We start from the raw sequence: 57671 nt of genomic DNA on the forward strand, positions 1-57671 counted from the left end.
GCTCGCCGACCTCACCGCAGTCATGACCGCACAGGGCAGGGCGCAGAGTCTTGAAGCAGCGCAGCGCGCCGCGGCCCAAGACCAGGGCCGAGAACAGCTCCGACGGTTTCTGACGCCGGGCCAGGGCTATCAATCCCAAGACGTGCGGATGTTCCACTAATGACCGACGTAAACGCATTTAAGGCGTTGTCGCTGCTTGCGACGATCGGCGTATTGGTTGTCGCCGCTTGCACGATTCAGCTTCGTGGTGGCGACAATTCTCCGCCGATACCGGAGACAGCGCAGACGACAGTTGCAACCAGTTCCGACCTCTTACGCTGCCGCGGTGTCACCTCCGAGGAAACGGCGGTTTACCGGTATTGTAAGCAGGTTTGGGATGAAAACCGGCGTCGCTTCCTTGGTAAGACAGACAGTGCTGCAGTTCCTGGCCGCGATGATTCCGCCGCGAGCTTAGCACCCGCCTCAAAGGATCAGAGCCGGATCCTGCAAGGATATCCGCCCGTGGCAACACCTGAGGCGAGCAAGCCATGACTGGTACCGGGATTATCGACCAGTTCCTGGAAACGTTTACGCGCTATATCGATAACGGCTTCGGGCTTCTCGGTAGCGATGTCGGATATCTCGCGACGACACTTGCCGCAATCGACATTACGCTCGCCGCGTTGTTCTGGAGTTGGGGAACGGACGAGGACATTATCGCGCGCCTCGTCAAGAAGACGCTTTTCGTCGGCGTCTTTGCCTACCTCATCGGCAATTGGAACAGCCTCGCACGTATCGTCTTCGAAAGCTTTGCCGGTCTTGGGCTGAAAGCGTCCGGCTCGAGCTTATCAGCGTCGGATTTCCTGCGACCAGGGAAGATCGCTCAAGTCGGCCTCGACGCCGGCCGACCGTTGCTCGATTCGATCTCGAACCTGATGGGTTACATCAGTTTCTTCGAGAATTTCGTCCAGATCGTCGTTCTCCTGTTCGCCTGGGTCGTGGTGCTGCTCGCCTTCTTCATTCTGGCGGTCCAGCTCTTCGTGACCCTGATCGAGTTCAAGCTGACGACGCTAGCGGGCTTCGTGCTGATTCCTTTCGGCTTGTTTGGCAAGACCGCGTTCGCGGCAGAGCGGGTTTTGGGCAATGTCATGTCATCTGGAATCAAGGTCTTGGTCCTGGCCGTCATCCTCGGTGTTGGATCGACCCTGTTCTCTCAGTTCACCTCTGGCTTTGCTGGCGGCCAGCCAACCATCGAAGACGCGATGACGCTGGTCCTTGCGGCGCTCTCCTTGCTCGGCCTTGGTATCTTCGGTCCGGGAATCGCAAACGGCCTGGTCTCTGGCGGACCGCAGCTCGGTGCCGGTGCCGCGGCCGGAACGGGACTTGCCGCTGGTGGTGTCGTTGCCGCCGCTGCAGGCCTCGCCGTCGGCGGTGCTGGTCTCGCTGGCGGTGCGATTGCTGGCGCCGCACGCGGTGGCGGTGCCGTCTTGAGTGGAGCATCCGCCGTCTATCGAAGCGGCGGCCTTGCTGGCCTCGCGGAGGCAGGCGCTTCGGCGGAAATGAGCCCGTTGCGTCGCGCAGCGGCTACGCTCGGGGGCGGTGTGCACGCGGGCGAGAAAGCCGAAAGCACTTCGGCAGAAGGGAAAGCGCAGCCCGATTGGGCGCGTCGCATGAAAAGTGCCCATACCATTCGGCATAGTGCGTCGACAGCCGGCCGCGCGGTCCGCTCCGGCGACCACGCTGGCAGCGGCTCCTCCGTCGACTTGTCCGAAGGAGAGCGCTGACGCGGGGCATGCACCTTACCACAGACCGCGGGCCGATGCCTCAAACCCGGACACCGCGCGACGCGAACCATTCACTTGATCTCAGGGGGCAGTTATCAATGTTCAAACGATCATCCGTTCACTACGGGCGCATGCCCGTGCCGATTACGCCTTACCAAAAGGCTGCGCAGGTTTGGGACGAACGCATCGGGTCTGCCCGCGTGCAGGCCAAAAACTGGCGCTTGATGGCGTTCGGCTGCTTGATGCTGTCCGCCGGCCTTGCCGGGGGCCTCGTCTGGCATTCCAGCCGAGGATCGATCACACCTTGGGTGGTTGAAGTCGATCATCTCGGTCAGGCCCAGAGGGTTGCGCCCGCCAACATTGACTATCAACCCACCGACGCGCAGATCGCCTACCACCTCGCGCGCTTTATCGAGGATGTCAGAGGCCTGCCCTCGGACGGCATCGTTCTGCGCCAGAACTGGCTTCGGGCCTACGATTTTACGACCGATCGGGGCGCCGCCGCTCTCAACGACTATGCGCGCAACAATGACCCCTTTGCCAAGTTGGGCAAGGCGCAGATCTCCGTGGAAGTCTCGAGCGTCATTCGCGCGTCTTCTGAAAGCTTTCGGATCGCATGGATCCAACGAACCTACGACAACGGCTCGTTGAGTTCGACCGAGCGCTGGACTGCAATTCTCACGATCGTGATCGAGACGCCGCGCGACGCCGAGCGCCTGCGCAAGAATCCGCTTGGCATCTACGTCCACGCCATCAACTGGTCAAAGGAGTTGAGTCAGTGACCAAGACGATGTCCGTCGCTCATTCGAAGCGTCCTATCCTGCACAGCAGGCCCAATTCGCCTTGGTTCGAGTTCGTGACCTCGAATCGAGCGATTCTGGCCGCTCTTCTACTTTGTTCGTCGGCGCTCGCTGGGTGTGCGACCTACATTCCGCCGCAGATCAGTTATGACGCGGAAGTGCCTCCGTTGCCGGCGCCTCCAGCGCCTCTCGATGACACATCGCGACCGCTCCACGTTCCACCGCTCTGGAAGCCAGCACTCGGCGGCAAGTCGGGAGGAAAAGAAGAGTTTGAACCCCTGAACCGGGTTGAGACGGCGAACAGCGCTGCGCGCGTCGAACCGCGCAAGCGGGGGTATTTCAATGCAGCGCAAATCTACGCTTACAGTCCCGGGGCGCTTTATCAGATTTACGCTGCACCGGGGCAGATCACAGATATTGCGCTCGAGGAAGGAGAGCAGTTGACGGGATCCGGACCGATCGCGGCTGGCGACACGGTCCGCTGGGTCGTGGGCGATACTGAGAGCGGGAGTGGCGACGCGCGACGGGTCCATATTCTGGTCAAGCCGACCCGCGCATCGATCGAAACCAATCTCGTCATCAATACCGACCGCCGCACCTACCTGATCGAGCTTCGCTCCCGCGAGCGACCATATATGCCATCAGTCGCCTGGTACTATCCGGAAACCGTTCGCGAACGATCGCGTTCAGTTGCCCTGAGACCCGTCCTTCCGGATCCGGCACAGCGCATCTCTCGCTACGCGATCGAAGGAGATAACCCACCTTGGCGGCCACTTGCCGCATACGACGATGGCCGCAAGGTCTATGTCGAATTCCCGCAGGGGATCGTGCAAGGTGAGATGCCGCCGCTGTTCGTCATCGGACCTGACGGTAAGACCGAACTCGTCAATTATCGTGCCTACGGCAACGTCTTGATCGTAGATCGGCTGTTTGCAGCGGCCGAACTCCGGCTTGGCGGGGATCATCCGCAGAAGGTCAGGATTGTCAGGACTGACGGGAGGCCGTCGTCATGAATACCTCCAGTGGAAACGATTACGAACGAGCCATTCCGCCGCAGACACAAGACGAGCAATCCGTGAATTTTCGTTTGAGAGCAGAGCATCCGCGTGTGACGCGGTTGTCGCGGAAAGTCCTGGCGGGGGGGAGTGCTGTTGCATTGCTCGTTATCGGCGGAGCCGTCTTGTGGTCGCTGCAGAACAATCGCCCTCGAAACCAAGCGGCCGATGAACTCTACAGCACCGATCATCACAACGTTGCCGACGGCATTACCATGCTGCCGAAAGACTACACCGGCGCTCCACATCAACCGATACCGCAGCTTGGTCCGCCGCTTCCTGGGGATCTCGGTCGACCGATCCTCGCGGCTCAGGGCCAGTCGCCGACGATGGGCGGTGATCCGGACCAACAGCGCCGGGACCAGGAGACCGAAGCAGCCCGTATCAGCCATCTATTCGCTTCGAGCAGCGGGAGGGAAATGCGGCCGACCTCATCTAACGCCCCGGGAAGTGACCATGTCCTGCCTTCGGGCTCAACGAGCACCAGCGGCGACGGATCTGCGCAGAACGGTCAAGATACGAAACTCGCCTTCGTGAACGCATCCGTAGACCGCCGCACCGTGAGTCCTGACCGCATCACTAAGCCAGCTTCGCCATATCTCTTGCAGGCTGGCACTGTGATTCCCGGCGCCCTGATCACAGGAATCAGATCGGACCTTCCAGGTCAGGTCACGGCGCAGGTGACGGAGAATCTCTACGATACTCCCACCGGACAGTTCTTGCTTGTGCCCCAGGGGGCCCGCTTGATCGGTATCTATGACAGCCAGGTCGCCTTCGGCCAGTCCCGTGTGCTGCTGGTTTGGACTCGTCTGATCATGCCCAACGGTCGCTCGATCGCACTTGAGCGACAGCCTGGTGCGGACAACGCAGGTTATGCAGGTCTAGAGGACCAAGTCGACAATCATTGGGGCGAGTTGTTTAAGGCGGCCGCCCTATCGACTTTACTTGCTGTCGGAACAGAACTTGGCTCCGGCTCCGACACGAACAGCAACGACAGCGCAATTATCCAGGCATTGCGGCACGGTGCAGGGGATTCGTTGAACCAAACTGGCGAGCAAGTCGTTCGGCGCAGTCTCAACATCCAGCCGACATTGACCATCCGTCCAGGTTTTCCGGTTCGGGTGATTGTCAACCGTGATCTTCAGCTCGAACCATACAAAGGATGATGCCATGCCGAAACTTAGAATCTCGGAAATTCCCAGTGACAGGCCAGTCAGAGTGACTGCGGAACTGCCCGCAGTTGTTCATCGCGATCTTCTCGCTTACGCGGAAGCACTAGCGCGCGAGACCGGACAGGCGATTGATCCACTTAAACTGATTGCGCCGATGCTCGGGCGTTTTATGTCCACTGATCGTGGTTTCACGAAGCTGAGGCGTCTATCTCAGGTACGCGATGCGCGAGTTGAATAGCGTTCGGTCAGTAAGTCAATAAAATGAGCAAGGGCAGGTTCTTCGTTCTCTGCTCCCCGGTGAGCAAAAGAATCGATCCGATTAGAGCCTGTCTCATCCGTACCTCGCGGTAGGCGAGTCCGGTGAAGCTCGCACCGCCATGGATCGCTCAAGGATTGCGGGGACACTGGGCGCTCGATCGCGAGCGCGCGAGTCCTGCGATGATCCCATGGGGCATCAAAGATCTTTATGGGGTTATCAGTCGGACGAGAGCAAATACGAACAAGCGCTTGTCGACTGCCGTCGACCCGCAGATACTCGGGTCTAGGCTCATCTTCCGCACTAGGACGTCAGTGTCACGCTGCGGGCAGAGCTCATAGTATTGACGCTGACACTTCTGGTTGGCTCCAACATGGCCGCGCAACCGCATTCCGTTTCCCGGGCTCCGAACAATTAGCTCGCAATTTGCGTGAGTCTAAATTGGTCCACGAAACCTTCAGAGAAGAAGTGTAGGAGGGACTCGGTACGGCCAATGTTGAGGGATCAAGGATGTACTTCGTTGCGTATGTTTCCGTTACGGAAGCCGGCGTTTTGCTGGCTCATAGAATCGACTATCGCAAAGGACATCGAGAGGACAACTTTCTACCATCTGTCAACTCGCAACCGAGCGAGCCTAAGACCTCCGCAGAAGGGTGACGTCGAGGGCGTCGCCCCTTGAGTCTTCGAGGAACTTCTCCCTGGATCGAAAAGAAAGTCTAGCAGCGAAATCCATTTGCGATTTGCGGAAAGAGTGCGCGCGACTACGTGCGCATATGAATCGTTCTGTTCACAATATTGGACTGTTCTAAACAGTGCAGACGTGGACACGCACATATATTGGCACGGTGTTCCATTTCTATCCTGCCATACACAGGCAGATTATAATGCTATAAAATTGAGGGCACTCAAATGGTCGACTCCGAACTGGCTGCTGTATTGCGAACGGTTTTGGACGAGGTTTGTGAAGGTGTATCCCGTCACGAGATCGGCATCCGAACTCACGTCGCCTGTAAACTCCTCGAAGCAGCGAAGCGCGGAGAGACATCAGTCGATGTCCTCAGGCAAGTTGGCCAAGCGGCGTTGACCGGAGGGCCCACGATGTGGCGATAACAAGTTGTCGTGGCCGACTTCGTCTTCCGAGAAGTGGGCACCATGCGCGAGCGGGCAACAAGGTACTATTTGTACATTCTGTACAGAGCTTGCGCCTCAACTCGGCTCATAGCTTGGCCCGGTGGGCATTCGCCGAAATGAGAGGGCCCTTAGGCGGTGTGGACCCTAAGCATGCGCTTTTAGGATGAAGCAGATTCAATGCTTCTTTTTGAAGGGACGATCGCGGGCGTGATGGATCGATTGATGTTGAGCAATGCGCCTTGGGAGCGAATGGCGCCGCTAGGTGGAAGAAGTGCGCCTCCGGCGCTCAGTTTAGCCCCCTAGAAGCCGGGGTCGCAGCATAATGTTCACGCTAAATGGATTGTTGTGAGTCACTTCCCTCATCCCTGGACCCAATACCGCCACATAGGACTGACCATGAATAACCAGGTTGGTCGGCTGCTGGATCGACAGCGGCAGCATGCCTCTTCTGTTCAGTTCGCCAATCAGGAGGTCGGGGGCAGGTTGAGGGCCGTGATTGAAATTCGCGCCGACGAATGGTGCGAAATCATGCGCTGGCGCCTGAGCCGTTATCGCAGTTGCCGGATGATATGATTGTTGCGGCTGGCCCAACTCGCCAGAGGCCCGGCTGTCGTGCGCTTCGTCGCGTGAGACGGTATCAAAATCCAAACCGTCATCGGAGTATGGTAGGATCGACCCCGCCAATTCCAATGACGTCTCCGGCGCGGCGAGCACTTCGAGCGATTCTTGGAATGAAGCGAGCCAGGGATCGCCTTCAAGGGAGAATGACGATTGCCCATCGGCTTCCATCTCCATCTCCATCTCCTTCTCCAGCCGCGCCAGTTGCATCCGCAGCTTGGAATCGACACCGCCTTTCGCTGCCGCTGCGGGAGACGCCTGCAGCGAGGCTTCCTGCGCGGTGCCTTCGCCTGCGGCCGACGGGGGCTCCTCGACCTCGATCTCGCGCTCCAGCAGTTCCAGCAGATCTAGATCGTCGTCTTCGATGGTCGCCGCAGGAGATACCGGCAGCAGAGTGTCTTTCGAGCCAACGTCCCCCGCTTCCGAGGGCGGTCCGTCGACTTCCATCTCCCGCTCCAGCAGTTCCACCAGATCCAAGTCGTCGCTGATCGCTGAAGGCGGCCGTAGCGAGTCGTACTTCCAAAGCAGATTCAACCCGTTGCTTAACGAGTAGGTTTTTCTGGCGCGCCTGTACCTGCGGCCATCGTCCAGCAGCGACTGGTCGTTGAGGCGGCCCGCTATCGCGGGTTCTTTATTCGTCTGGAGCCACATACTGAACCCGCGAAGAGCGCTGCTGATTTTGTTGACATCGTCCGGCTTTTCGAAACCCGGCCATGGAGCTCCTTTCGCAATATCTGATTTGGCCGCGTCGGCTGCCGCTCGAATGAGAGCCGCATCTTCGGGAAAAGCAGTCAGCCGGTGAGCCAAGATTTCCGGCGCTCTGGCGCTCACCAGAAAGTTCCGGAGATGAGTCAGCGCATTGACAATATTTCTGCCACCACGTGTCAAACTGTAAAGCTGGGCATCTTCGTCCAACGAGCCGTCGTGAGGCCGGACCATAATGCCCGGCTTGTTTTCATCGCGGAGCCAGCAAGAGAAGCCGCGGATAACGGATGTAATGTCCATGGCGGGCCCTCGCTTAAGTCGGTCTGCGACCGGCTCGCCGGCAGCCGCAGACTGCTTAAAGTCCTTGAGGATGGCATTGAGGAGTTGCTTGTCATCGGGATGGGTGCTGTATCGGGGCCTACGGCGAGTCACCGACGTTCTCACCGCTGCGGTTGGGCGTTCGTGGACATCGTGTTTGCCGTCAGCGCGAGATCTGACATTTCGGTCCCGCACAGACGAGCCGGGCGATGATCGATGGCCCGACGAGGGCTCGTTACCGGAGCGCGCCTGATGTCCTTCGCGGCTTGGCGCACCACGATCCGCGCCAATTGAAGATGCCCCCAAATTCCGCGGCTCAGAGCGCATCTGCTCCGTGGCAGAACTGCTGCCTCGGTGAACCTCAATGGCCGAAGACCCCGCCTCGACAAGGGGCTCGTCCGTGCCCTCAGTTTCATCAACTCCATATTGGGACGTCCTGGACGGTCCAGGCTGACCATTGTGCATCATTTGCTCCGATTGACGCGAGAAGACACTCGGCCCATCACTCGATACTGCTGCGTCTCAAGTCGGAAGTGCGCTTAAGGTCGCGTAGGGCATGAGATGTTCCGACGACCATCCATCAACGACCGAGTTCAGTTTTGCCTCATCTTCTTTCGAAGTTTCGTAAGGCGAACGCGCGCGGCGCGCTTTGCCTGAGCCCAAGGCTCAGGCCAATGACTGAGCCGATCTAGGAGCCACCGACAACATATCTGATGTCGGGTTTGAAACATGCTGTTGGGGCCGTGACACCTCCGTTTGAGAAAATCGGTTCTGCGGATCAAGTCATTGCTATTGGCATTTGGCTTGACGGAGCTGACAGCAGTGAAACAGGACCTTCATCAAAGAGAACCTGCGCAAGGAAGGGCTGTGGTGGCTTACAAGAGTGTCGTCTCTCAACTTATTGTATACGGCGGGTATGATGTTGGCGTGGACGGGCGTTCCCGCCCTGGTTTGTTCACGATCGCATACTTGAAGCCGAACCCATTCACCGCAACGGCCTTCGTCTGAGTCAGGCGCGCACGTGGATTGATCTTTGGCACACTGACAGGGGGACTTGTTGATGCAACGGATCCCCCTAACATTGCAGTTGCCCTAACGGGTGAGATATTACCGCGTCGGCCGCGACCGGCCTGGCAAGATACAGCTTCACGTCCCTTATCGCCGACTCCATCCTCCAAGAATTGGCCTGGCTTTGCTGGCGAATCTCCGGGACAGAACGCCGCTTCGGACTCGGTCGGCCTGCGATTGGCAGGCCTTCTTAGAAACCTTAGATGGTGAGCTGATCGTCTCCGAGTTCTCGTCATTTGGTCAAAAGACCCAACGTGCGCGGCCTTATAACAACGGGCGTGAAACCTGCCGAGAAACGAATTTCGTTCTGCCAATATTTCTCAAGCGGGACGGAATTTCAGTCTCACTATGCGAACGCGTCTTTGTGTCACATACCAAGTTTGGTGGGCAGCAATTCAACTCAAACGTTTCGTAAATAGCTGCTCCGAACTGCAACGATTTGATCGTCGGGGCAGCCGCGAGGTATTCCAGCGGCACCCTTCATTGGCTCGGAGGCCGCTCGAGCGACCGGATAGGAGACCGCTTGGGAGCTTGCGGCTACCGCCGAAAAGTAGAAGCCATTCTGTCTTCCAAAACCAGTGCTTCGTTGGCCTTGGAAGCGGCCCTCTCGAGACGAAGCTGTCGGTGCACCGAGCGGCGGAATGCACCTTTATTTTGCCGGTCAGCGCGGGCCTCGGTGGCGCGTCGTTGTTCGAGCCCGCACGCCGTGTTTGGCACCGCCCCGTGGCGCACGCGTGACACCGTCGAGTCCGGTCGGGTGTCAGGCCGTACATCGGCGATCACCTTCAAGTTGATCGAAGGCCCGGGGTAAACCGCAGATCAGACGGGGAAGGATGACTTGTGAATCTCGTTGTCGTGTCTAATCGGGTTGCCTCTGGCGACGTCAATGAACCCAAGACAGGAGGGCTTGAGACAGCGCTACTTCCCATGGTGCAACAATCCGGAGCAATTTGGGTAGGGCCCTCGCCCTTATCGGAGGTTGGCCGAAATAAGAATCCATCCGTCACGGCACTCGGCGGTGGCAGGCTCGTGAGGGTCGATCTGCCAGCTGAGGATTATCGACGCTATTATGAGGGCTTTGCCAACTCGGCACTATGGCCGGCATTACATTCGCTGACAGACAAGATCTCCTTCTCGGATGACGATTATGACAGCTATTGCAAAATCAACGCCTTCATGGCGGACGCGCTGCTCGACTACAGGGACCGCGACGCGTTCTGGGTGCATGATTATCATTTTCTCTCGCTTGGCGCTGAGCTGCGTGATCGGAGCGTCGACCGGCCGATCGGCTTCTTCCTGCACACGCCATGGCCGGCGGCCAACGTGCAGCTGGTGCCGCATCATCGCGAACTGACCGAGTTGATGCTTGCGTACGATGTGATCGGCTTCCAGACCGACGAGGACCGGCAGAATTTCCTTGCCTGTGTGATTGCCGATCTCGGGCTCACGCCCAGCGAAGACGGCATTGTGACCTCGCCGAGTCGCGGCGTGACGAGGTGCCAAGTGTTCCCAATAGGCATAGATACAGACAAATTTGCACAGTACGCTGCAGACGCGGGTTCAAATGCCGATGTCGCGTCGCTACTGGACGGTCTCGATCGCGAGAAGCTTGCCGTCGGTGTCGACCGGCTCGACTACACCAAGGGTCTCGACAATCGCGTACGGGCTTTCGGGGGCCTTTTAGGGAAAGAGCCGCGCAGTGTCTCGCTGTTGCAGATCGCCACTTCCTCACGATCCAGCATCCAGAGCTACAGAGACTATCAGAACGATGTTATGTCTCTTGTCGAAGACGTCAATGCGCGCCATGGCGCGGACGGATGGAAACCGATCCGCTACGAGACGACGCCGGCCAGCCAGGCCGTACTCGCGGGTCTCTACCGCGCCTCACGTGTTGGGGTGGTGACGCCGCTGCGTGACGGGATGAATTTGGTGGCGAAAGAATATGTCGCCGCGCAGGATCCCCGCGATCCCGGCGTGCTGGTTCTGTCGAAATTTGCTGGCGCGGCCAAGGAACTCGATGCCGCACTGCTCGTCGATCCCAACGACGTCGAAGGTATGTCCGAGACGATTTCGAAGGCGATCAAGATGCCGCAGCCCGACCGCATCTCGCGCTGGCAAAACATGATGGCGAAGCTTCGAGCCTATCCCATCCAACAATGGACCGCGGACTTCATTGCGGAGCTGGGGAAAATTCGGACCGAGAAGCTCGCGGGACAGAGCCCGCGCGATGTGCGGCAGCTCAGCGGTTCGAAACGGAAAGCCGAATTTCAACTACCCGGCGGTGCGAGCCATTTGGACCCGCCGCATCTGTCACGTCCGGCGTTCGGTGTGCGCGCCAGGAGGCTAGATTATGACTTCACGCACATCGTCGGCTTGGGCTGGAATCACCGTCCTCAACCGGCTCCGGATGTCCTGCTCGGCGCGCTGAATAGAGTGGACGCTTTCCCGACACCGGCCCTGCCGACGACAGATTTTTACATCCACGGTTATCCCTACATGGCGCAGTTGGTTGGAGGGATGAGGGAGATGACCCCTAACAATCCGCGGGGTATCAACGTTATCCTCATACCTCGATTTAAGGGCGGCTGAACGGCGCCTGGACCGCAAACCGTCCCTAAGGGTTTAACCGGCCGTAGCTTAAACACTCTGACCGGTCGACGGGTAAGCCAAATCTCGAGCCGAAGGAATCGATTGTGATTTCTTGCTGAGCATCTTCTTCGCGAGGACTCGTCAACCCCATTGGGGTGACGAGATAGTCGTCGCGCCCGCTGCAGCCAACGGCAACCGAAGGTCGCTCGGAAATAGTTCTTCATCGGCGCGACCCCAGGGGGGCGATGGACCGGCAGGCAGGCGGCAATCATCCGCTCGGGCTCGGCCGCGTCCCCGTGATCGGAGCTTGGATCAATGCTCTCGACGGACCAGCGAGGCACCTACCAGGACTGGTAGCGGTTTTAAATCAGCGCCCCCTCAAGGGCCCCGCGCTCGCGAAGCTAGTCTGTGCGTTCATCTTGCAGGATATCCTTGGCCGCCTTTAGCGCTTCCTAATCTTCTGGGTCCGCATGATCAAACCAAGAGCCTGGAGGATAGGCGGCGATACGCTTGGCAAAAAACGACCGCGGCTCCCAGGTTTGTCCTTCGCTCTTCTCGAAAACGATGACTCCGCCACGGGTCAGATAGATAGGCCCTGGAATATTGCAGTTCACCATGATCAGAACGCGCCACAGATTGCCTTTTGCGGCATCTTTGTCATCGGTCTTCTGCAGGTAGTCGACCCCGACCGGATCGCTGATAGTGCACCGGCCGTGCCGCAGAAGATCGCCCAACCTGCCTTGAGCGGTCATCACAAAGTTGAAGTTGACGGGATCATGCAGAAAGCGGAGGTTCACCGCGCGTTCGCCTTCTGCGACTTCGGTGGCGATCAGCGAGAGTGCGAACGCCTTCCAGCCCAATTCTATCGGCTTTGCATAGGGCGATTCAACCTTCAGCGTTCCATCGGACGCAACTTTCCAGGTGATGGCATATTCGGCTGCCTTTTGGTCCCGACGTTTGACCCACGAAAAGAACACATACTCGCTGCCGTCATTCGCTTGAGCGACTCCCCATCTCCTCGGAACGAAATGCGCCACCTTCGAGACTTTGGCGATGATTTGCTCGACAGTCTCGCCGTCCTGCGCTCGCCAAGTTGACTTGACGTTGTCGATAAGTGTGATGTGGTCCGCACAGGCGCTGCCGCTCGTGACGGCCAGTCCCCCCAGGTACGCCAGCACTAGACGGAGCCAGAACCAAAGCACGCGCCTTTCAGTCTTTTTCTTCGTCATCACGCCCTGGCTCTAATCCTCGTCAGTTCTAAAGCGGAGTACTATGTCGAGTTCGTCGTTTGCTGCGGCTCGAACCCGCCAAACCGAATGCAGCGTAGTTCAGCCCGCGACAGGAGCGATTCCGGCCACCATTGGATCAAACTGTATTCCCGAAAAGATCCGCGATGCCACCTACCAGGAATGGTTGGACGCCTATTCGAATCCTTCGGTACAGGCGAGTGCGAAGTTTTGGACGAAGAGGGAGATTCAGTCACCGGACTGATTTGGGCCACACATCTGCGTCGGTTTGCCTTAAGTCTGCGACTTCCGGTCTACCTCTCTGTGGACCTGCTCGGTGTCGGGCGCGACGTCGCAGAAGGGGCCGATTTTGTTGAAGAAGGCAACTTTTGCGACGCAGCGATATCAGTGATTCAGTCGTTTAGGTGGCAGGACTGAAGATCATGATGGGACATCGACAAGTCGAACCGGCTGCGTTGTTCTATGAGTACTCGCTCGAAAGGCATGTTCCCGCAGACCACCCGCTCCTGTTGATCGATAGGTTTGTGGACCTTGAGCAGGTCAGGCAGGGGTTGTCGCGTTACTACAGTAGCTTCGGACGACCTTTGATTGATCCCGAACTAATGATCAGAATGCTCCTGACCGGTTACTGCGTCGGCATTCGATCGGAGCGGCGGCTGTGCAATGAGGTCCACCTCGGAGAGCCTTGCGGCCGGAGGAGTGTTCACAGCCAATCGGGATTCTTGACGAAAAGCACATTGAACCGAAAATCAAAGAAGTCGCGTTGTAGACGCGCTGGTTCTGAAGGATCATTGTAGTATAGTGTATGTCCTTCCACGCCGGTCAGCACGACTGCATGATGATCCACCGACGGCAAACTTATCGCAGCCCAGATCGGCCCTCGTATGCGCAGCGTCTCAGCGATAAAATAGGGCGTGAATCCCTCATGTGGCTCTACGAGGCGCAACAATCCTTCACTCCAAGCCAACCAACCAAGCTCACGAACGTTGAGGCCTAAGTCGGCGCGCCAAAGCGTGGGCAAACCCAGCCGAGGCCCCGGGTGAAAATAGTACGACACCATGCAAGCGGAAGCATACCAACAAGCGTTAATCCCCCACGGCCGCACAATTCCGTGATGGTCGCTTCGCATGATCGGTTGGCCATCATAGCCACGCTCCTGGCCGACGAGCGGAACATTCAATCGTATGTTGAGCACTTGCAGCTCTCCTGAATCTACGGGGCAGCCGGGCAAATAGCGTCCCGGGCGGTTCTAGTGCCAACCATACCGCAGCAGATACCGGTAGCCCTTGTTGGCCATTCCTTGGCGCTGGCGAGACAGCAGGTTCGGGCTAGTCTTCGGCCTTCCGCTACCCCTCGTGGCGCTACGCAGATTGCGAGGGCTTGATCTCATTTCAGCCGCAACATTTGTCGCTGCGATCGGCGATCTGGCTCGCTTCGAGAGTGCTCGCCATTTGATGGCGTATCTCGGCCTGGTGCCTTCGGAGCAATCGAGTGGTAGGCGGATCCGGCATGATGGTAGCACCAAAACCGGCAACAGCGAGGCTCGGCGCATGCTCATTGAGGCCGCCTGGAGCTATCGCTACCGGAAAGCATGAGTGGCTGGTGCCGGTCTTCCTCTTTCGCAATCACGAGGATGCCGGACAGTACATCTACACCCTGAACCGGGATCCCGAGCGAACGAGGGAGGTCCTTGGGCGCAAGGGAGACGATTTCAACGCTATCGTTGTAAATGGGGAAGGTCGCGTTACGCGATTCCTCGCAGGCGAGGCCAAATGGCGCGGCACCTGGACGCCTTCGGCATTAGATGCGGTCATGCTTGGTCCGAAGATCGATGATCCAGCCGGTAGCGTTAAGAAGGTCCACAACAATCGGGGCGTCTGGTTCGAGATCAACCGCGCCCTTGCCGTGCCGCTGGGACTGGAGCAACTTCAGGCCATCTTTAGAAGAGTGTGAACCTCAAAAATACGTGCAGTCATCGCATCGCTGGATCGGATCCTTGCGCACCGAAATGCATACCCTGTGGAGCGTACCGATCTCGTCTTGTTGGTCGGCGGTCCGGCCGCCAAACGAGACAAGCGCGGTCAAATCTTCGATGCCCAAAGGCAGCGAGCGCTCCTCGACCTTAGTAGGATGTCAGACATACTGCACCAGTTTGAGGTAATCGTCTGTAAGAACAGGTGAACCGATGGAAGAGGCTGCGTCCTGAAGGAAGGTATTCAGCGTCCGATTAGCGCGAATGCGAGCTTCGAAAGATGGCCGTGCCGGCGCGCGAGTACGGAGCGCTGCTAATTCGGAGCTGACTAGGTCAGTCGCGGCTGAGGCGCAATCTGAGGGGGAGAAGCAACCAGCAGACATGACAGCTTGTGCCAGACCTAGTGTGGTGAGCCAACCCGCATAGATCAGCACGGCACCGTCTGTCTCGTTCAGCCCAGAGAGTTCCTCAATTGCAGCAGCATGGATCTGCGCAGCATCAAGAGACAGAAACAGGTCGGCTATTTCGTCACGTGTCGCTCTAGAAAGAAGGCAGCGGCCGAGATGCGATAGGAGCGCCTCGGTCGGGCCTTCGAAGATGCGTAGAATGCGAGCATCTCGATAGATCTTAGCTACGGGCGTTCCCTCATCGTAACCACGACCACCTAACAATTGGACGCATTGATCAGCGACGAGGCCACACCACTCCGACGACAAAACCTTCGTTGCCGATGCCAGGTGGACGTTGGGCGCGCCCTGCGCTGAGACAAGTCGGCAGGATGCGCCCAGCATTGCCTTCACTACTTCCCGCCGGAGCACCATCTGCTCGAATAGCTGCTCGATATAGCTGTTCTCGATCATGAGCAGCTTACCCAGTCGACGATGGTTTGCATATGTGGCCGCGACTTGGAGAGCGCGCTCAAGGGCTCCAAGACCCATAGCAGCCACACCGATACGCCCGCGGTTCATGCTAGATGCTGCTGCTCCCCAGCCGTCTTGATCGCGAGAGAGCACGTAAGCGCTCGGCACCTCGACATCATGGAACTCAAGGGTATTCTGAATGATGCCACGTAGACCGAGTGTGCGATGCTCGTGCGTGACCTTTAGGCCCGGAGCCTGCCTATCAACTAATACACCAACGAGCCGACCTTTCGCATCGGGACCAGAGGCTCGCGCAAAGCAAACGATCCAGCGAGCCCAGTCAGCGAGGCCGATCCAAATTTTGCGGCCGGAGATGCGTACCCTATCTTCCTGCATCAAAGCCGAGGCCTCTATATGCCGCGGGGCAGAGCCAGCTTTAGGCTCCGTCAAAGCGAAAGCGCAGAGGTCGCCGCGCGTTGCGCCGCACATGACCTGCCTTTGTTGGGGGATGTGCGGTGCCGCTTCGATGCAGGGCAATGCCAGGAAGTTATGGATGATCAGGGTGGAGGCAGCCGAGACATCGAAGGATGCAGTAGCGGAGATGAGGTCGATGGCCTCTTGCAAGGGAAGAGCTAATCCGCCGTGCTCTGCCGGTGTGGTGAGCCCGAACAGTCCATGCCTTGCGAATACGCTGTGTAGGGTCGGAGGGAACGCCCGACGGTCATCCGCGTCTGCGAAATTCAATTGACTCAGATCATTGATCAAACTGGAATATAGGGTAGGTGCACCACCTTCGGCCGTGCGTTCCTGCGCTTCCCCGAATAGGGAGTAAACTTGACTGGACATAGCCTCCCTCGGACTATCTGGACTATATAAGGCCTTATGATTGCGCCAGCTCTTCGTGCCAGTCATCCCCGTGGATAGCTCGATTACACATTGGTATAGCTGAATGCGAGCATAGCGTAAGGTGCGCGTCCGGCAACGGCCGCGCAACAATTACGCGCGCATAGGGATGGGTGATGATGGTCGCTGAGAGGTTCGGGCTGCGACGGGGCTCCTTATCGAAGGGAGTACTCACGGCGCGCAGGCTTTTCCATTCCAGGAAAGCAACTCTGCAGGCGAATGTAGGCAGATCGGCGATGCGGGCGAGTACGTTGGCGAGACTGGCTTGCGGGTCAACGTTGTTCAGATGTGCGGTGGTGAGAGGCGTCAGCAATAGCGGCGCGTTCCATCGTCGAGCAATTCGTGCATCCCGAGAATGCCTCAAACCTACTTAGTTCCGAGTACCCTAGGGCGAGGTGAGCCGAAAGCACAGGAAGGTTGCATACCTACATGGTTCGCCGGAGCGGATCATGAGCAGCGTTAGCTCGCCGTCACCTGGTGGTGAATGGCACCCGTCTGCAAACCTTCGTATAGTTTTTGCAACCCATGCCATATCGCCCGCTTACCTGTGTAGAATTGTGCCACCCGTATTCTTGTTCGTATCTTTCGATTTCGAAGCTGGATCGGTCGAAGGCAGTCGGTGGTTGGCGCGAAGCTGTCAGCTCATTTGATGCATCTGATAGATCTTGTTGCGTGCTCCATTGAGGCGTGAGGATTGAGTTAAATGGAAGAACGTGAGCCCGTGTCCGCGTTGGAGGTCCATCAGCGCATTGTTTCGTTCCTGCAGAAGCCAGATCCAGTGATCTTGGACATTGGCAGCTACGATGGAACTGACTCGTTACGTTTTCTCCAGCTTTGCCCAGAGGCTCATCTCTATTGCTTCGAGCCGGATCCCCGGGCGATCGCTCGCTTTAAGAAAAACATGGGGCTCTATCTCGAGAAGGCGCGTCTATTCGAGATCGCGATCAGCGACAARAATGGCAGAGTCGACTTTCATCCAAGCAACGGAGATGGAGAAGCTAAGGATTGGGCCCTCTCTGGATCGATACGGCGACCAAAGAATCACCTTACCGAATATGATTGGGTTCGGTTTGATAACCCCATATCGGTTCAAACACGACGCCTCGATGACTGGTGTCGCGAAGCCGAGCTTAACAATATTGATTTGATCTGGATGGATGTGCAGGGAGCGGAGGCAGATGTCTTCGCTGGAGGCAGACAAACCTTAAACAATACGCGCTTCATCTACACCGAATACAGCGACAAAGAGCTTTACGAAGGTCAGTTGACTCTGCAAGCGCTGCTAAAGCTTCTACCTTCATTCGAAGTAGTCGCCAAATATCCTCGCGCAGTAGAGGGTGATGTGTTGCTTAGGAATATGAGCCTTTAGAGCAGCCGTTTCCGCGTCCCTCACACTACGGGCCGTAGGCCTAGTCGCCGCATTGATAATCCCGGCGCCGACTTAGCGAATTTGCCTATTGAATGCGAGCGTCGCGATGGCATTTACCGAGCTTTTCATTAGACGTCCGGTATTGTCGATCGTCGTCAGTCTCCTGATCCTGCTTATCGGCCTTCGCGCGGCCGCCGTTCTGCCAATCCGGCAGTATCCGAAGCTATCGAATACGGTCGTCACTATCACGACCTCCTATCCTGGTGCGTCCGCGGACATGATCCAGGGGTTCATCACTACCCCCCTGGAGCAGGCGGTCGCTTCAGCCGAGGGCGTCGATTACACGACGTCCTCCTCGGTCCTCGGCACCTCGACAATCCAGGTCTACGTCAAGCTCAATTTCGATCCCAACGAGGCGCTCACTGAAGTGCTCTCTAAGGTCAACTCGGTCAAGTATCTGATCCCGAAGGAATCGAATGATCCTGTCGTTACGAAGTCCGCCGGTCAGACCACCGCCGTCATGTATATCGCCTTCGCCAGCGAGGAACTGACGCCCAGCGCAATTTCCGACTATCTCTCGCGTGTGGTACAGCCGATCATGTCAACCGTAGATGGGGTCGCAGCGGCGGACATCTTGGGTGGCCAGACCTTTGCGATGCGGCTATGGCTCGATCCGGCAAGAATGGCGGGGCATGGAGTGTCGCCGGCTGAAGTTTCGGCTGCAATCGCCGCCAACAACTTCCAGGCCGCGGCCGGTCAGACCAAGGGCTATTTCGTCCTTTCCGACATCGCGGTCAACACTGATCTGCGAAGTGTCGAGGAATTCAAGCGCATGATCGTCAAAGCCAATGACAGCGGCTTTGTGCGCATGGAGGATATTGCGACGGTCGAGCTTGCCTCGCAAGCCACAGACGTCAGCGTCGCCATGAATGGCGAGCACGCAATCTTCATCGGCGTCCAGCCGAGCCCGCAAGGCAATCCGCTGAACATAGTACGAGGCGTCCGGGCACTATTTCCGGAGCTGGAGCGCAATCTGCCGCCATCGCTAAAGATGAAAGTGGCCTACGACTCCACCAAGTTCATTCAATCGTCGATCGATGAGGTGGAGAACACGCTCATTGAGGCCGTCGTGATCGTGGTGCTGGTCATCTTCCTGTTCCTGGCTTCGCCGCGATCGGTCCTCATCCCCGTTGTCACCATTCCGCTGTCGCTTGTTGGCGTCTGCAGCCTGATGCTGGCGCTGGGGTTTTCATTCAATCTGCTGACCCTCCTTGCGATGGTGCTTGCGATCGGTCTCGTGGTGGACGACGCGATCGTCGTGGTGGAAAACATTCATCGCCATTTGGAAAAAGGCGCGCCGCCCATGCAGGCGGCTACGAAGGGCGCGCGCGAGATTGTCGGCCCCGTTGTCTCCATGACGATTACGCTGGCCGCCGTGTATGCGCCCATCAGCTTTCTCGGCGGCCTCACCGGTGCGCTGTTCCGCGAATTCGCGCTTACGCTGGCGGGTTCGGTGATCGTGTCTGGCGTGATCGCGTTGACGCTGTCGCCGATGATGTGCTCGGTCTTCCTGAAGAGCGCCGAGGAGGGGCGCTTTGCCGTATTTGTGAACCGCGCATTCGGCGCCATGACACGCTGGTATGGCCGCAAGCTCGACCGCTCGCTCGACTATCGCCCGATTACCTGGTTGTTTGCGCTGACTATGCTGGGCCTCGTCGGCTTTCTCTATGCGCATATTTCCAAGGAACTCGCACCTGAGGAGGACCAAGGCATCGTATTCGCAATATCCAAGGCGCCGAAATACGCCAATATCGACTACCTGGACTACTACGGCGCCAAGGTCGACAACGCGTTCCAGAAATTTCCAGAGACCGATCTGCGCTTCGTTCTGAACGGCGTTAGCGGTCCGCAGGGCGGCCTGGCGGGCATGTTGCTCAAGCCTTGGGACGAGCGCAAGCGGTCATCGATCGAGCTAAAGCCATTGGTCCAGGCTGAGCTGTCCAAAATCGAAGGCATCAACGCATTTGCCTTCAGCCTGCCGCCGCTTCCGGGTGGTTCGGGGGGGCTGCCCGTGCAGATGGTAATCAACTCGACGCGTGGTTTCGAGCCCGTCTATGAGCAGATGTTGAAGCTGAAGGATGCGGCGCGCAACAGCGGCCTGTTCATGGTCAGCGACTCCGACCTTGAATTCAACCAGCCGGTGGTGCGAATCAAAGTCGATCGCTCCAAGGCTAACAACCTTGGCATCACCATGCAGAACGTCGGTGGCGCGCTCGCGAGCCTACTTGGCGGAAACTACGTCAATCGCTTCAACCTGAAGGGTCGCTCCTACCAGGTGATCCCGCAGGTGGCGCGAGAGAAACGCCTGACGCCGGAATCACTGGGCAGCTATTTTCTGAAGACTGCGACAGGCTCGATGCTCCCGCTGTCAACCGTGGTCTCCATCGAGACAGCAACCGGTCCAAACGTGCTTACCCATTATAACCAGCTCAATTCGGCGACCTTCCAGGCTGTACCGATGCCCGGCGTCACGATCGGTCAGGCTGTGGACTTCCTGGACGGGGAGGCAAAGAAACTACCCGCAGGCTTCAGCCACGACTTCCTTGCTGACGCCCGTCAATATGTGCAGGAGGGCAATCAACTCGCCATCACCTTTGCATTTGCGCTTATCATCATCTTCCTGGTGCTTGCGGCGCAGTTCGAAAGTTTACGCGATCCCTTCATCATCATGATCAGCGTCCCGATGGCAATCGTTGGCGCCTTGATTCCTCCATTCTTTGGTGCGGCGACCATGAACATTTACACCCAGGTCGGACTGTTGACGCTGGTCGGGTTGATTGCCAAGCACGGTATCCTGATGGTCGAGTTTGCTAATGAGCTGCAGCTCAAGGAAAGACTAGATCGCCGCTCTGCCATCGAGGTGGCAGCGCGCGTCCGACTCCGTCCGATCTTGATGACCACGGCGGCGATGGTCATGGGCCTCTTGCCCTTGTTGACCGCAACGGGGGCGGGCGCCGCGAGCCGCTTCTCGATCGGGCTCGTGCTCGTCGCGGGCATGTCGATCGGCACGCTGTTCACGCTCTTCGTGCTGCCGGCGGTCTATGTCGCGATCGCGTCCGATCATCGCGCCGATGCGACTGCCGACCACGCCGAGAGGGCCGCCGAGTTCGACCTCACCGGGGTAGTTGATGCCCCTCTGGCTAATCGATGACGCCGAGGCTCGTAGCGCAGCAGCCGCTGACTCCCCTTTCTGTTGCCCGAATTACTGCCCGCAGTGCGACCCGGGTCGCTCGATTGCTGATCTAGAGACCAAGGTCGGCGATCAGAACTCCTACCAACCGGCCAGACTGAACCACGGCTGCAGTGCGCGCGATTATGTCCTGGGTCGTGGCTCAGATGCGTTCTTCGAACAAGTCGTTGCCATCCCTTACTGGGCGTCGATCCTCCTGCTCGCGAACGAGTTTACAATTTGCAAGAAACTCATCAGCAGCGTGGACCCATATTGGGTCAATATCGATTCCGGATGGAACTGTACGCCATAGGTTGGCTGATAGCGATGGGCGAGGGCCATGATCTCGGCTTCGTCGGAGCGCGCCGTTACCTCCAGATGCTGCCTGGACGCGTCATCCAGCTCGACTACGAGCGAATGGTAGCGACCGACGCACAGTGGGGACGGAAGTTCGCTGAACAGCCCACGGCTGTCATGCGTTACGCAGGAGGGCCTGCCATGCATAGGACGACGAGCACGCACGACGCGTCCGCCGAAGACGCTGCCTATACACTGGTGCCCAAGGCAAATGCCGAGAATTGGGACGCGACCTGAAAGTTCGCGCACCACTGCGGTTGATATTCCAGCCTCCATTGGCGTGCAGGGACCAGGTGAAATGACCACTGCGCGCGGCCCGAGGCCGACAATGTCGGTAAGGCTGAGCGCATCGTTCCGGATTACCTCCGTTGCTTCACCAAGCTTACGGAAATAGCGGGCAATATTGAAGACGAACGAATCGTAATTGTCGATGATGACAATCAAAATGCACCGGTTGTTGTGGCTTGAAAGGCCTCAAAGATTCGCTGTGCCTTGGCGAGCGTTTCCTCGTATTCAGCCTCCGGATCCGACATCGCCGTTATTCCGCCGCCTGCATGAAAGACAGCTAGATCATTGTCGATCGTCACAGTGCGGATCGCGATGTTTGTATCCATGTGCCTGTTGAAGCCGATGAAGCCGATCGCCCCGCAATAGACCTCTCGTGCTACTTGCTCGATCTCCGCGATGATTTTCATCGCTTGGACCTTTGGAGCTCCGGTCACGGACCCGCCTGGAAAACAGGCACGAAGCAGGCTAACCGCGTCCTTGCCTGGCGCAAGTTCGCCCCTCACGATCGAGACGAGGTGATGCACTGAGGCGTAGGACTCGAGGTCGCATAGCGCCGGAACCCCGACCGAATCCGCAGTGCAAACGCGCGAAAGATCGTTGCGCAGGAGGTCGACGATCATGATGTTCTCGGCACGGTCTTTTTCGGATGCAAGCAGGATTTCGGCGCGTCGCCGATCTTCTTTTGCGTCGGCAGAACGCGCGATCGTGCCCTTGATAGGGCGCGTTTCGACCTGTCGTCCATCAAGTTTCAGGAATCGTTCCGGGGAGCTCGAGGCAATGGTCAGCCCGCCGTAGCGCAAGAGGGCCGCAAAAGGCGCCGGGTTCAATGAGCGCAGTTGCGAGTACAAGGTCAGCGGATCGAACAGCGGCGACACCCTGGCATTGAAGCGTTGGGCAATATTCGCCTGGAATACGTCTCCGGCCAGAATCAGTTCGACGACGCGCTGGACCGCCGCAATGTAGCCTTCACGGCTGAAGTTCGAATGCCATGCGCCCGCCGTGCCAGGGAGTATGATCCGCGGCACCTTTGGCCGGGCAAGCAGCGCCGCAAACTCGTCGGCGCGACGACGCGCGCGCTGGGCTCGTCGAGCGGGGTCTTGCTCCGGCCATCCGGTGGAGACGATCCAGCACCTGTTGTGGTTGTGGTCGAAGCTGACGACCACGTCATAGAAATGCAGAATCGATTGGGGCAAACGCTGACCGGGATTTTCTGGCGCCGGCGATCGCTCCAATGTCCTGTTCAGATCGTAGGCAAAAAAGCCGGCCGCACCTCCTTGGAAGGGCGGCAGATCGGGGCGATGCTCTTCGCGGTATCTGGCGAGAAGGGTGCGAAGCACTCCCCATGGATCGCCCTTAAGGGTCTCTCCATTCCAACTTGCCTGTCCATCGGTGACCAAATAGGTGCTGAAGGGTTCGCAGGCTAGATATGAATACCGCCCAAGCGCCTCATGCCGCGCTGCGCTGTCAAGAAAGGCAAGGTGTGGCCGCTGCGCAAGACATCGCAGCGCCTTGACAGGCTCGATCCACTGCAATTCGCGGACGTCCATAGTGCTATCGATCACCGACGGCTGGCAAGCTTTGGGGTTCGAACCGAGCGTCCCGAGAAAGGCCAAGTTTTGTCCGAAACGGACGAACCCTCGTGGCCGATCATCGAATTAGCCCTTGTCAGCCGGTCGGCTGCGCCGAGTAATTTGGCTTAACCCTGCCGTTCCAGCGAAATGCACGTCTTTTGATAGTTCGTAATCAGCGGCAAAGCGCAGCTCCCGCAGTGGTCGTACGCGCCGGATCGCTTCCAGATACAGATTGTGCGTTTTGTACGCTGCAAGATCTCTCTCGTTGTCGAACTCACCATAGACGATGACATCGATATCGTTGCCGAACTGATCGCTCTTGCGATTACGCGCAATTTCAAGTCGGCGCGTATGTGGAATCGTAGTGAGCCCCGATAGGCCTTCGATGATTTGGTCGATATCGGCCTTATTCTTGGCCGTGAAGAACACGATGTGACGGATCATGGTGACCGAAAAGATGACGCTGCAACCCAGCCGCATCCTTAGCTCGGGATCAAGCTCAGCACAATGCTGGCGTCGGCATCTTACGACAGAACCAGGTTTGACCTCGTTCGGCAGCTGGAGCTTGCGTCACAAGCTCGCAAGAATCTTATATTGAACGGGGCATGGGAATTGCCAGGCGTTCCTCTGAATGTGGCGCGCGAGCAGGTGTCAGGCTTGGTGGACGTTGCGCACGCGCAGCGCTTGCAGGATCAGGTGGCGATCCTGAACACGCCGCGATGGCCAGCCAGCTACAGAGTGCGACCGAAAATCACGGCATCACGCTGGCACCAAGTGGAGAAAGATGCGACTGCTGCTGGACACAGTAGAATGATCAGCGACCCGTCGGAACCATCAACGTCGAACACGAGCGCGGTTTGCCGCCTACGCGATTGCGCGTGACCATGGAGGCTCACCACTTCATTTTAGCATTGTGGCGACAGGCGATGGGGCCGCTCGTGCGAGAGACGATTTGCGGAGGTGGCATCGTCTGCGCCCCACGCTTTGACCTGCAAAGTCATAAAGCGTCGAGCTGAATTGCTCCGCGGCCGGTTCATTTAGCCCCCCTTTCGATGGGTGGTTCGCGAACCGCCTAAAGTACGCGTCGCGCTTTTCTGAGACAATTAGGACACACCTTTCGAGCGCGCGGGCGGGTCGGTCCGATCCGTACAGCGATGGCACGCCTACGGCGAGTGCGATCTGTCAGACGACTGGTGCGATTGACGAAATGGTCCGCCGCGAGTTAGGTATTCAACGTTAGATTGTGGAGTGCGATCCGGTCTACGAATTTCAATGACGCTCTACGTCGTCGAGGATGACGTCCATGCTCGACGTTCTGTTCGAAGAGATATGAGGTGAAGGTCGATGAGGCTGCAGCAGATCGTGGTGACTGGCACGGATACCGGAATTGGAACGACGATTTTCTGCGCGGGGCTCACCAATCTCATCGGCGCGAGCTATTGGAAACCGATTCAGGTTGGCCTCGAGGGAGAGACCGATACCGAGCTCGTCGCAAGGATCGGCAGTCTAACATCCGATCGCATCGTGCCGGAGCTTTACCGCCTGCGAACTCCTACTTCGCCCCATCATTCCGCCGAAATCGACGAAGTTCGCATCGACACGGATTCGTTCAATGTACCCGATACAGGTGAACGGCCGCTTGTGATCGAGGGGGCCGGCGGGCTGATGGTACCGCTGAGTGGCAGCACACTTTACATCGACATCTTCGAGCGATGGCGGCTTCCAATCGTGCTTTGCGCGAGCACTGCACTGGGAGCGATTAATCAGTCGCTGCTCTCAATAGAGGCTCTCCGAAAGCGTCACATCGACATTCTCGGAATAGCTTTCGTTGGTGAAAAGAACCCGGAAGCTGTGAGGGCAATTTGCGAGATGGGCCGGGTGCGTTGGTTAGGGCGCTTGCCCTGGATTGCTCCTCTGTCGTCAGACACGCTGCAGGCCGCGTTCAACACCTCATTCCGTGGAGATGATTTCAAGCCATGGCGCTAAACAAGAGGTCGCCGATCTGGCATCCGTTCACGCAACACGCGCTTCAAGACGAATTGATCAAGATTGTGCGCGGTGATGGAGCTTATCTCTACACGTCGGATGGGCGCCGCATCGTAGATGCAATCTCCTCCTGGTGGGTCGTAACCCATGGCCATTGCCATCCGCACATCGTCAGAGCAATTCAGGAGCAAGCTGGCAAGCTCAACCAGATCATCTTTGCCGGATATTCCCACGATCCGGCCGAGGAGGTTGCGGCGATGCTATTGAAAGTCGTGCCGCGTGGTCTCGACCATGTCTTCTTCTCCGATGGTGGTTCAGGCAGCGTGGAAGTCGCCCTAAAAATGGCGCTCGGCTATTGGCATAATATTGGCAAGCAGCGCATACGCATTGTCGTGATGCAACATTCCTATCACGGTGACACGGTTGGGGCGATGTCGGTTGGTGCCCGCGGGGTATTCAATGTGGCCTATGGGCCGCTGCTGTTCGACGTGACCTCGGTTCCTTTCCCAGCAAGTGGTCGTGAACAGGCGACTCTCGATGCGCTCGAGGCCGTATGTCGAAACGAAATTCCAGCAGCCTTTATCGTAGAGCCGCTCGTGTTGGGGGCGGGAGGGATGCTAATGTACCCCGCCTGGGTGCTCAAGGAGATGAAACGGATCTGTGAAGCATCTGAGGTTCTGTTCATCGCCGATGAGGTCATGACCGGTTGGGGCCGCACCGGATCTTTATTCGCCTGCGAACTGGCCGACATCACGCCAGATATCGTCTGCTATTCGAAGGGAATCACGGGAGGAGCGCTTCCCCTCGCCGTGACGCTTTGCCGCGGTGATATTTTTGACGCGCACTATTCGAAAGATCGCACGCGTACCTTCTTTCACTCGACTTCATATGCTGCGAATCCGGTGGCCTGCGCAGCAGCAAAGGCCAACCTCGATCTTTGGCAAGATAGCGCATCTCGTGATCGCCTGACATCAGTCGCCACTATGCAGGAGCAGGCGATTGAGCCATTCCGCACGGATCCGCGCTTTGCAAATGTCCGCCGGACCGGGACCATCACAGCACTCGATCTGAAGGTGGGGGATACGGGCTATCTCGCGACCATTGGTCCGAAGCTTCAGGCCTTCTTCAAGGCACGAAATTTGCTGCTTCGCCCGCTTGGTAACACCATCTACGTAATGCCGCCGTACTGCATTACTGCATCAGATCTCGACGACATTTACACGGGCATTCGCGAAGCAGCCGATGCGTTGATTTGAAGGCGCCATGCGCGTCGCAACGTGGGCTCTTGCAATTCCCGCGATCGTGCGATGATGGCGTTTTCGAGCCATCATTTCGGCAGTCGTTGTGACAAATGCTCTGCGCTCGGCTGTGTGCGTCTGGACGGCGAGGATCTCCAAGTGCGCCATTGCAGTCGGGAGACGATTACGCTCACCGGCGGATCAGCAGTTCCTTTGCTGTGCGCTATTCTTTGATGACGCTGGATTTTTCCAAGTCAATCTCGCTGTGAGCGACGTAGTTATTTTGTTCGCGTCGAGCAAATCGACTTTTGGCGGCATCTCTGATTTTCATCGAGATACGCCCGATAGGCGAGGGCGATGCCATCCTCGAGCGAGGTGGTGGCGTGCCAGCCGAGCCGGGCAAGACGGCTGACATCGAGTAGTTTGCGCGGCGTGCCGTCCGGCCGCGAGGTGTCGAAGCTGATCTCGCCGCGATAGCCGACGACCGCCGCGACCACGAGGGCGAACTCGGCGATGGTGATGTCCTCGCCGGTGCCGATATTGACCAGCTCCGGCGAGGAATAGGTCTTCATCAGATGGATGCAGGCGTCGGCGAGATCGTCGACATAGAGAAATTCGCGCCGCGGCGTGCCGGTGCCCCACACCACGACGTTGCTCGTGCCCGAGACCTTGGCCTCATGGAAGCGGCGGATCAGCGCGGCGACGACGTGGCTGTATTCGGGATGATAATTGTCGCCGGGACCGTAGAGGTTGGTCGGCATCACGCTGATGAAATCGGCGCCGTACTGGCTGCGATAAGCTTCCGTCATCTTGATCCCGGCGATCTTGCCGATGGCATAGGGCTCGTTGGTCGGCTCCAGCGGACCGGTCAGCATCGAATCCTCGCGCAGCGGCTGCGGTGCCAGGCGCGGATAGATGCAGGACGAGCCGAAGAACATCAGCTTCTCGCATCCATTGGCGTGCGCCGCCTGGATCACGTTGGTCGAGATCGCCAGATTGTCGTAGAGGAATTCGGCGCGAAGCGTGTTGTTGGCGACGATGCCGCCGACCTTGGCGGCAGCGAGGAACACCGCCTGCGGCCGCTTCGCGGCAAACCAGGCATTGACCGCGGCCTGGTCGCGCAGGTCGACCTCGCTGCGCGACACGGTCAGCACATCGGCCTGCTCGCGCGCCAGCCGGCGCATCAGCGCCGAGCCGACCATGCCGCGATGGCCGACGACGAAGACCGTCTTGCCCTTCAGCTCAAACGCCGTGCTTGCCATTGGCCGCATCCTGCCTGGCCTCGACGAGATCGCTGGCGACCATTTCCTTCACCAGTTGCGCGAACGACGTCTTCGGCGCCCAGCCGAGCTTGGCGCGCGCCTTGCTGGCATCGCCGATCAGAAGATCCACCTCGGTCGGGCGGAAATAGGTCGGGTCGATCTGCACCAGGGTCTTGCCGGACGCCTTGTCGACGCCGATCTCCTCGACACCCTTGCCGCGCCATTCGATGCTGCGGCCCACTTCGGCAAACGCCAGCTCGACGAACTCGCGGACCGAGCGCGTCTCGCCGGTCGCGAGCACGAAGTCGCCGGGCTGGTCCACCTGCAGGATCCTGTGCATGCCCTCGACATAGTCGCGGGCATGGCCCCAGTCGCGCTTGGCATCGAGATTGCCGAGATAGAGCTTGTTCTCGAGGCCGACCTCGATGCGCGCGACGGCGCGGGTGATCTTGCGCGTCACGAAGGTCTCGCCGCGGATCGGGCTCTCATGATTGAACAGGATGCCGTTGCTGGCGAACATGCCGTAGGCCTCACGGTAGTTCACCGTGATCCAGTAGCCGTAAAGCTTGGCGACGCCATAGGGCGAGCGCGGATAGAACGGCGTTGTCTCCTTCTGCGGCACCTCCTGCACGAGCCCGTAAAGCTCCGAGGTCGAGGCCTGGTAGAACCGGGTCTCCTTCTCCATGCCGAGGATGCGGATCGCCTCCAGCAGACGCAGCACGCCGATGGCGTCGGCATTGGCGGTGTATTCCGGGCTCTCGAAGCTGACCGCAACGTGGCTCTGGGCCGCGAGATTGTAGATCTCGGTCGGCCGGATCTGCTGCGTCAGCCGGATCAGATTGGTCGAATCCGTCATGTCGCCATAGTGCATCAGGAACGGCACATTGCCGGCATGCGGATCCTGGTAGAGATGGTCGACGCGCGCGGTGTTGAACGAGGACGACCGGCGCTTGATCCCGTGTACGGTGTAGCCGAGGCCGAGCAGATATTCGGCAAGGTACGCGCCGTCCTGCCCGGTGACGCCGGTGATCAGCGCAACGCGCCGCTTTGAGTCCTGAGCCGTCATTGCCGTTCCAGTTGCGCGAACAGGCGTCCTAACAACGTTATTTGCGAACTAATTTTCGAGAAGATCCAGACAGGCGGCCTGCTATCACGTGTACATGGCAGGGGAGCGATATTTCTACTCTAACCATACACATCATATCGGCATGCACATCATATACATTGATTTATACGGCATTGCAGAGTCGGAATATTTGTTGAGGGCCTCAGGAGCGAAGACATCGCGGCTGGGCGCGCTAGAGGCCAACATGCAACAAATCTATCTCAGGTCACATGCGTTTCAGTGCCGTTTCAAACGACGTGATCATGGTGGAGAAAGCCCCACATACGAGGGCGGCGAGTGGCGTCGTGTTCCGCTGCGGCTACTGTCACCAGCGCGCCGCCATCGGCCGGATGCGCTGCGGGTTGCACCTCGATGCATACGGACGTACTGCTCTTCGATACATACGATAGCCATGGACCCAGGTCATTTCGTCACAGGCGATCAGACACCATAGAATGTGATCAGGGAGCTATCCGGGCCGCCGTATCCGTCTTAGCGATAGGCGCCCAATCCGCAGCAAAATGTTCTCCAGATCAGGCGGCGCGGCGGACTGTTTCGTATTCGCAACCTGCATCTGCATTTGGCGCGTGTGCACTCCTAAGAAGCGAGCTTGGAAGCGGGGGCGCTTCACTCAGGCAGAACGAAATAAGGTCTGCGAAACCACTAAAAACAGCTTGAATCGCACGCAGCGTTAGGTTGTAGACATGAAACCATGTCCAAAACGACGCGCCGGCGTCAACAATTCGTGGACAGGTCAACAGTCGGACGTCACGCCTCACTTGAGATTCGCACCTCGAACCCAGCAATACGAAGGCGTCGTAGCGAAGCAAGAGTCGAGCTGCTCTCGATCGGTTGTAGCCTGCGCCAGATGGTCGGAAACCGATCCGGATTTTGCGCGTCGAGAATATCTCGAAAGAAAGCCAATGTGAAAGCGGTGTAGTTGGCGCGGCGGATGGTGACCGAAGCACGCGCAGCAACGAGCGTTTAGATCATGTTGTCAGAAACGTCCCTGTCTCTCGGGCTGCGCGGCCAGGGCAGCAGACTTTCGAATGCGAGATCCGTTACGGAGATGCCGGTGACTTCATACGACTTTCTTCTTGCCTCCTGGGGTACATTGGGAAATCTCAGTCCGCTGCTTACAGCAGGCCGTCGATTGCGCCAGCGTGGTCACCATGTTCGAGTGATAGCCGATCCGACCATGCGAGATGAAGTCGAAGCAGCCGGTTTCGAATTCGTGACATGGCTCCGCGCTCCCATGGGTGAGGTTGCAGACCCAACAGATATCTCGGACATACGAGATCGGATGCGCAGGGTCGTCTTTGAACCCTGCTCTGCTTACGCGGCCGATATTCGCGACGAGATCAACCGTGAGCCGACGGACGCTGTGCTCGGCCTCGATCTTCTGTTTGGCGCGGCGCTCGGAGCGCGAGCATGCGATGTGCCTTTCGCATTTCTCTCGCCTCACGTCAGTATTCGAGTTCTGCCGGGAATGCCGCCGGCTACTTCAGGATTGGGGCGACCGAAAACGCCGGAGGAGCACACCGAAGTCAGGGCAGCCTCTTCAGCCCTCACTAAGGCGATGAATGCATCTCTTTCTATACTCAATCGCGCCAGAGTCGAATTGGGTCTTCATGTTCTTGCAGACGCTATGGATCTGTTCGACGAGGCTGATCGAGTTCTGTTGGCAGTCAGTCGGGCTTTCGATTTCGACGCAGACTTTCTTCCGGATAACTTTCGTTATGTCGGGCCTTTGCTCGATATGCCGAATTGGTCAGGATCATGGAAGCCGTCCTGGCCGTCACGGCACGATCGTCCCCATGCGCTGATCGCTTGCAGCACAGGGGCGCAGGGCCAGCGTGATGTGTTTCAACGCGTCATAAATGCCGTTGGAGCCATTGAAATGGAAGCCGTTTTCACAACGGGTCCGAATCTGGATGTGTCCGAACTTCACGCTCCGAAGAACGTGCGTTTGGTGCGCGGTGCTTCTCACGACTGCATCATGAGGGACGTGTCTCTCGTCATATCCCAAGGCGGCCACGGAACTGTTGCCCGTTCACTGATCCACGCGTTGCCGCAACTCATTCTGCCCATGGGACGTGACCAGTCGGCTAACGCGGCGCGGGTCGAAGCAAAGGAAGTAGGGCTTCGGTTGCCGCCGACGGCTTCGGAAGCAGAGATAGCGGCAGCGATCAAGCGGCTGATCACGGAACCAGAATTCAAAGTCGCAGCCCGTAGGCTCGGCGAGGCCATCAGGGCAGATATCGATCGATCCCGTCTTGTCAACGAGATGGAGTTCCTTGCGGCTGTCGGGCGCCGGCGACGCAGTTGCTCATGAAGACCACGGTACCAATTCCACGACCAGTGAGGCAGAGCGCGATGAATGCACCGTCTGTCGCGGATGAACATCGTCAAACTGTGCTGCGTTAGCTCGAGGCCCATCAAGAGAAACCACACCTTGCTCATTCATCGCGATTCGTTCCCATGCACCTTGTTGCTGCCTCTTATGGCGTCATTGTCGGCGTTCGGCGTTGACATGATCGCCCTAAGTCTGCCGGCGACAGGAATCAATCTCGGAGCGACGGCAGGCGACGTCGTTCTGGCGATGAGCGCCTATGTCATGAGTTTTGGAATGACGCTTCTCGTTTGCGGACCGATATCGGATTGCGTCGGCCGTAAGCCAGTGGTTCAAGGCGGATGCATGCTCTTGGTAACTGCAGGCGTAGGGTGCGCTCTCTCTAAATCCCCGTCGCTCTTCCTGTTATTTCGCACGCTCCAGGGAATCGGTGCTTCCGTTATCGGGATTGCTGCAGTTGCAATTGTGAGGGACCTCTTCAACGGCGAGACCGCAAGGGCACAGATGACCAACGTCGTGTTGGCAATCTCCGTTGTTCCGATGGTTGCACCAATGGTTGACGTTGTCCTCCCCGCGCACGGCTTGCGGGCCATATACGTCGTGCCCATCGCGGGAGGATTGGTTCTGCTCGCGGCGATGTCCTGCTTCAGAGAAAGTGCCATGGTTGATTCAAGCGTTAGATTCGATCCTGCGACGATCGTCGGAAATTATCGTCGCGTGCTGCGTCATCCGGCCTGCGTCGGAAACATCCTTTGCAACGCTGCAGCGGCCGGAGCCGTATTCGCCTGCGTCACCGGTTCATCGCTGTTCTTCTCCAATGTTTTCGGTCCCAACGCCTATGGTACGATCGTTGGAGCAAGTTCGCTGTCGATCGTGACTGGCGCTTGGCTCAACAGGAGTTTCTGTGGTCGGGGTGCATCGCCCGGGCAGCTGCTTGCGGTCGGCCTCACAGTCTCGACCATCATGGGATTGTCGTTGCTTCTCATGGCATTGGTGGGAGACAAATCGGCTGTTGTGGTGGTGTTGATCTTGGTGGGTGTCGGGTCGTCGTTCGGTTTGAGTTCGCCGCACGTTATCAACGAGGCAATGCGGCCTATGCCAGAAATCGCAGGATCTACCAGCGCGGCAAGAGCATTTGTACAGATGGGAGGCGCCGCATTGTCCAGCGCCTTGGTCGTGGCGCTCTTTGACGGGCATTCGCTACTTTCGACGGCGGTGGTGATGCTTGCTTTTTCACTATTGGCGGTTGCCGCCTACCTTGGTGTCGTTCTTCCCGCCAATGCGTCGCCGTGGTCGGGCCAAATGCAAGCTCGGTTCAGGAGGAGAGACCGTGATCTCCTATGAGTTCAAGCCCGTCTTGTTGGACCGCGACGGCGTACGTTTAGGGCATGTTGAGGTCAGACCGGCTGCCGCGCAAAGCCCGCCGCTGCTCCTAATCAATGGTTGGACAGGTGATCACGGCATCTTCTCGCCGCAGCTCCTCCATTTCGCTCAAAGGCGGCGGACCGTGGCGGTCAACCTTCGCGGACATGGCTTCAGTGACGCACCCAATCAGGAGTATACCGTCGCAGGATTTGCCGACGATATCGCTTGGCAATGCGCTCAACTGGAGCTGCTCAAGCCGGTCGTGATCGGCCACAGCATGGGAGGTCGGATCGCGCTCGAACTGTGCGGCCGCTATCCGGATCTGGCCGCTGGGTTGGTCATGATTGATACAATTGTCATGCCGTCTCCGATCTTACGCAAGTCTCGCCAGGTTAAAGCGCTCCTGGACGGTGTAGGTGGATCCGACTATCTGGCGATCTTGAAGGCGAATGCGTGGGAACTGGGCTGCGATTTCGACGAGCCCGATCGGCGAAAGACGATCTATGAGACACATGTGCTTCCGCCTTGCGAGAAAACGCCGCAACATGTGGCCCATTCGATGATACGGAACGCCATTTTGAACTATGACCCGATGCCTGCGGCAAAAGCCTGCCGGGTTCCCATGGCCTATATTGCCGCTGATGTTCCGCTGGTGAACATGGCGCGCGGCCTCGATCGGCTGAAGGAGATCTGCCCACAGCTGGTCACAGCGAAGACGATGCTCGCTGGACATTTCAACACGATTGAGGTTGCAGATCAGGTCAATGCCATGCTCGATCGCTTTTTGGATGTCGGTCTCCGCAGACACAGAAGTTGATTTAGAAGCCTCAATTTCAATCTGGAAAAGCTGCCGCGGTGAGGAAGCCGTCACCGTACGCCGTCAATCTCACGTCACTGGGTGGGATTGGATTTGGCAGCATTTGTGTGCGTCTGCACGAGAAGTATACGGCCGATGCCGTTCCGCTAGCAACGCGAAGGGGCCCTTATGGCCTGGCCTGTTGCGGTCGCGCTGGCGTCAGTGGAGGTGGTTACAAACGCTCGTATAATTCGCCAAACTTTTCGATATCGGGGCATTACCTCCGTACAATTGAGCCATCGTTGTCACTTGACCTAGTCTCATCCCTATCGAATCAGCACAGCTTGCATCAGTGCTGGCGTCACCTTCTTCAATACCCAGATCTCGCCAAAAAGCGATTCGCGATACGCATGACGAGACGCATAGCGGTTTGAGCCACGTCATTCAGCCGCAGAACGCATCCGCAGAGAAGATGAAGCGGAGTGTTCTTGAGAGATCTGGCGGGAGAACAATGAATGGCGCGCGCTTGACGGAGCAAGATGAGGGGCTGCACTTAATGAAGTTCTATTGCAGGACAAGCGGTTCGTCACCCTCCATCGAGTGCCGGCCATCTCAAGGGGCAGCCGACTTGCAAAACGTGTCCACGCAGTCCGTACAATGCTATCCTGAGCGCCATCTTCCTTATCGCGTGAAGGGTCTGGTTATGCGCGAACTGGCTATCACGCGCGATCAGCGAGACTTGCCTGAACGTTCGGCTCATCTGGGACCCGCTTTCGTCTGCTGCCGTGTCTCCGCTTAGCCAGCGGTGGTCGCCAAGGTAGCGATGAGCTTAGATGGCCAAAACTTTCGATCTAGCTCGCATTCTGCCTGACGCCGATGGCTGAACGGAGAACATCCAGCTGCGGTCCAATCCGCGCCAGGCTCCCACGGCGAATCCGCCATCAATTAATTGTTCTGTGGTTCTGAAGCTCACATCGTGGTTTGAAGTTGGGGCGCGTCGGTCGGTATGTGCGGAGTCGTTGGTATCCTAGGTCGTGGTCCGGTCATCGGACATTTGGTCGAGTCTCTCCAGCGACTAGAGTATCGCGGATATGATTCGGCAGGCGTCGCGACGCTCGAGGGCGGCTCTCTCGAGCGCAGGCGTGTCGAGGGCAAGCTGAAAGGCCTTGCGGAGAAGTTGCATCGCGATCCACTGTCGGGTCACGCCGGCATTGGCCACACGCGCTGGGCCACCCATGGCAAGCCCACCGAGCGCAACGCTCATCCACATATGGCGGACAATGTTGCAGTCGTTCATAATGGAATCATCGAGAACTTCCGTGTACTACGTGCCGAACTGGAACAGAATGGAGCGGACTTCGTCTCCGAGACCGATACCGAGGTGGTGGCACATCTCGTCGAATCCTATTTGAAGAATGGCCTTTCGCCGCAGGACGCGGTGAGGGCATCATTGCCGCGGCTGCGCGGCTCCTTCGCGCTGGCATTTTTGTTCAAAGGCCACGAGGACCTCATGATCGGCGCGCGCAAGGGATCACCGCTCGCGATCGGGTATGGTGATGGTGAAGTGTATCTAGGGTCGGATGCTATCGCGCTTGCGCCCTTGACCGACAGCATCATCTACCTTGAAGATGGCGACTGGGCCGTGCTTACTCGTGCGAGCGGCGTCATTTATGACTTGAGCGGCAGCATCGTCCACCGCGAAGCGTCAAGCCATGGCACGTCGTCGCTCCTGGTCAACAAGGCAAATCATCGTCACTTCATGGCCAAGGAGATATACGAACAGCCGGAAGTGGTCGGGCAGACCCTGGCGCATTATGTCGATTTGGCCCGCGAGCGCATAGAACTGCCTTCCAAATTGCCGTTCGAGTTTAACGCCATACAGCGCATTTGGATCACGGCTTGTGGTACGGCGAGCTATGCCGGCCAAATTGCCAAGTATTGGTTCGAGCGACTGGCGCGCGTGCCGGTGGAGATCGACGTGGCCTCCGAGTTCCGCTATCGCGAAGCGCCGTTGCGCAAGGGGGATCTCGCGATCTTTATCTCGCAGTCCGGGGAGACCGCCGACACGCTGGCAGCATTACGCTACGCCAAGGCGCAGGGGCTGCACACGATCTCTGTGGTCAACGTACCGATGTCAACGATCGCACGCGAAAGCGAAGTCGTGCTGCCGACCTTGGCGGGGCCGGAGATCGGCGTTGCGTCGACCAAAGCCTTTACTTGCCAGCTGATGGTGATCGCGGCGATTGCGGTCGCGGCAGGCAGAGAGCGAGGCGAACTGTCCGAAATCGATGAAATCAATCTGGTCCACGAGCTGATCGAAGTTCCGCCGCTGATTGCGGCAGCGCTGGCTATCGGACCGCAGATTGAGAAGCTCGCTCATGATATCGCCAAATCGCGCGATGTGGTCTATCTCGGCCGCGGTACGTCGTCTCCCCTAGCGATGGAGGGCGCGCTCAAACTGAAGGAAATCTCCTATATTCATGCAGAGGGTTATCCCGCCGGCGAGCTCAAACATGGTCCGATTGCGCTGATCGACGAGGCAGTGCCGGTGGTGGTGATTGCGCCTTACGACCGGCTCTTCGAAAAAACTGTCTCGAATATGCAAGAAGTCGCGGCTCGAGGTGGTAACGTCATCCTGATAACTGATGCGAAGGGGGCTTCGGAAGCTGCAATGGACTCTATCGTAACCATTGTTCTGCCGGACATGGCTGCAACCTTTACGCCGATGGTCTATGCTATTCCGCTACAGCTTTTGGCCTATCACACGGCCATCCTGATGGGCGCGGACGTTGATCAGCCACGCAATCTCGCGAAGTCGGTAACAGTCGAATAAGCCGATGGTCGCCGGAAGGGCTCCTGGCGGCTTGTGCATGTTCAATTGTTCGTTCGGACGCGCATGCCGGCAAAGCGGCGTTCAGATCAGATGCAGGATAGAGCGGACGGCTCGTTGGCTCAGCTGCCGGTGCCGCCGCGGTGCTTCTGCAGTGCGGTATCAAGGCACTTGATCAACATATGTGCGGCGAAGGGCTTCGCCAGGAACCCAATGGCACCGGCACCCAGCGCAGCGGCACGAACCCGGTCATTGGGAAATGCTGTGATGAGAATGAAAGGCGTGTCGTAATTCCGAGCTCGCATCTCCGCGACCAAATCCAAGCCGCTCATTACCGACATCTGCACATCCGTAATTACACAGGATGTTTTGTCCAGCTGAGGCGATTCCAGGAACTCCTTGGCCGACGCAAATGTATGGACGATGTAGCCGCGCGACTTGAGCAGGTTCTCTATCGCAATACGGACTGAGGCGTCATCATCGACAACGGAAATCAAAGGCGTGGACAAGACCAGCCCTCCTGACGCTGGAAAGCGCTTGCCGACGGCATCAGCAGCTTGGAAGATAAAGTGGGCATGAGGGGTGAGCTTGTAAAATCATACTTAGGTTTGTTGGCCACGGTTGGCATGAAGTCCGAGCTTCTCAACCATTCTGATCAAATCGGCGAGCGAGCGCGCGCGCATCTTCTTCATCACGTGTCCCCGATAGATCTTGACGGTAATCTCGGCGAGCCCGAGTTCAGCGGCTATTTGCTTGTTCATCAGACCAGTAGCGACCAGCTTCAATACGGCTTGCTCGCGTGGGCTTAAGGTGTCGAACAAAGACCGCAGGTTCGCGACTGTCTGCTCGGCCTCCCGTCTCTTGCGATCCCGTTCGGTCGCCGCCACCACCGCATCGAGAAGTTCCTGCTCGCGAAACGGCTTGGTGAGAAAATCGACCGCTCCCCCCTTCATGGCCCTGACGCTCATGGGAATGTCGCCGTGGCCGGTGATGAAAATAATCGGAATGTGAATGTTCGACTTTGCCAGCTCAGCCTGGAACTCAAGCCCGCTCTGTCCCGGTAGACGGATGTCAAGAACCAGGCAGCTGACAACGTCCGGAATGTTGTTCTGCAGCATTTCGTGGGCTGATCCGAAAGTCACCACGTCCAGTCCAACTTGTTGAAAAAGGTTTGCAAGCGACCGACGCATCGAGGCGTCATCCTCGACAACGAACACGGTCGCACTTGTCGGCTCCGCCGCCTTCCTGTTTTCTCGCGGCGAGTCAAAGCGCCCAATCACGATACAGCCTCCTCGTGCAATGGCAGAACAAATTGAAAGGTCGCGCCCGGCCCTTGTTTGCGGACGACTGACAGGCGCCCTCCATGGGCGTCCACAATGGAACGGCAGATCGACAGGCCCATTCCAAGACCGCTCGTTTTGGTGGTGAAGAACGGATCCAAGATGCGGTTTATATCATCCTCGGCGATCCCAACGCCGCAATCAGTCACCGAGAGCTGGACCCGACCCATACCATCCAGGGATGACTGAATCACGAGTTCGCGCGTGCGGTCGGCAACCGTTTGCATGGCTTCGATCCCGTTCATCACGAGATTAATGATCACCTGCTGCAGTTGAACCCGGTCCGCCAGAATCGCGGGAAGCGCAGGCGCCAACTCGGTCCGCAAGGTGACTTGGTGATTGGCCAACTCGCGTGTTACCAGCGCGATCGCGTCCTTGACGACGTCGTTGATATCGATTGTGACCATCTCGATTTCGCCTTTCTTCGCAAGTGCGCGGATGCGGCGGATCACTTCGCTTGCGCGGATCGCGTCTTCAATGATCCACTCCACCGAGCTGCGCGCAGCAGGAAGGTCAGGCGTCTTCCGACCCAGCCAACCGAGGCACGCATCGGCGTTGCTGATGATGGCGGCGAGCGGTTGGTTTACTTCGTGGGCGATGGAGGCTGTCAGCTCCCCAAGCGTCGTCACGCGCGTCACATGCGCTAGCTCCGCCTGGGCCTTCCTCAGCTCTTGTTCGGCCTGATCTGCCCGAATCATCGCGGTGATGTCGGTGCTGACGCCCCTGTAACCAAGAAAGTTGCCGCTTCCGTCAAAAAATGGCTTGCCGCTGGTCCGGACGTAGGTCGAAGAGCCGCGCCGGTTAACGGTGCGATAGATAAAATCTCGAAATGGGAGATGTGCGTCTAGCGCCGCCTGATGTTGTCGCCACTTCTCCGGTTCTTCTTCGACGTCGCGGGCAATTTCGCGGCGGGGCAGGCCGATGACCCCTTTCGCCACGACGCCCGCGGCGCTCGCGTGCTCCAAGAATTGGGTAAGCAGGTGGTCTGGTCCGGTTTCCCATAGCCAGTCGGAAGCCGTTTCGGCGTAGTCACGAAACCGTTGCTCGCTTTCGCGCAGCGCAGCAAGGGTGTTTTCTAGCCGTTCCCTGGCTGCGTGTTGCTCTGTGACATCCATATGCGTTCCGATGAGCTCGACGGTCGAGCCATCGCTTCCCATCACGGCGTGCGCAATGGCGTGTATGTGCCTTATCGCGCCATCGGGAAGGCAGATTCGGAAGTCATATTCGAAGTTCCCTGCCTTTTGCTCGATCGCTCGACGCTGAACTTCCTGCTGCAGCGCCAGATCGTCTGGATGGATTCGCGACCGGATGGCCTCAAGGGTCACACGCTCTTCCGGGGCAAAGCCAAACAGACGGCTGACTTCGGCGGAGCGATACGCAAAGCGGCGACGGTTGCAATCCCATGACCAGGTGCCCGTATGACTGAGCCGCTGCGCGTCGGCCAGATAGGCTTCGCTCCGGCGCAGCTGCTGTTCCACTTGCTTTGTTGCCGTGATGTCTGTCGCTGCCCCGACAAACTCTATATCCCCAGACGCGGTTCTCGTGGCCCGTGCCCGCGCGTGAATGTGCTTTACCGACCCGTCGGGCATCAGCAGCCGGTATTCGTGCTCGAAATCCTGGCTTTGAGACGCCCGATCCATAACGTCTTGGACGGAAGCCTTATCTTCCGGGTGGGTGCGGTCAAGGACGAGTTGCTGTGTCGGTTTGGTCTCAGGGTCGTATTCGAAAATACGAAAAGTCTCCCTGGACCAAAAGACCTCGTCGGTGGCGACGTTCCAGCCGAAGCTGCCGGTCTGGCTCAACTCCTGCGCCTGGGCCAGATGGGCTTCGCTGCGCCGCAGAGCAAGTACCGTACGCTTTCGCTCAGTGATATCTTCGCAAGCGATGAGAACGATGGGCTTGTCGTCAGCCCACAGCATCGCTTTGGCGTTTTCGCGCACCCACAGCAGCGAGCCGTCCTTCCTGACCTTCTCGATATCCCAGGTGTGCGATTGGCCGATATTTGTAAGGCACTCTCCTATGCATTTGCGGACCACTTCGCGATCTTCGTCCCGAAAGATCTGCAGCACGGATAAGCCGACGATTTCATCGGGCGCGTAGCCGAGTTGCGTCGCACCGAAGGTGTTGACGTTGAGCACCGTTCCGGCTTCATCGACCATGAAGTACATGACCGGATTATGCTCAAAGATCGCGCGCCAGCGTTTCTCGCGGTCGCGCAAATCGGCCTCGCTCTGCCGTAGCTTGGCTGCGATCTCGCGTGCAGTCTCCCTTTCGTGGCGTACGTTTCTGATCAGGCGCGTTCCGACAATTGATGCGGTAAGGAAAGCGACAAGCACAAGAAGGTCTTGGGGGTCATCAATCCGGAGACTGAATGTTGGTGGCGTGAACAAATAGGTCAAAGCCGCGACGGAGACGATGGAAAGCGCGGACGATGCGATGAAGCTGCCCATTAGCGAAAACAGTAATATCACCACTAGATAAGCAAACGCTGTCGCTGCGAAGTGGCTGTGAACGTATACGGAAGTTAGCGTCACCGCCGCCAGCGCAATGGTACCGAAAGCAAGCTGCGCTACTGAATGTCCGAACTTGGTGAGCTGGTTATACATGCTTGTAGCCGTCCGCCATTCTCTGGCGGAAGAGGTTAACATGTTGGGCAAAAATGCGGCAATTCCTTTCACCCCGAACAGTGGGGCGGTGCCGAGAACGGTCGGCGGTCACTGAACTCAGCATGAGCCGAAGGAAGGCGCATTACAAACGTTCGTATAGTTCTTTTAAACCTTTCAATATCGAAGTGCTAACAACGGTGCCTGAGCCACGCGCCTCAAGCGTTTTGGCCAGCTCTCCACCCCACCCCGATCGATTGCTGGAATGGATCGTCGTGGACCGGCCTGCACGCATGTTAATTCGGGTCGCCTAGGTGTTCGCAGATTATGCTCCTGTCAGAGCCGGGAGGACTTTATCAATTGGTCGCCGACTGAGCTTTGAGTGCTTCCGAGCGTGGCGAGGTTCCGATTACAATCCGAGACAACCATCCGAGGTCGCGCACAATGAAGCGAACGGTCATTGCGATCACAACGATTGATACCCCAAGCATGCCGGCAACGGAGATTCTGGTCGAGAGGTCCCACAGTTCTCCGAACTGGACGAAGTCCATGAGACGAAAGACGGTGCCCTGGAGCAGATAAAGAAGTAGCGTGCTCTGGCCAAGCTCCACCGCGATAAAACGAGCTATTCGATTTGAGGAGCTGAATTTCCAGAGCTGAACGATTGTTTCAAACGCAATCCAAGACGCCACTGCAGAGCCAGCAAACATCAGCAACACTTGCCGAGCCGAGGCAGTGTCGTGAATGAGAGCGAGATTGTTGTAGACATAAGTCTCTTTGCTCCAAGCAAGAAAGCACGCGCAAGCAATTGCAGCGAGGGGGAACATCAAGAGGAATCTGTTGCGTGGGAGAATGCGAGCCTGACGTTCGGTCGACTGAGAGAGCAAGAATCCGAGGCAGAAGAACGGGTAAGTGTACCTTATCGATGGCGCTATCGAAATGGTGAGGGGCAGGACTGCGACCGCAAATGCCGACATGCATACCATCCACATCGCTAGGCGACGGAAAATCGTTAGAAGGGTCTTTACGAGAAGGAAAGAAACAAATGTCGCCCATATAAACCAGTATGAACCGACTAAATCGTTCAAGACGCCAACTATGCTGCCCGAGGGCAAAAGTACCGCCACTTTGGCGGCCTCCAAAAGGGCCCACCAAAACAGCGTTGGCAGCAACAATTGTATTGCGCGCTCATTGACGCTGCGAGCGAATGATTTTCGCAGGAGGGCCCTCGACGACAGATACCCGCTTATCGCCATAAAGAGAGGCATATGAAACATGTAGATCGACTTGAAATACGGCGAATCCCAATAGCCATTGCCTGGATAGATGACGTATTGCAGCAGATGTCCAATGATCACCAAGATAATTAGTGTGCCTTTGACAAAATCAAAACTTAGATCTCGCTTGTCTGTTCCGGCCGAGTGTGAGCCATGGCCGGTCGATAGAGTTGCGTGATAAAGCATAGAACCTCTAGCTTGGTTGTGCCGCAGCACCGTTGCGGACTATCCGTTCCTGAAAGATAGCTGTGCGGCCTCCAGGCAGACAATTTTGCATCAAGGTGTTTACTTAGACGAGGTAGTGGTGTCCACGAGCTTCAGTCGCGGGGAGCCAACGAAATCCTCGTGTCTCATCCAAAACGTCAAGTCAAGCATCGCCGCGTCACTCTCCAGGTCACCCACGTTGCCTCAAGGGAGGGAAAGTACGGCGAAGATGCCGGCAACAATTTGCCGAAGAAGGTGATGATGCGTATCCCAACGAAATCCATTCTCTTCTTCCTGGCCAAAGAACTGGCACCGGTGATCTGCATTCTCAAGTGGTCTCGAGTGTTCAGTCCTCACTGTCCGCCTGAAGGATTGTCTGCGACAGGAGCGCGGCCGCTCTTTGAAGTGGAGGAATGAAGCGATCGAGCTCTTCGAAGCTCACTCGCGCCACGGGTACCGATACGCCAAGGCAGGCTATCAGCCCTCGGTCCGGAGAAACGATGGGAACCGCGCAGCCGACGACACCCTTCACGTATTCCTCATTGGTCTTGGCCCAGCCGTGGTGCCGCGTCTCTTGGAGGGCCCTCAATAGGGTGTCGCAATCGATGATAGTGTTATCGGTGTACTGCGTCAGGGCGAGTGAGCGGCATAACTTCTCTCGCGTTCGCTGGGGTATCGGACGCCATGCACCGCGCTGAGAACCCCGTGCATCATCGCCCGGAAGCTCGAATCCCCACTCGGATGATCCGGGAGCGTGATTCCAATTGCGTCATAGCGCTCTCAAATCCGTCGCCAGTTTTCCAGGCGGTCTGGCGTGTTATCGAGGTGCGGAGTCATGTTCTCAATCCAGAATGCCACAAGCTCTTCGCGAAGCGGCTGCCGGGACTGTTCGTCGAGAGCCTGCTTCTCACTCTCGTAATCGAAATGGAAAATCCGCTGATTGGGCAAATCCAGCGTCAGTTCGTGAAACGAGACAACGGCTTCAGCCCATGTATCGACGATATCGCCTTCTTCGAGAGACGGTCGCCGAAAATGGCACCGCAGCATAAAGCACTTGGCCTCTTCGGATAGCGCCGCCGTTTCTTCATCGACGACGAAGACATTCGCATTGTTAGAGAACAGCAGATCGTCGGTCGTCATGCGGCGGTAGTCGGGTGAAAAGCTGCCCAGCACCCACACCAGGAGCGCTCCCTGATGCCGGTAGAAGAGACGGCGGCTTACGACGACATCGAGAAATGTCGTCGATAGTTGAGCCTCGAAAGCAAACAGACGTTCAGCTGTGACGGCCTGAACGTCGGGCCGTCGCCACGCGCTCGGGTCCTGTTGATCGACCCACCTGGCTTCCGTCTGAATGCTGTCCGGAATGAATTTTGGGTCCGCGCGAAGGCTGCGCTCGATCAGTCTTTTTATGCGCTTGTGGGCTTCGCTTTCGCGCAGGCCGTGATACTTGCGCGCGCGTATTTGCTCTTCGGTTAGCTTGTCGCGCGTTTGAGCGCGGCACGAACCATCTTCGCGGATGTGCCGAAAGAAGAACCGCTTTTGAGGACTTGCCACGATGTAGACGGGCGTACTGCACAGAGAGCAGATATGGGTCGGCGTTTCCTGCTTGAGATTCTCGCGCACCCGCACGCGCTCCGCGATCACCTCGCCGCATTGAAACGATCTAATGAAGTCGTTCGTCGGCCGGAATTCTCCGGTGACGAGATCGATGATTTCCTCGATTTCCGGATCGCTTACCGGTTGCGCAGTCGAGGACGGATCGATGGTGACGTTATAGCTTGCTGCGCGGAGGCGGTTCCGTCAGGCCCATGGGCTTCGTCCTTCCGGCATGGGCCGGCATGTACCGCCGCTGATACTGATTGTGCTTTCCAGCCTCATGGCCCTCATGATTGTCGCTGCTCAGGGGGCGGGCAACGGCCATGTGGCGCTTTTAGCTCGGATGTCCCCCGATTGATTTCATTTGCCGGAGGCCGCCCAGTTTGGATCTCTTGTCTTTTGCGCAATTTGGCTAAGCAAAAGTGGCTAAAGGTAAACCTTGCGGCAGGTTTGAAATTGTTCTATTTTACTAAGTATGGCTGCGCGAAAAGATAGAAAGCTAAACAAGCTCGAAAAGACCCTCCCGCAGGGCCTCTTGGTCGATGCCGCCTGGATGGAACGGCATGGATATTCAACCAGCCTGCGCAGCCAATATGTTTCGGCGGGGTGGCTGGTCCAGCCAGTGCGCGGCACCTTCAAGCGACCGCTCGGGGATCTGAATTGGCAGAAGGTTGTCGTCTCCCTCCAAAGGCTCCTTGGCTCCGATCTTGTCGTCGGCGGGCGCACGGCGCTGGAAGCGCAGGGCTTCAGCCATTATCTAAGCTCCAGCGGTCCTTCCACGATACATCTGTACGGGGCAAAGCCCGCTCCCGGATGGCTCGGCAAGCTACCGCTCAAGGAAAAATTTCGCGTCCATCGCTCACAGACACTGTTCGGCACCTTCGCAAGCACCGATGGATCAAAGGCGGGAACGTTTCGGGAGGCGCCAGGGTCCTCCGAATGGCCTCTCACGGTATCGACGCCCGAACGCGCGCTGCTCGAACTGCTGGACGAACTGCCCCGCCACGAAAGCTTTCATCAGGTCGACATGCTGGTCGAGGGCCTCAGAAGCCTCAGCCCTCGACGCCTCCAGACACTTCTAAACGACTGCAAGAGCATCAAGGTCAAGCGGCTGTTCTTCTGGTTCGCCGAGCGGCACCAGCATGCATGGCTAAAACAGATAGACCAAACCAAAGTCAATCTGGGCACGGGAAAGCGCATGCTTGTCAAAGGCGGCAGACTCGATCCGAAATATCTCATAACCGTTCCGAAGGACTTCAATGCCCCTCTCTGAACAGTATCAGCATCAAGTTGCCCTGTTGATCGAAACCATGCCTTTTGTGGCCGCAGAGCCTGACTTTGCGCTCAAAGGCGGCACCGCAATCAACTTGTTCGTCCGCGACATGCCGCGCTTGTCGGTCGATATCGACCTTACCTATCTGCCGGTGGCTCCCCGGCCTGAATCCCTTGCCGCCATCGACACGGCCATGAAGCGCCTGGCGGAAGCGATCAGGAAAGGACTTCCAGGCACGCGCGTGACGGAAGTCGTCAATGCCCGCGAAAAGATCGTGACCAAACTGACCGTCCAGAGAGGTGACGCCCAGATCAAGATCGAGATAACGCCGGTGCTCAGGGGCTGCGTCTTCGAGCCCGAGTTACGCGATGTCTCGCCGAGCGTCGAAGAAGCGTTCGGCTTCGCGCAGATGAAAGTCGTCTCCTTTGCCGATCTCTACGCCGGTAAACTCGTCGCGGCGCTCGACCGGCAGCATCCACGCGATCTTTTCGACGTTCGCGACTTGCTTGCGAACGAAGGCATCACAGATGATCTGCGCAAAGCATTCATCGTCTATCTCATCAGCCATGACAGGCCGATTTCCGAGGTCGTCGTGCCGCGCCGCAAGGACATCGCGCACGAATTCACGCACGGCTTCGAGGGCATGACCGCCGAAGAGGTGACATTGGACGAATTGCTTGCAGCCCGAGAGGCATTGATAGCCGCAATCGCGGGAGAAATGCCGCAAGCTCACAAGGACTTCCTGATAGGCTTCAAGCGCGGCGAGCCCGATTGGAGCTTGCTCGATGTTCCGGGCGCGGCGGACCTGCCGGCGGTACGCTGGAAGCAGATCAATCTCGATAAGCTTCCCGCAGAGCAAAGGGCAAAGCTTGTCGCGCAGCTCGAAAATGTTCTGAGCAATGCCTGAAATTCGGTCGCGCACGAAGACAACGAAGAAGGAGCCTCGCAGAATCATATCAGCGAAAAGCGAATTCGCGCCACTGCTGGAAGCCTTGCGGCGCCTAAAAGCGGATAGCGAGTTTGGCTTCGAGGGGCTCATGCGCGACTGCCTTGAAACGCTCGCCCGACGTACCTTCCGCCTGCAAAAGCCAGGCCCTCAGGGCGGCGAGGATTTCCGTTCCGATGATGACCCTCTAGCGCCAACGATCTCTATCGAAGCGAAACGCTTTGGGGCGGCCACCAAGATTCCGCTCGACGAATTGAAGTCGAAACTTCGCGAAACGCTTGAGTCATCTACGCCACCCGATCTGTGGGGACTGGTCCTCTCGCGCGAGATGAAGCAGCCCGATTGGTCGGAACTCGAACGGATCGGCGCGGAGCACGGAGTCGTTCTGCTATGTCCGGACTGGCAGGTAACGCCGGGAAGTCACGTTGTTGCGCGCGACATCGGCGCCGGTTGCAAGCAGGGCCGCGGACCTTATCCTGAGCGCCCTGGCAATTCCATCCTCCGTCACTGCGGAGTACGACTCTGAGAAAGCCGGGTCCGATCAACCGATGCGAAGGTCCTGGCCGATCTTGGGCGAAGGCAATGTCATCATTTGGCCCGAGACAACCAATCAGCACGAGCTGACGCCCTTGGATTGGATGCGGTGTGTAAGACCCTTTGCGACGAATCCCGACGCGCGCCTGTCGGACGCGGATGTAAAGCGCCTCGCCGAAATCGAGATGTTTGTCACGGATGTCCGCCAGAGCTTTCAAGCTCTTGCTCGAAGCGCTTATGGATCGCGTGCGGTCTTTCGACGTTGCTAATCGGCGCTTTCCCTCCTGACGCTGCGGGCTCGCATGAGCGTCTTCGCCCAAATCGACAGTTGATGCCGCCTCCAAGTTCGCACGCCGTTTGGACCCCTCTGGCGTAGACGGCGCCAAGACAAATAGCCCTTCCTGCTTAGGGATGTCGAAAATTGCCTCCTCAATGTTCGCTATCCCCCTCCGAGAGCACGCTTCTCTATGATGACCGCATGCACGCTAGCGACGTCTTTCGCAGTGCGCTGGTCACCCTGGAGGTCTCGAATGCCTAATACGATGGACGGCCTATCCCCGCGCTTCCTGCGGACGCCGGAGGCCGCGCGTTATCTTGGCCTTTCCGGCCGTACGCTCGAGAAGCATCGCACGTACGGCACAGGGCCCACGTATCGAACGATCGGTGGTCGTGTTGTCTAAGCGCAGGATGATCTGAAAGCCTGGGCCGATCTCGGCGCCAAGACGTCGACGTCAGATCCCGGCAAAGGGACAGTGCTACCAGCCAAGAAGCCCCCGACGCTGCACCCTTACGCGGGCCAGGAGCGTCGCTGACCGCGTACGCAGATGACGACATGTGTCGGAGATGGCGCGCGATGCGCCGGGGGCTGAGTGCATATCTGTCCTTGCGGGCGAAAACGAAAACGAGTGATGCCGATCGACTGCTGGGCAGACGCGATCTCGATCCGAGACCAAGCCGAACCGAATCGCCGCATGAAGCGATCCAGCAGATCGTCACGCTGTTGGCGATCGAAACGACGATCGGCGGGCTGAAGCGCGCGCCGGTGCCCGGCCCGCCAAGGAACGAGGCCCTTGGATGGCGTTCCTTGCGGGCTAGCCGCTTGGCGAGCGGTTTGCGCATCTTTGCGAAGGCGAGGGTCGCCGAAGAGGATTCGTTGCGGTCTGAATACTGGCGGCCTGTCCACCCCGGGATGCCTGGGATCACATTTTCTAAATTTATGTATACCGAAGTTCCATCCAATCTATAAATTTCCGCCGCATCATGGTCATTTTATAATCAAAAGTCGTCGTTTACGTTACAAACTCTTGCCATATGTATACTGTAAGTATCCCAAAAGTGCAGAAGGAGGAGCGAGCGAATGGGTCACTGTTTTCCGATGAATGCTTGGTACGCTGCCGCTTGGGATGCCGACCTGAAGCAGGCGCTATTGCCGCGCACGATTTGCGGCAAGCACATCGTGATGTATCGCCGAAGCAACGGTGAGGTGGCTGCGCTGGAGGATGCCTGTTGGCATCGACTGGTGCCGCTCTCAAAAGGTCGGCTTGAGGGCGACACTGTCGTCTGCGGCTACCATGGGCTGAAGTTCAACGCGCAGGGCCGCTGCACCTTCATGCCCTCGCAAGAGACGATCAACCCCTCCGCCTGCGTGCGTGCCTATCCTGTCGTCGAGCGCCATCGCTTCATCTGGCTGTGGATGGGCGATCCGGCGCTAGCTGACCCAAAGCTGGTGCCCGACATGCACTGGAACAACGATCCCGCGTGGGCCGGCGACGGCAAGACCCTTCACCTCAAATGCGACTACCGTCTGGTCGTAGACAATCTCATGGACCTGACCCACGAAACCTTCGTGCACGGCGCCAGCATCGGCAATGCCGCCATCGCGGAAGCGCCATTCGACGTCACGCATGGCGAGATGACCGCCACCGTGACGCGCTGGATGAAGGGGATTACTCCACCGCCGTTCTGGGCCAAGCAACTGCAAAAGTCTGGCCCGGTGGACCGCTGGCAAATCATTCGTTTCGCAGCGCCGTGCACCATCAATATCGACGTCGGTGTTGCGCCTGCCGGAACCGGCGCCCCCGAAGGCGATCGCTCGGCCGGCGTCAACGGGATCGTTCTCAACACCATCACGCCCGAGACGGAAACCAGCTGCCACTATTTCTGGGCATTCGTGCGCAATTATCGCTTGGGCGAACAGCGCCTGACCACCGAACTCCGTGAAGGCGTTTCTGGCATCTTCCGCGAGGACGAGCTTATTCTCGAGGCACAGCAGCGCGCGATCGACGAAAATCCCGATCGGATCTTCTATAACCTCAATATCGATGCGGGAGCGATGTGGGCGCGCCGCCTGATTGATCGCATGATCGAGGCGGAGAATCCGCCGCCACATCGGCAGGCTGCGGAGTAGGGCATGGCCGAGCGAGACAGTGATCGCTCCGTCTCACAGACCGTGCGCGCACAGCTCTGCCTGCGCGATCTGATCCTGTCGGGCGATTTGCGGCCGGGCGAGCGGATCTCCGAATTGCAGGCGGTGGAAACGACCGGCGCCTCGCGCACTCCGGTGCGAATGGCGCTGGTTCGGCTGGAGGAGGAAGGGCTTCTGGAAGCGATCCCTTCCGGCGGCTTCACGGTGAAGGCGTTTTCCGAGCGAGATGTCCTGGACTCGATCGAACTGCGCGGCACGCTGGAAGGTCTGGCCGCGCGCTTTGCCGCCGAGCGCGGGGTCTCGTCGCGCGATCTCGAGCCACTGAAAGGATGTCTCGACGAGATCGACGCCGTGGTGCAGCAGGATCGGATCTCGATCGAAGGCTTCTCCTCGTACGTCACGCTGAATGCGCGCTTTCATGCGCTGTTGACCGAATTGTCGCGCAGCCCGCCATTGATCCGGCAGATCGATCGCGCGTCCGCGCTGCCATTTGCCTCGCCAAGCGGCTTTGTGATGACCCAATCAGAACTGCCGCAGGCGCACGAGACGCTCTTGATTGCGCAAGATCAACACCGCGTCGCGATCGACGCAATCGAAAACCGCGAGGGCGCGCGGGCCGAGGCCATCATGCGCGAGCACGCGCGGCTGGCGTCGCGCAATTTGCGGCTGGTGCTCAAGAACAAGACGCATTTTGACCTGCTGCCGGGGCTGGCACTCATCAGGACTGCAGGCGATTGAAGGAGGGGCGCATGCGCTTCATCGAGACCTGGACTCCCGCAACCCTGATTGCTGTTCGCGATCTGACGTCCTCGATCCGCGAGTTCCTGATCAGGCCGGACAGTTTCGACGGTGCGGCCTACCCGGTCGGCAGTCATATTGATGTCGCCGTCACCGTCGATGGCCGTCCCGAGGTGCGGTCCTATTCACTGATCGGCGAAGCTGACCGGGCCGGCTACCGTATCGCGGTGCGGCGCGCGGAAGATTCCCGCGGCGGCTCGCGCTACATGTGGTCGCTCGCGCCCGGGGCGCGGCTGACCATTACATTGCCGACCTCGCTGCTGCCGATCGATTGGGCGCGCCAGCATTGTTGCCTGATCGCCGGCGGCATCGGCATCACGCCGCTGATTGGGGCAACACAGGTACTCGCTCGCCGCAAAGCTGAGTTCACGTTGCATTATGCGGTGCGTTCGCGTGAAGATGCCGTCTATCTGGATGTTTTGGGTACCTTGCTGAAGGAGCGCCTCATCGTCCATGCAGGCAATGAAGGGCATCGGATCGAACTCGACACGTTGTTCGCCTCGCTGCCGCCCGATGCCATGACCCTGTTTTGCGGCCCGATGCGGATGCTTGATGCTGCGCGCCGGGCCTGGACCGGTGCGGGGCGTGCGTTATCCGACCTGCGCTACGAGACCTTCGGTTCGAGCGGCTTGCTGCCGACCGAAGATTTCCGGGTGCGCCTTGCGGACCGCGGCATCGAGATCGAGATTCCGCGCGATCGCTCGATGCTGGATGCGCTCAATGCGGCTGGTTATGAGGTCATTTCGGATTGCCGGCGCGGCGAGTGCGGCGTCTGCGCCGTCGACCTCGTCCATATCGACGGTGAAGTTGACCATCGTGACGTGTTTTTCAGTGAGAATCAGAAGCGCGCTAATGAGAAGATCTGCGCATGTGTCTCGCGCGCCCGCGGCACCATCACGGTCGATATGTTGCAGCGCCCGGACGCTGTCTAGGCTCGCCACCATGCCTTGCAGACAACGTGGTTTCGCCTGGACCGGCCCGGCCGGCAGCAGCATGGGCTTTGGCGTTGACGGAGTTCGCCTCCCGGTCGCCGAGTCTACTCCCGATGATCAAGGGCCTCTGGATGAGCATGCGGCGACGTATTGGCACCTGCTTCATGCCGGGGGCCAATGCCCGGTCGGAAAAAAGCATCTCCGATTGTGCCGCGTAGCTGTGCGGATCGCGAACCGGTAGCGCAGCCCGAACCATCTTCGACACGAGGGATGGGACGGTTGCCGCAATCTGCCTCTGGCAGAGCGGCCAAGTCGGAATAGCCTCTTGTCCGGATCGTGCGATCGAGAACGATTGTCTCCCGGCTGCGACACGATTGCCCGCACGCATCACGCAATGCAAAATTGGCGACGACCTCTTCGCCGGATGGCGTATCCGGCGCGCGGGAACTCCGAGAGGATCACGTATCGCAGCGATGTGATTGCAACAGGTTTGGGCCCTCCTGCAATCGAACGGCGCGTTTCACAGCGCGAGGCCACGGTCGGCGAGCACCCGGTTGGTTAGCTCACCCTTGATCTCGCTGGCGATTTCTTTTGTGATCACGGCTCCGAGCCGCAGTTCGGCATCGGCGTCATCAGTCAGGTCAAGATCGGCGAGCCGTTGCCTCAGGCGGCTCGCGAACTCCTCGCCCATGGCATCGATCAGCCGCTCCCGCGTCTCTTCGTAGGCGTCGGTCGCGATGCGCCTCATCACCTTGTCCCAGGGCTCCCAGCGCGTTGCGAGAAAGTCGGCGAACCCTGCCACCTCCTCATTGCGCACCTGCGTCTCGGCCGCATTGAGGTCGTCCTCAGTGACGTAGGAGACATCGAAGAAGCGCATATCCGGGGCAATGTGCCGTAGCCCTAGCCGCTCGCGCAGCTTGACCTGGTAAGCAAGATGGACCTCGAGTTCGTCGACGAAACTGAGCGAGCGGACCTTCGCGTGCGCGATTGCCTCCAGCGCCTTCAAGCGGAACACGACCCGGCCGTGCTTCACGAGTTCGTCGAGCCGCTCGTCATAGGCTCCGTCTTTGACATCAGCTTCCAGCCGTGCGGTCTGCATGCCGTTCCACGTCATCGTGATACGATCTTCACAGGTCTCGCTCGCTCCTATGGCGAGCCGGAAGTATTTCTTGCGCAATCGCGGCCTCGTCGCCGCCTGCCGCAGATCGTCGGCCACCGCCTGCCGGAACCCGCTATTGCTATGGTTCACGGTGTGCTGCAGCCTCCCGAGGAAACGTGCAAACTCCTGCGCGCCGGGCTCATCAATGAAGGTCTGCCAGGCGGCCACCACCTCCGCCTCGCCGTCCAGCCAGTCCGCGACTTCCTCGGGCAGAGGCCGCGGCTGAGTTTGCTCCGATCCTTCGCTTCTCGAGAAGAAAAGGTGCGGCCCGGCATAGCCTGGGACATTGCCGGCTGCCGCCAGATTGGTCCGTACCCGCTCAGACAACGGGTTACCGACCAGATCAACGTAGCTCTCCCGGCCGAGCCGCGTCAGCAGCGTCTCGGGCAGGCTGGTCAGCTGGTTGTTGCTCGCGTCGAGAAATCGGAGCCCGGCCGGGAGGCGGGCCGGCAGATTGGTCAGGCGGTTGTAGCTGGCGTTGAGTTCCTGAAGCGTTGCTGGAAGGGGATCGGGCAGACTGGTCAGCTGATTGCCCTGGACGTTCAGGCGCAGGAGCCCGGCTGGGAGGGGAGCCGGCAAGTTGTTCAGCTGGTTGCGCATGGCATAGAGGAGCCGGAGGCCGGCCGGAAGCGGATCGGGCAGGCTGGTCAACCGATTGTCGCTGGCTGCGAGCACCAAGAGGTCGGTCGGAAGGGGATTGGGCAGGCCGGTCAGCTGATTCCCACAGACGCTCAGACGCTGGAGTGCGGCGGGGAAGGCGGCGGGCAGGGCTGTCAGGAACAGCAACGAAAGATCCAGCGGCGCATGGGCCGCGGCCGCGTCAAGCCAGCTTCTCGTTCGTCTTACAGCCTCTTGCCGATTCTCCTGTTCGCCCTGTCCCTCTCCGGCAGCCCAGCCCTCCAGGACATGGTCCTGCGCTGTTTCGCGAGCAGCCCGAGCTTCCCGGTTCGTCGGATCGCGGGCGGTGACGGCGACAGAGGAACGCGTCCTGGTCAGGGCTCCGACCCACTGCGTCGCGGCTCGGGTGAGAGCGCATAGGCAGCCTTGCTGTTGGTCTAGTTCGGAAGATTCAGGAGTAACGCCATCCTCCGGTTGGCACTGTCCTGGGTTCATCGATTCCGTCTCTTCGGTCGTCAGATCAAGGAGTACGCCGGAGCGGCGCTTCTTGCAGGCCCGTATCCTGCAATCTCGCCTGGCTTCAATGTCGCAGTGGTCAGGATCAATCGAGCAAGCCTCATTGTGGACTCCTGACCCGGTGACGTTTGCGGCGCCGTTCAACCGCAGATTCCTGTTTCAGCAATCGGCGTGCCGCACGCGGAAGTTCTGCAGTCGTGCCTAACGGGCGAAAATCACCCCTTCGCCGCTACGGCGGCGGAACGATCGTGCTGCTTGGTGCGGTTTCGCACATCGGCGTTTCAAATCAGACACGATTGGCACGAGGGAATGGACGGTCAATGGCGTCGCTTAGTCTCTCGTGCGGTGCTTGAACGTCTGCTCGAGCATGACGTGCCTTCCTGTGAGCTTACGACCAGGTGCCCGTCATGGGTGCATCACCGGGGCATCGTGCGTTTTGTGGCATCGATCCCTCGTAGAGAAGTTGGCGGACGTCGCGAGCGCTGTCATCCGGATGCGGGGTCGAACCGCTTGCTGGCTCACGCTGGGCTCAGCAATCTCTCGGCAATTTGGCAGAGGAACGGCTTCTATCTGTCAGACGGCCAGTGCGATTGGCCTGCTTCTTGCTATCCGACCATCAGCAAATTGTAACGGCCGTCAACGGATCACAGTCATTGGAGGGGCGATGGGCGCGGCAACCGAAACGTTCTACGATGTGATCAGACGTCAGGGCATCACCCGTCGCAGTTTCCTCAAATTCTGCAGTTTGACGGCCGTGAGCCTCGGGCTCGGCCCGCTCGCAGCAAGCGATATTGCCAGCGCGCTCGAAACCAAGCCGCGTATGCCCGTGATCTGGATGCATGGGCTCGAATGCACCTGCTGCTCGGAAAGCTTTATCCGCTCGGCCCATCCATTGGTCAAAGACGCGGTGCTGTCGATGATTTCGCTCGATTATGACGATACCATCATGGCGGCGGCAGGACATCAGGCCGAAGCCATCCTTGAGGAGACCCGCGCCAAGTACAAAGGCCAGTATGTGCTTGCCGTCGAGGGTAATGTACCGCTGAACGAAGGCGGAATGTTCTGCATTGATGGCGGCAAGCCGTTCGTCGAAAAGCTCAGGTCAATGGCGGACGATTGCATGGCGATCATCGCTTGGGGCACTTGTGCGTCCTGGGGCTGCGTGCAGGCGGCCAAGCCCAACCCGACGAGGGCTGTGCCAATCGATAAGGTGATCACGAACAAGCCGATCATCAAAGTTCCCGGCTGTCCGCCGATCGCTGAGGTCATGACCGGTGTCGTGACCTTCATCACCACGTTCGGAAAACTTCCCGAACTCGACCGCCAGGGGCGGCCAAAGATGTTCTATTCCCAGCGCATCCACGACAAGTGCTATCGGCGTCCCCATTTCGATGCCGGCCAATTCGTCGAGGAGTGGGACGACGAGGGCGCGCGCAAGGGCTATTGCCTCTACAAAATGGGCTGCAAGGGACCGACCGCCTACAACGCCTGCTCGACCGTTCGCTGGAACGGCGGCATCTCCTTCCCCATCCAGTCCGGCCACGGCTGCTTCGCCTGCGCCGAAGACGGCTTTTGGGACAGGGGCTCGGCTTACGACCACCTCACGACCATCAAGCACTTCGGCATCGAGAAGAACGCCGATCAAATCGGCATGGCGGCTGCCGGCGCGGTCGGTCTTGGCGTTGCCGCGCATGCGGCGGTCACGGCCGCGAAGCGGCTCACCCGTAAAGGGGACGGCGCAGCTCAAGACAACCAACGAGGCTAGGTAGGGGGACAGGGTGAGGAAGACACCCAATGGGTTCAAGCTCGATGGGTCGGGCAAGCGCGTTGTCGTCGATCCGCTAACTCGGATCGAAGGTCATCTGCGTGTCGAGGTCAATCTCGATTCGGACAATGTGATCCGCAATGCCGTCTCGAGCGGAACGATGTGGCGTGGCATCGAAACCATCCTGCGCGGGCGCGATCCGCGCGACGCTTGGGCATTTACCGAGCGGATTTGCGGTGTCTGCACCGGCACCCATGCGCTCACCTCCGTCCGAGCGGTCGAGAATGCGCTCGGCATCACGATTCCCGAGAATGCCAACTCGATACGCAACATCATGCAGCTCTGCCTGCAGGTCCATGATCATCTCGTGCATTTTTATCACCTGCACGCGCTGGATTGGGTCGACGTGGTCTGTGCCCTCAAGGCCGATCCCAAGGCGACATCGAGGCTGGCGCAGTCGGTCTCGTCCTGGCCGCTTTCATCACCGGGCTATTTCAAGGATCTGCAGATCAGGCTCACCAAGTTCTTCGGTTCAGGCCAGCTCGGCCCGTTCAAGAATGCCTATTGGGGGCATCCGGCCTACAAGCTTACGCCGGAAGCGAACCTCATGGCCGTGGCGCATTATCTGGAAGCGCTCGATTTCCAGAAGGAGATCGTCAAGATCCACGCCGTCTATGGGGGCAAGAACCCGCATCCGAACTGGCTGGTTGGCGGTGTGCCCTGCGCGATCAATGTCGACGGCGCCGGTGCGGTGGGTGCGATCAACATGGAGCGGCTCAACCTGGTGTCCTCGATCATCGACCGTTCGATCGAGTTCGTCGAAAAGGTATATCTGCCCGACGTTGCGGCGATCGGATCAGTCTACAAAGACTGGCTCTATGGCGGCGGTCTGTCAGCCAAGAGCGTGATGTCCTATGGCGACATCCCCGAGAACGCCAATGATTATTCCGCGGCAAGCCTCAAATTGCCGCGCGGCGTCATCCTTGATGGCAACCTCAAGGAGGTCTTGCCGATCGATCACGGTGATCCCGAGCAGATCCAGGAATTCGTCGCGCACTCCTGGTACAAATACCCCGATGAATCCAGCGGGCTGCATCCCTGGGATGGCATCACCGAGCCGAATTTCAAGCTTGGAGCCAACTTCAAGGGCACGAGGACCGACATCAGGGAGCTCGACGAGGGCGGCAAGTATTCCTGGATCAAGGCGCCGCGCTTTCGCGGCAACGCCGTCGAGGTCGGACCGCTGGCGCGATACATCATAGGTTATGCGCAAGGCAAAGCGGAATTCAAGGATCCGACCGACAGGCTGCTCAAGACGCTCGATCTTCCGGTGACAGCGCTTTTCTCGACGCTCGGCCGCACCGCAGCACGCGCACTCGAATGCCAGTGGGCGGCGCATCAGATGCGCTATTTCCAGGACAAGCTGGTGGCCCACCTCAAGGCGGGGGATAGCTCAACCGCCAATACCAGCAAGTGGAAGCCGGAAAGCTGGCCGAAGGTGGCCAAGGGGTACGGTTTCACCGAGGCGCCGCGTGGCGCGCTCGGTCACTGGATCAAGATCAAGGACACCAAGATCGACAATTACCAGTGCGTCGTGCCGACGACGTGGAACGGTTCGCCGCGCGATCCCAAGGGCAATATCGGCGCATTTGAAGCTTCACTGATCGATACGCCGATGGCCGATCCAGAGAGGCCGCTGGAGATCTTGCGCACGATCCATTCCTTTGATCCGTGCTTGGCGTGCTCGACCCATGTGATGAGCCCGGACGGGCAAGAAATGGCTTCGGTCAAGGTTCGATAGAGAGGCTGCCGTGCTGGAGAAGATGCCGTCCGTTATCGCCCGCATTGGCAACGATGCGGCACGGCGTGATCGCAGCGTCGAGCGTGATGTCGTCTATCTCTATGAAGCGCCGGTCCGGCTGTGGCATTGGGTCAATGCGGCAGCCGTTCTGGTCTTGGGTATAACGGGCTACTTCATCGGGACCGGGACACCGGCAATGCCGGGAGAGGCAAGCGATAATTTCCTGTTCGGCTATCTCCGTTTCGCGCATTTCTCCGCAGGCTATGTGCTCACGATCGGCTTCCTGCTGCGCATCTATTGGGCCTTGGTGGGAAACTCCCATGCAAGGCAGATCTTCTACGTACCGCTTTGGCGCAGGTGCTTTTGGAGCGAACTCTGGCACGCAGTGTGCTGGTACGCCTTCCTTGCAGCAAAGCCGAAGAAACATACCGGGCACAATCCGCTAGCTCAGCTCGCGATGTTCTTCATGTTTACGCTGACGACCGCGTTTATGATCGTCACAGGCTTTGCACTTTATGCGCAGGGCTCCGGCAACGACAGCTGGCAGGATAAGCTGTTCGGCTGGGTATTTGCGATCTGCCCCAATAGTCAGGACGTTCACACCTGGCACCATCTTGGGCTGTGGGTGATCGTGTGCTTTGCGCTTGTCCACATCTACGCGGCGATCTGGGAAGACGTCATGTCGCGCCGAAGCATCATTTCCTCCATGATTTCGGGCGAGCGCGAATTCCGCGATTGATTGAGGATGCCGATGCTGACCCCGCAGAACCCAAAACGGATCCTGGTGCTCGGCATCGGCAACATCCTGTGGGCCGATGAGGCGTTCGGCGTGCGGGTGGCGGAAGAGTTCCACCGCCGCTACGCTGTCCCTGACAACGTCACCGTCCTCGATGGCGGTACGCAGGGACTCTACCTGATCAGTTTTCTCGAGGATGCCGATTGTCTGATCGTGTTCGATGCCATCGACTATGGACTTGCGCCCGGCCAGTTGAAGCTCGTGCGAGATGACGAGGTACCAAGGTTCACCGCCGCCAAGAAAATGAGCCTGCATCAGACCGGCTTTCAGGAGGTCTTAAGTGCGGCCGACCTTCTTGGCCGCTGCCCGCGAGAGCTTGCTCTGATCGGCTGTCAGCCGATGGATCTGGAGGATTGGGGCGGTCCGCTGACCGCTCCGGTGCGCAGCCAGATTGCGCCTGCGGTCGAACTGGCTTGCGAACTGCTGATGCAATGGGGTGCGCCGGTACGACGTCGGGCCGCGCCGGTGCCTGCCTCCGAACGCCTGCTCGCCAATGATATCGACCACGCAAACTATGAGATGAGGGCGAGGCCGACATAGCGGCTCGCAAGTTACGGTGGTTACGATGTGCCTTGGCCTGCCAATGACGATTTTGGAGACCGATGGCATCTGGGCCACGTGCAAGTATGGCAATGAAAAGCGGCTCGTCTCGGTCATGTTGCTGTCCAGGCTGCCGGTCGGCGCCAAGGTGCTGGTCCATATCGATACCGCGGTGCGGCTCCTGGATGAGGATGAGGCCCGGCTGATCGCAGAGGCGCTCGATGGCCTCGATGCGGCCCTCAATGGCCACGACTGCGACCAGTTCTTTGCGGACTTGATCGGTCACGAGCCCCTTCTGCCCGGGCACCTCCGCTAGCCGGCCTCGCATGCGGATACCGTGTT

General features: G+C 58.5%; 43 protein-coding genes and 5 pseudogenes (1 of these 48 running past the window's edge). 32 read left to right on the forward strand and 16 right to left on the reverse strand.

Annotated features, from left to right (window positions below):
• From trbJ to BI327_RS17075, 7 genes are all read left to right on the forward strand, one after another.
• A protein-coding gene (trbJ, locus tag BI327_RS17045; RefSeq protein ID WP_076861808.1) for a P-type conjugative transfer protein TrbJ crosses the window boundary here: on the forward strand, positions 1-160 show its final stretch. The gene continues 569 nt to the left of window position 1, outside the view; only the last 160 of its 729 coding nucleotides appear in the window; its start codon lies off the left edge, out of view; it ends in the stop codon at positions 158-160.
• Entirely contained in the window at positions 160-531 is a 372-nt protein-coding gene (gene trbK-alt / locus BI327_RS17050) for a putative entry exclusion protein TrbK-alt (protein WP_076861810.1), read from the forward strand. The genes trbJ and trbK-alt overlap by 1 nt, the downstream gene beginning before the upstream one ends.
• The gene (gene trbL, locus BI327_RS17055; RefSeq protein WP_076861812.1) at positions 528-1763 is read left to right on the forward strand and encodes a P-type conjugative transfer protein TrbL; all 1236 of its coding nucleotides are present in this window, start codon (positions 528-530) and stop codon (positions 1761-1763) included. Before trbK-alt ends, trbL begins: the two co-directional genes overlap by 4 nt.
• A 98-nt stretch (positions 1764-1861) precedes the next feature.
• Positions 1862-2545 (forward strand): conjugal transfer protein TrbF, encoded by a 684-nt coding sequence (trbF, locus tag BI327_RS17060; RefSeq protein ID WP_076861814.1) that lies wholly within the window; start codon positions 1862-1864, stop codon positions 2543-2545.
• On the forward strand, positions 2542-3576 hold the full coding sequence (gene trbG / locus BI327_RS17065; protein WP_076861817.1) for a P-type conjugative transfer protein TrbG: 1035 nt from the start codon (positions 2542-2544) through the stop codon (positions 3574-3576). The genes trbF and trbG overlap by 4 nt, the downstream gene beginning before the upstream one ends.
• A complete protein-coding gene (locus tag BI327_RS17070) occupies positions 3573-4784 on the forward strand; it encodes a TrbI/VirB10 family protein (RefSeq protein WP_076861819.1) in 1212 nt (403 codons plus the stop codon). The genes trbG and BI327_RS17070 overlap by 4 nt, the downstream gene beginning before the upstream one ends.
• A 4-nt stretch (positions 4785-4788) precedes the next feature.
• On the forward strand, positions 4789-5028 hold the full coding sequence (locus BI327_RS17075) for a DUF2274 domain-containing protein (RefSeq protein WP_076861821.1): 240 nt from the start codon (positions 4789-4791) through the stop codon (positions 5026-5028).
• 1440 nt (positions 5029-6468) lie between these two features.
• On the opposite strand, the gene BI327_RS17090 is transcribed toward BI327_RS17075, so the two are convergent.
• Positions 6469-7800, reverse strand: a complete 1332-nt coding sequence (locus BI327_RS17090; RefSeq protein ID WP_143271619.1) for a hypothetical protein — start codon at positions 7798-7800, stop codon at positions 6469-6471.
• A 1926-nt stretch (positions 7801-9726) separates the two neighbouring features.
• On the opposite strand from BI327_RS17090, the pseudogene BI327_RS17095 reads away from it, so the two are divergent.
• Positions 9727-11136 (forward strand): annotated as a pseudogene (locus BI327_RS17095) (alpha,alpha-trehalose-phosphate synthase (UDP-forming)); the annotation flags it as partial.
• Positions 11137-11927: 791 nt separating this feature from the next.
• Here the strand turns inward: BI327_RS17095 and BI327_RS17100 are convergent.
• Positions 11928-12704 (reverse strand): nodulate formation efficiency C protein, encoded by a 777-nt coding sequence (locus BI327_RS17100; protein WP_245334838.1) that lies wholly within the window; start codon positions 12702-12704, stop codon positions 11928-11930.
• A gap of 440 nt (positions 12705-13144) precedes the next feature.
• Here BI327_RS17100 and BI327_RS17110 point away from each other — a divergent pair.
• Positions 13145-13399, forward strand: a pseudogene (locus BI327_RS17110) (transposase); the annotation flags it as partial.
• Positions 13400-13425: 26 nt separating this feature from the next.
• Here the strand turns inward: BI327_RS17110 and BI327_RS17115 are convergent.
• Positions 13426-13917: a papain-like cysteine protease family protein gene (locus BI327_RS17115; protein WP_143271620.1), complete on the reverse strand. Its 492-nt coding sequence runs from the start codon at positions 13915-13917 to the stop codon at positions 13426-13428.
• 163 nt (positions 13918-14080) lie between these two features.
• On the opposite strand from BI327_RS17115, the pseudogene BI327_RS17120 reads away from it, so the two are divergent.
• Positions 14081-14305 (forward strand): annotated as a pseudogene (locus tag BI327_RS17120) (transposase); the annotation flags it as partial.
• A 19-nt stretch (positions 14306-14324) separates the two neighbouring features.
• Positions 14325-14675 carry a hypothetical protein gene (locus BI327_RS17125; RefSeq protein WP_076861835.1) on the forward strand — a complete coding sequence of 117 codons (351 nt, stop codon included), beginning with the start codon at positions 14325-14327 and terminating at the stop codon, positions 14673-14675.
• A gap of 180 nt (positions 14676-14855) precedes the next feature.
• Here BI327_RS17125 and BI327_RS17130 read toward each other — a convergent pair whose 3' ends face one another.
• The gene (locus tag BI327_RS17130) at positions 14856-16400 is read right to left on the reverse strand and encodes an acyl-CoA dehydrogenase family protein (RefSeq protein ID WP_159450459.1); all 1545 of its coding nucleotides are present in this window, start codon (positions 16398-16400) and stop codon (positions 14856-14858) included.
• A gap of 778 nt (positions 16401-17178) precedes the next feature.
• Between BI327_RS17130 and BI327_RS17135 the strand changes: the two genes are divergently transcribed.
• Both BI327_RS17135 and BI327_RS17140 read left to right on the forward strand, forming a co-directional pair.
• Positions 17179-17826 (forward strand): FkbM family methyltransferase, encoded by a 648-nt coding sequence (locus BI327_RS17135; RefSeq protein WP_076862192.1) that lies wholly within the window; start codon positions 17179-17181, stop codon positions 17824-17826.
• Between the two features lie 106 nt (positions 17827-17932).
• Positions 17933-21037, forward strand: a complete 3105-nt coding sequence (locus BI327_RS17140) for an efflux RND transporter permease subunit (RefSeq protein ID WP_076862193.1) — start codon at positions 17933-17935, stop codon at positions 21035-21037.
• Positions 21038-21253: 216 nt separating this feature from the next.
• Here BI327_RS17140 and BI327_RS17145 read toward each other — a convergent pair whose 3' ends face one another.
• From BI327_RS17145 to BI327_RS17155, 3 genes are all read right to left on the reverse strand, one after another.
• Entirely contained in the window at positions 21254-21856 is a 603-nt protein-coding gene (locus BI327_RS17145) for an anthranilate synthase component II (protein ID WP_076861840.1), read from the reverse strand.
• Entirely contained in the window at positions 21853-23247 is a 1395-nt protein-coding gene (gene pabB / locus BI327_RS17150) for an aminodeoxychorismate synthase component I (RefSeq protein ID WP_076861842.1), read from the reverse strand. The genes BI327_RS17145 and pabB overlap by 4 nt, the downstream gene beginning before the upstream one ends.
• 108 nt (positions 23248-23355) lie before the next feature.
• Positions 23356-23715, reverse strand: coding sequence for a Dabb family protein (locus BI327_RS17155; protein ID WP_076862194.1), 360 nt, complete (start codon positions 23713-23715; stop codon positions 23356-23358).
• Positions 23716-24615: 900 nt separating this feature from the next.
• Here BI327_RS17155 and bioD point away from each other — a divergent pair.
• The gene (gene bioD / locus BI327_RS17160) at positions 24616-25257 is read left to right on the forward strand and encodes a dethiobiotin synthase (protein ID WP_076861844.1); all 642 of its coding nucleotides are present in this window, start codon (positions 24616-24618) and stop codon (positions 25255-25257) included.
• Positions 25248-26513 (forward strand): adenosylmethionine--8-amino-7-oxononanoate transaminase, encoded by a 1266-nt coding sequence (locus tag BI327_RS17165; RefSeq protein WP_076861846.1) that lies wholly within the window; start codon positions 25248-25250, stop codon positions 26511-26513. Before bioD ends, BI327_RS17165 begins: the two co-directional genes overlap by 10 nt.
• Before the next feature lie 260 nt (positions 26514-26773).
• Here the strand turns inward: BI327_RS17165 and fcl are convergent, their stop codons facing one another.
• Both fcl and gmd read right to left on the reverse strand, forming a co-directional pair.
• Entirely contained in the window at positions 26774-27757 is a 984-nt protein-coding gene (fcl, locus tag BI327_RS17170; RefSeq protein ID WP_283807795.1) for a GDP-L-fucose synthase, read from the reverse strand.
• A complete protein-coding gene (gene gmd, locus BI327_RS17175) occupies positions 27738-28823 on the reverse strand; it encodes a GDP-mannose 4,6-dehydratase (RefSeq protein WP_076861850.1) in 1086 nt (361 codons plus the stop codon). The genes fcl and gmd overlap by 20 nt, the downstream gene beginning before the upstream one ends.
• Positions 28824-29937: 1114 nt before the next feature.
• On the opposite strand from gmd, the gene BI327_RS17180 reads away from it, so the two are divergent.
• From BI327_RS17180 to glmS, 4 genes are all read left to right on the forward strand, one after another.
• Positions 29938-31197 (forward strand): glycosyltransferase, encoded by a 1260-nt coding sequence (locus BI327_RS17180; RefSeq protein ID WP_394329859.1) that lies wholly within the window; start codon positions 29938-29940, stop codon positions 31195-31197.
• 45 nt (positions 31198-31242) lie between these two features.
• Positions 31243-32559, forward strand: coding sequence for an MFS transporter (locus tag BI327_RS17185; protein ID WP_076861854.1), 1317 nt, complete (start codon positions 31243-31245; stop codon positions 32557-32559).
• Complete coding sequence (locus BI327_RS17190) at positions 32546-33397, forward strand: alpha/beta fold hydrolase (protein WP_245334839.1); 852 nt, start codon at positions 32546-32548, stop codon at positions 33395-33397. The genes BI327_RS17185 and BI327_RS17190 overlap by 14 nt, the downstream gene beginning before the upstream one ends.
• Positions 33398-34382: 985 nt before the next feature.
• Positions 34383-36209, forward strand: a complete 1827-nt coding sequence (glmS, locus tag BI327_RS17195; RefSeq protein WP_076861856.1) for a glutamine--fructose-6-phosphate transaminase (isomerizing) — start codon at positions 34383-34385, stop codon at positions 36207-36209.
• Between the two features lie 119 nt (positions 36210-36328).
• On the opposite strand, the gene BI327_RS17200 is transcribed toward glmS, so the two are convergent.
• The 4 genes from BI327_RS17200 to nolL all read right to left on the reverse strand — a co-directional run bounded on the left by BI327_RS17200 (position 36329) and on the right by nolL (position 41612).
• The gene (locus BI327_RS17200) at positions 36329-36715 is read right to left on the reverse strand and encodes a response regulator transcription factor (RefSeq protein WP_076861858.1); all 387 of its coding nucleotides are present in this window, start codon (positions 36713-36715) and stop codon (positions 36329-36331) included.
• Between the two features lie 93 nt (positions 36716-36808).
• Positions 36809-37486 (reverse strand): response regulator transcription factor, encoded by a 678-nt coding sequence (locus BI327_RS17205; RefSeq protein WP_394329860.1) that lies wholly within the window; start codon positions 37484-37486, stop codon positions 36809-36811.
• Entirely contained in the window at positions 37483-40152 is a 2670-nt protein-coding gene (locus BI327_RS17210; protein ID WP_076861860.1) for a PAS domain S-box protein, read from the reverse strand. The genes BI327_RS17205 and BI327_RS17210 overlap by 4 nt, the downstream gene beginning before the upstream one ends.
• A 353-nt stretch (positions 40153-40505) precedes the next feature.
• Positions 40506-41612 (reverse strand): nodulation factor fucose acetyltransferase NolL, encoded by a 1107-nt coding sequence (nolL, locus tag BI327_RS17215; RefSeq protein WP_076861862.1) that lies wholly within the window; start codon positions 41610-41612, stop codon positions 40506-40508.
• 159 nt (positions 41613-41771) lie between these two features.
• Here nolL and BI327_RS41710 point away from each other — a divergent pair, with 159 nt between their 5' ends.
• Positions 41772-42047 carry a hypothetical protein gene (locus BI327_RS41710; RefSeq protein ID WP_143271621.1) on the forward strand — a complete coding sequence of 92 codons (276 nt, stop codon included), beginning with the start codon at positions 41772-41774 and terminating at the stop codon, positions 42045-42047.
• Here BI327_RS41710 and BI327_RS17220 read toward each other — a convergent pair.
• Positions 41977-42306 (reverse strand): annotated as a pseudogene (locus tag BI327_RS17220) (IclR family transcriptional regulator domain-containing protein); the annotation flags it as partial. The gene BI327_RS41710 and the pseudogene BI327_RS17220 overlap by 71 nt on opposite strands.
• A gap of 104 nt (positions 42307-42410) precedes the next feature.
• Positions 42411-43394, reverse strand: coding sequence for a DUF6035 family protein (locus BI327_RS17225; RefSeq protein ID WP_449240151.1), 984 nt, complete (start codon positions 43392-43394; stop codon positions 42411-42413).
• Between the two features lie 307 nt (positions 43395-43701).
• On the opposite strand from BI327_RS17225, the gene BI327_RS17230 reads away from it, so the two are divergent.
• The 7 genes and pseudogenes from BI327_RS17230 (at position 43702) to BI327_RS17260 (ending at position 50134) form a co-directional block, all read left to right on the forward strand.
• Positions 43702-44499 carry a type IV toxin-antitoxin system AbiEi family antitoxin gene (locus tag BI327_RS17230; RefSeq protein ID WP_076861867.1) on the forward strand — a complete coding sequence of 266 codons (798 nt, stop codon included), beginning with the start codon at positions 43702-43704 and terminating at the stop codon, positions 44497-44499.
• Positions 44486-45406, forward strand: coding sequence for a nucleotidyl transferase AbiEii/AbiGii toxin family protein (locus BI327_RS17235; protein WP_076861869.1), 921 nt, complete (start codon positions 44486-44488; stop codon positions 45404-45406). Before BI327_RS17230 ends, BI327_RS17235 begins: the two co-directional genes overlap by 14 nt.
• Positions 45399-45971, forward strand: coding sequence for a hypothetical protein (locus BI327_RS17240; protein WP_076861871.1), 573 nt, complete (start codon positions 45399-45401; stop codon positions 45969-45971). Before BI327_RS17235 ends, BI327_RS17240 begins: the two co-directional genes overlap by 8 nt.
• Before the next feature lie 538 nt (positions 45972-46509).
• Positions 46510-46791, forward strand: a pseudogene (locus tag BI327_RS43195) (helix-turn-helix transcriptional regulator).
• Between the two features lie 545 nt (positions 46792-47336).
• Positions 47337-48386, forward strand: coding sequence for an aromatic ring-hydroxylating dioxygenase subunit alpha (locus tag BI327_RS17250; protein ID WP_076861873.1), 1050 nt, complete (start codon positions 47337-47339; stop codon positions 48384-48386).
• A gap of 3 nt (positions 48387-48389) precedes the next feature.
• A complete protein-coding gene (locus BI327_RS17255; protein ID WP_076861875.1) occupies positions 48390-49142 on the forward strand; it encodes a GntR family transcriptional regulator in 753 nt (250 codons plus the stop codon).
• An 11-nt stretch (positions 49143-49153) separates the two neighbouring features.
• Positions 49154-50134 (forward strand): PDR/VanB family oxidoreductase, encoded by a 981-nt coding sequence (locus BI327_RS17260; protein WP_076861877.1) that lies wholly within the window; start codon positions 49154-49156, stop codon positions 50132-50134.
• A 520-nt stretch (positions 50135-50654) separates the two neighbouring features.
• On the opposite strand, the gene BI327_RS17265 is transcribed toward BI327_RS17260, so the two are convergent.
• The gene (locus BI327_RS17265) at positions 50655-52079 is read right to left on the reverse strand and encodes an NEL-type E3 ubiquitin ligase domain-containing protein (protein ID WP_245334840.1); all 1425 of its coding nucleotides are present in this window, start codon (positions 52077-52079) and stop codon (positions 50655-50657) included.
• 1012 nt (positions 52080-53091) lie between these two features.
• Between BI327_RS17265 and BI327_RS17270 the strand changes: the two genes are divergently transcribed.
• The 5 genes from BI327_RS17270 to BI327_RS17290 are packed head-to-tail and all read left to right on the forward strand — an operon-like array spanning position 53092 to position 57645.
• Complete coding sequence (locus BI327_RS17270; protein WP_076861880.1) at positions 53092-54192, forward strand: hydrogenase small subunit; 1101 nt, start codon at positions 53092-53094, stop codon at positions 54190-54192.
• Positions 54193-54205: 13 nt separating this feature from the next.
• Complete coding sequence (locus BI327_RS17275) at positions 54206-55993, forward strand: nickel-dependent hydrogenase large subunit (RefSeq protein ID WP_076861882.1); 1788 nt, start codon at positions 54206-54208, stop codon at positions 55991-55993.
• Positions 55994-56015: 22 nt separating this feature from the next.
• Positions 56016-56732 carry a Ni/Fe-hydrogenase, b-type cytochrome subunit gene (cybH, locus tag BI327_RS17280; protein ID WP_076862197.1) on the forward strand — a complete coding sequence of 239 codons (717 nt, stop codon included), beginning with the start codon at positions 56016-56018 and terminating at the stop codon, positions 56730-56732.
• 12 nt (positions 56733-56744) lie between these two features.
• On the forward strand, positions 56745-57329 hold the full coding sequence (locus BI327_RS17285) for a HyaD/HybD family hydrogenase maturation endopeptidase (protein WP_076862198.1): 585 nt from the start codon (positions 56745-56747) through the stop codon (positions 57327-57329).
• A gap of 25 nt (positions 57330-57354) precedes the next feature.
• Complete coding sequence (locus tag BI327_RS17290; protein WP_076861883.1) at positions 57355-57645, forward strand: HypC/HybG/HupF family hydrogenase formation chaperone; 291 nt, start codon at positions 57355-57357, stop codon at positions 57643-57645.
• The last annotated feature ends 26 nt before the right edge of the window (positions 57646-57671 follow it).

This window comes from Bradyrhizobium mercantei (assembly GCF_001982635.1).
Lineage (GTDB): Bacteria > Pseudomonadota > Alphaproteobacteria > Rhizobiales > Xanthobacteraceae > Bradyrhizobium > Bradyrhizobium mercantei.

Bases quoted from the DNA above. Each gene is read 5' to 3' on its own strand.
- trbK-alt (WP_076861810.1), top strand. From the start codon at position 160: ATGACCGACGTAAACGCATTTAAGGCGTTGTCGCTGCTTGCGACGATC.
- trbL (WP_076861812.1), top strand. From the start codon at position 528: ATGACTGGTACCGGGATTATCGACCAGTTCCTGGAAACGTTTACGCGC.
- trbF (WP_076861814.1), top strand. From the start codon at position 1,862: ATGTTCAAACGATCATCCGTTCACTACGGGCGCATGCCCGTGCCGATT.
- BI327_RS17070 (WP_076861819.1), top strand. From the start codon at position 3,573: ATGAATACCTCCAGTGGAAACGATTACGAACGAGCCATTCCGCCGCAG.
- BI327_RS17075 (WP_076861821.1), top strand. From the start codon at position 4,789: ATGCCGAAACTTAGAATCTCGGAAATTCCCAGTGACAGGCCAGTCAGA.
- BI327_RS17090 (WP_143271619.1), bottom strand. From the start codon at position 7,800: ATGGACATTACATCCGTTATCCGCGGCTTCTCTTGCTGGCTCCGCGAT.
- BI327_RS17100 (WP_245334838.1), bottom strand. From the start codon at position 12,704: ATGACGAAGAAAAAGACTGAAAGGCGCGTGCTTTGGTTCTGGCTCCGT.
- BI327_RS17130 (WP_159450459.1), bottom strand. From the start codon at position 16,400: ATGTCCAGTCAAGTTTACTCCCTATTCGGGGAAGCGCAGGAACGCACG.
- BI327_RS17140 (WP_076862193.1), top strand. From the start codon at position 17,933: ATGGCATTTACCGAGCTTTTCATTAGACGTCCGGTATTGTCGATCGTC.
- pabB (WP_076861842.1), bottom strand. From the start codon at position 23,247: ATGGACGTCCGCGAATTGCAGTGGATCGAGCCTGTCAAGGCGCTGCGA.
- BI327_RS17155 (WP_076862194.1), bottom strand. From the start codon at position 23,715: ATGATCCGTCACATCGTGTTCTTCACGGCCAAGAATAAGGCCGATATC.
- bioD (WP_076861844.1), top strand. From the start codon at position 24,616: ATGAGGCTGCAGCAGATCGTGGTGACTGGCACGGATACCGGAATTGGA.
- BI327_RS17165 (WP_076861846.1), top strand. From the start codon at position 25,248: ATGGCGCTAAACAAGAGGTCGCCGATCTGGCATCCGTTCACGCAACAC.
- fcl (WP_283807795.1), bottom strand. From the start codon at position 27,757: ATGGCAAGCACGGCGTTTGAGCTGAAGGGCAAGACGGTCTTCGTCGTC.
- gmd (WP_076861850.1), bottom strand. From the start codon at position 28,823: ATGACGGCTCAGGACTCAAAGCGGCGCGTTGCGCTGATCACCGGCGTC.
- BI327_RS17185 (WP_076861854.1), top strand. From the start codon at position 31,243: ATGCACCGTCTGTCGCGGATGAACATCGTCAAACTGTGCTGCGTTAGC.
- glmS (WP_076861856.1), top strand. From the start codon at position 34,383: ATGTGCGGAGTCGTTGGTATCCTAGGTCGTGGTCCGGTCATCGGACAT.
- BI327_RS17210 (WP_076861860.1), bottom strand. From the start codon at position 40,152: ATGTATAACCAGCTCACCAAGTTCGGACATTCAGTAGCGCAGCTTGCT.
- nolL (WP_076861862.1), bottom strand. From the start codon at position 41,612: ATGCTTTATCACGCAACTCTATCGACCGGCCATGGCTCACACTCGGCC.
- BI327_RS17230 (WP_076861867.1), top strand. From the start codon at position 43,702: ATGGCTGCGCGAAAAGATAGAAAGCTAAACAAGCTCGAAAAGACCCTC.
- BI327_RS17235 (WP_076861869.1), top strand. From the start codon at position 44,486: ATGCCCCTCTCTGAACAGTATCAGCATCAAGTTGCCCTGTTGATCGAA.
- BI327_RS17240 (WP_076861871.1), top strand. From the start codon at position 45,399: ATGCCTGAAATTCGGTCGCGCACGAAGACAACGAAGAAGGAGCCTCGC.
- BI327_RS17250 (WP_076861873.1), top strand. From the start codon at position 47,337: ATGGGTCACTGTTTTCCGATGAATGCTTGGTACGCTGCCGCTTGGGAT.
- BI327_RS17255 (WP_076861875.1), top strand. From the start codon at position 48,390: ATGGCCGAGCGAGACAGTGATCGCTCCGTCTCACAGACCGTGCGCGCA.
- BI327_RS17260 (WP_076861877.1), top strand. From the start codon at position 49,154: ATGCGCTTCATCGAGACCTGGACTCCCGCAACCCTGATTGCTGTTCGC.
- BI327_RS17270 (WP_076861880.1), top strand. From the start codon at position 53,092: ATGGGCGCGGCAACCGAAACGTTCTACGATGTGATCAGACGTCAGGGC.
- cybH (WP_076862197.1), top strand. From the start codon at position 56,016: ATGCCGTCCGTTATCGCCCGCATTGGCAACGATGCGGCACGGCGTGAT.
- BI327_RS17285 (WP_076862198.1), top strand. From the start codon at position 56,745: ATGCTGACCCCGCAGAACCCAAAACGGATCCTGGTGCTCGGCATCGGC.
- BI327_RS17290 (WP_076861883.1), top strand. From the start codon at position 57,355: ATGTGCCTTGGCCTGCCAATGACGATTTTGGAGACCGATGGCATCTGG.